The 57,671-nt window shown below is 64.2% G+C and carries 49 protein-coding genes (2 of these 49 running past the window's edge); 30 read left to right on the top strand and 19 right to left on the bottom strand.

The features are described from left to right. Positions 1-631, bottom strand: the 5' end (the start) of a protein-coding gene (locus ACW4E8_RS18025; protein ID WP_456805756.1) for a hydantoinase B/oxoprolinase family protein. The gene continues 1,694 nt to the left of window position 1, outside the view; the window shows 631 of its 2,325 coding nt (coding positions 1-631); it begins with the start codon at positions 629-631; its stop codon lies beyond the left edge, outside the window. 10 nt (positions 632-641) lie between these two features. Further along, a complete protein-coding gene (locus tag ACW4E8_RS18020) occupies positions 642-2,786 on the bottom strand; it encodes a hydantoinase/oxoprolinase family protein (RefSeq protein ID WP_456805755.1) in 2,145 nt (714 codons plus the stop codon). 451 nt (positions 2,787-3,237) lie between these two features. On the opposite strand from ACW4E8_RS18020, the gene ACW4E8_RS18015 reads away from it, so the two are divergent. The 7 genes from ACW4E8_RS18015 (at position 3,238) to ggt (ending at position 13,031) form a co-directional block, all read left to right on the top strand. Next, on the top strand, positions 3,238-3,777 hold the full coding sequence (locus ACW4E8_RS18015) for a lecithin retinol acyltransferase family protein (protein WP_456805754.1): 540 nt from the start codon (positions 3,238-3,240) through the stop codon (positions 3,775-3,777). A 194-nt stretch (positions 3,778-3,971) separates the two neighbouring features. Then, positions 3,972-5,975 (top strand): sigma-54-dependent Fis family transcriptional regulator, encoded by a 2,004-nt coding sequence (locus ACW4E8_RS18010; RefSeq protein WP_456805753.1) that lies wholly within the window; start codon positions 3,972-3,974, stop codon positions 5,973-5,975. 162 nt (positions 5,976-6,137) lie between these two features. Next, the gene (locus tag ACW4E8_RS18005) at positions 6,138-7,085 is read left to right on the top strand and encodes a LysR family transcriptional regulator (RefSeq protein ID WP_456805752.1); all 948 of its coding nucleotides are present in this window, start codon (positions 6,138-6,140) and stop codon (positions 7,083-7,085) included. 199 nt (positions 7,086-7,284) lie between these two features. Further along, positions 7,285-7,764 (top strand): (2Fe-2S)-binding protein, encoded by a 480-nt coding sequence (locus ACW4E8_RS18000; RefSeq protein ID WP_456805751.1) that lies wholly within the window; start codon positions 7,285-7,287, stop codon positions 7,762-7,764. Positions 7,765-7,784: 20 nt separating this feature from the next. After that, positions 7,785-10,115: a molybdopterin cofactor-binding domain-containing protein gene (locus ACW4E8_RS17995; RefSeq protein WP_456805750.1), complete on the top strand. Its 2,331-nt coding sequence runs from the start codon at positions 7,785-7,787 to the stop codon at positions 10,113-10,115. 166 nt (positions 10,116-10,281) lie between these two features. Further along, on the top strand, positions 10,282-11,274 hold the full coding sequence (locus ACW4E8_RS17990; protein ID WP_456805823.1) for a tripartite tricarboxylate transporter substrate binding protein: 993 nt from the start codon (positions 10,282-10,284) through the stop codon (positions 11,272-11,274). 149 nt (positions 11,275-11,423) lie between these two features. Beyond that, the gene (ggt, locus tag ACW4E8_RS17985) at positions 11,424-13,031 is read left to right on the top strand and encodes a gamma-glutamyltransferase (RefSeq protein WP_456805749.1); all 1,608 of its coding nucleotides are present in this window, start codon (positions 11,424-11,426) and stop codon (positions 13,029-13,031) included. Positions 13,032-13,248: 217 nt separating this feature from the next. Here the strand turns inward: ggt and ACW4E8_RS17980 are convergent, their stop codons facing one another. Then, positions 13,249-14,004, bottom strand: a complete 756-nt coding sequence (locus tag ACW4E8_RS17980) for a sulfite exporter TauE/SafE family protein (RefSeq protein WP_039014676.1) — start codon at positions 14,002-14,004, stop codon at positions 13,249-13,251. Between the two features lie 286 nt (positions 14,005-14,290). Between ACW4E8_RS17980 and ACW4E8_RS17975 the strand changes: the two genes are divergently transcribed. The 3 genes from ACW4E8_RS17975 (at position 14,291) to ACW4E8_RS17965 (ending at position 17,945) form a co-directional block, all read left to right on the top strand. Next, entirely contained in the window at positions 14,291-15,259 is a 969-nt protein-coding gene (locus tag ACW4E8_RS17975; RefSeq protein WP_456805748.1) for a Bug family tripartite tricarboxylate transporter substrate binding protein, read from the top strand. A gap of 11 nt (positions 15,260-15,270) precedes the next feature. Then, the gene (locus ACW4E8_RS17970) at positions 15,271-16,383 is read left to right on the top strand and encodes a DSD1 family PLP-dependent enzyme (RefSeq protein WP_456805747.1); all 1,113 of its coding nucleotides are present in this window, start codon (positions 15,271-15,273) and stop codon (positions 16,381-16,383) included. Between the two features lie 107 nt (positions 16,384-16,490). Continuing rightward, positions 16,491-17,945, top strand: coding sequence for an N-acyl-D-amino-acid deacylase family protein (locus ACW4E8_RS17965; protein ID WP_456805746.1), 1,455 nt, complete (start codon positions 16,491-16,493; stop codon positions 17,943-17,945). 128 nt (positions 17,946-18,073) lie between these two features. On the opposite strand, the gene ACW4E8_RS17960 is transcribed toward ACW4E8_RS17965, so the two are convergent. Then, positions 18,074-19,063 (bottom strand): Bug family tripartite tricarboxylate transporter substrate binding protein, encoded by a 990-nt coding sequence (locus ACW4E8_RS17960; protein WP_456805745.1) that lies wholly within the window; start codon positions 19,061-19,063, stop codon positions 18,074-18,076. A gap of 232 nt (positions 19,064-19,295) precedes the next feature. Between ACW4E8_RS17960 and ACW4E8_RS17955 the strand changes: the two genes are divergently transcribed. The 6 genes from ACW4E8_RS17955 to ACW4E8_RS17930 all read left to right on the top strand — a co-directional run bounded on the left by ACW4E8_RS17955 (position 19,296) and on the right by ACW4E8_RS17930 (position 25,701). Then, entirely contained in the window at positions 19,296-20,309 is a 1,014-nt protein-coding gene (locus tag ACW4E8_RS17955; RefSeq protein WP_456805744.1) for a Bug family tripartite tricarboxylate transporter substrate binding protein, read from the top strand. A 20-nt stretch (positions 20,310-20,329) separates the two neighbouring features. After that, positions 20,330-22,081: an IlvD/Edd family dehydratase gene (locus ACW4E8_RS17950; RefSeq protein WP_456805743.1), complete on the top strand. Its 1,752-nt coding sequence runs from the start codon at positions 20,330-20,332 to the stop codon at positions 22,079-22,081. 12 nt (positions 22,082-22,093) lie between these two features. Continuing rightward, the gene (locus ACW4E8_RS17945; RefSeq protein ID WP_456805742.1) at positions 22,094-23,035 is read left to right on the top strand and encodes an NAD(P)-dependent oxidoreductase; all 942 of its coding nucleotides are present in this window, start codon (positions 22,094-22,096) and stop codon (positions 23,033-23,035) included. Between the two features lie 107 nt (positions 23,036-23,142). After that, positions 23,143-23,928 (top strand): SDR family oxidoreductase, encoded by a 786-nt coding sequence (locus tag ACW4E8_RS17940; RefSeq protein ID WP_456805741.1) that lies wholly within the window; start codon positions 23,143-23,145, stop codon positions 23,926-23,928. A 75-nt stretch (positions 23,929-24,003) separates the two neighbouring features. Then, positions 24,004-24,939, top strand: coding sequence for a dihydrodipicolinate synthase family protein (locus ACW4E8_RS17935; RefSeq protein WP_456805740.1), 936 nt, complete (start codon positions 24,004-24,006; stop codon positions 24,937-24,939). 30 nt (positions 24,940-24,969) lie between these two features. Then, positions 24,970-25,701, top strand: a complete 732-nt coding sequence (locus ACW4E8_RS17930) for a ribonuclease activity regulator RraA (RefSeq protein WP_456805739.1) — start codon at positions 24,970-24,972, stop codon at positions 25,699-25,701. Between the two features lie 55 nt (positions 25,702-25,756). Here ACW4E8_RS17930 and ACW4E8_RS17925 read toward each other — a convergent pair whose 3' ends face one another. Next, a complete protein-coding gene (locus ACW4E8_RS17925; protein WP_456805738.1) occupies positions 25,757-26,638 on the bottom strand; it encodes a LysR family transcriptional regulator in 882 nt (293 codons plus the stop codon). 168 nt (positions 26,639-26,806) lie between these two features. Here ACW4E8_RS17925 and ACW4E8_RS17920 point away from each other — a divergent pair, with 168 nt between their 5' ends. The 10 genes from ACW4E8_RS17920 to ACW4E8_RS17875 all read left to right on the top strand — a co-directional run bounded on the left by ACW4E8_RS17920 (position 26,807) and on the right by ACW4E8_RS17875 (position 39,238). Then, on the top strand, positions 26,807-27,832 hold the full coding sequence (locus ACW4E8_RS17920) for a Bug family tripartite tricarboxylate transporter substrate binding protein (protein ID WP_456805737.1): 1,026 nt from the start codon (positions 26,807-26,809) through the stop codon (positions 27,830-27,832). 45 nt (positions 27,833-27,877) lie between these two features. After that, entirely contained in the window at positions 27,878-29,422 is a 1,545-nt protein-coding gene (locus tag ACW4E8_RS17915) for a UxaA family hydrolase (protein ID WP_456805736.1), read from the top strand. A 38-nt stretch (positions 29,423-29,460) separates the two neighbouring features. Then, entirely contained in the window at positions 29,461-30,402 is a 942-nt protein-coding gene (locus ACW4E8_RS17910; protein ID WP_456805735.1) for an SMP-30/gluconolactonase/LRE family protein, read from the top strand. A gap of 150 nt (positions 30,403-30,552) precedes the next feature. Continuing rightward, the gene (locus ACW4E8_RS17905; protein ID WP_456805734.1) at positions 30,553-31,845 is read left to right on the top strand and encodes an MFS transporter; all 1,293 of its coding nucleotides are present in this window, start codon (positions 30,553-30,555) and stop codon (positions 31,843-31,845) included. Between the two features lie 105 nt (positions 31,846-31,950). Continuing rightward, positions 31,951-32,760 (top strand): NAD-dependent epimerase/dehydratase family protein, encoded by an 810-nt coding sequence (locus ACW4E8_RS17900; protein WP_456805733.1) that lies wholly within the window; start codon positions 31,951-31,953, stop codon positions 32,758-32,760. Positions 32,761-33,195: 435 nt separating this feature from the next. Beyond that, positions 33,196-33,855, top strand: a complete 660-nt coding sequence (locus tag ACW4E8_RS17895) for a GntR family transcriptional regulator (protein WP_456805732.1) — start codon at positions 33,196-33,198, stop codon at positions 33,853-33,855. Between the two features lie 239 nt (positions 33,856-34,094). Next, complete coding sequence (locus ACW4E8_RS17890; RefSeq protein WP_456805822.1) at positions 34,095-35,672, top strand: gamma-glutamyltransferase family protein; 1,578 nt, start codon at positions 34,095-34,097, stop codon at positions 35,670-35,672. Positions 35,673-35,777: 105 nt separating this feature from the next. Then, the gene (oxlT, locus tag ACW4E8_RS17885) at positions 35,778-37,052 is read left to right on the top strand and encodes an oxalate/formate MFS antiporter (protein WP_456805731.1); all 1,275 of its coding nucleotides are present in this window, start codon (positions 35,778-35,780) and stop codon (positions 37,050-37,052) included. 151 nt (positions 37,053-37,203) lie between these two features. After that, positions 37,204-38,748: an amidase family protein gene (locus ACW4E8_RS17880; protein WP_456805730.1), complete on the top strand. Its 1,545-nt coding sequence runs from the start codon at positions 37,204-37,206 to the stop codon at positions 38,746-38,748. A 31-nt stretch (positions 38,749-38,779) separates the two neighbouring features. Continuing rightward, complete coding sequence (locus tag ACW4E8_RS17875; RefSeq protein WP_456805729.1) at positions 38,780-39,238, top strand: tripartite tricarboxylate transporter substrate-binding protein; 459 nt, start codon at positions 38,780-38,782, stop codon at positions 39,236-39,238. Positions 39,239-39,302: 64 nt separating this feature from the next. On the opposite strand, the gene ACW4E8_RS17870 is transcribed toward ACW4E8_RS17875, so the two are convergent. The 6 genes from ACW4E8_RS17870 to ACW4E8_RS17845 form a co-directional block, all read right to left on the bottom strand. Further along, complete coding sequence (locus tag ACW4E8_RS17870; protein ID WP_456805728.1) at positions 39,303-40,283, bottom strand: Bug family tripartite tricarboxylate transporter substrate binding protein; 981 nt, start codon at positions 40,281-40,283, stop codon at positions 39,303-39,305. A gap of 236 nt (positions 40,284-40,519) precedes the next feature. Continuing rightward, positions 40,520-41,542, bottom strand: coding sequence for a phosphonate ABC transporter, permease protein PhnE (phnE, locus tag ACW4E8_RS17865; RefSeq protein WP_456805727.1), 1,023 nt, complete (start codon positions 41,540-41,542; stop codon positions 40,520-40,522). Positions 41,543-41,553: 11 nt separating this feature from the next. Further along, positions 41,554-42,336, bottom strand: a complete 783-nt coding sequence (phnC, locus tag ACW4E8_RS17860; protein WP_456805726.1) for a phosphonate ABC transporter ATP-binding protein — start codon at positions 42,334-42,336, stop codon at positions 41,554-41,556. Next, positions 42,336-43,283, bottom strand: a complete 948-nt coding sequence (locus ACW4E8_RS17855; protein ID WP_456805725.1) for a phosphate/phosphite/phosphonate ABC transporter substrate-binding protein — start codon at positions 43,281-43,283, stop codon at positions 42,336-42,338. The genes phnC and ACW4E8_RS17855 overlap by 1 nt, the downstream gene beginning before the upstream one ends. Before the next feature lie 112 nt (positions 43,284-43,395). Continuing rightward, positions 43,396-45,546 (bottom strand): phosphocholine-specific phospholipase C, encoded by a 2,151-nt coding sequence (locus tag ACW4E8_RS17850; RefSeq protein WP_456805724.1) that lies wholly within the window; start codon positions 45,544-45,546, stop codon positions 43,396-43,398. 46 nt (positions 45,547-45,592) lie between these two features. Continuing rightward, positions 45,593-45,769 carry a hypothetical protein gene (locus tag ACW4E8_RS17845; RefSeq protein WP_456805723.1) on the bottom strand — a complete coding sequence of 59 codons (177 nt, stop codon included), beginning with the start codon at positions 45,767-45,769 and terminating at the stop codon, positions 45,593-45,595. 132 nt (positions 45,770-45,901) lie between these two features. Between ACW4E8_RS17845 and ACW4E8_RS17840 the strand changes: the two genes are divergently transcribed. Continuing rightward, positions 45,902-46,753 (top strand): HAD-IIA family hydrolase, encoded by an 852-nt coding sequence (locus ACW4E8_RS17840; protein ID WP_456805722.1) that lies wholly within the window; start codon positions 45,902-45,904, stop codon positions 46,751-46,753. Here ACW4E8_RS17840 and ACW4E8_RS17835 read toward each other — a convergent pair. The 7 genes from ACW4E8_RS17835 to ACW4E8_RS17805 form a co-directional block, all read right to left on the bottom strand. Further along, a complete protein-coding gene (locus ACW4E8_RS17835) occupies positions 46,740-47,573 on the bottom strand; it encodes a MurR/RpiR family transcriptional regulator (protein WP_456805821.1) in 834 nt (277 codons plus the stop codon). The genes ACW4E8_RS17840 and ACW4E8_RS17835 overlap by 14 nt on opposite strands. Positions 47,574-47,743: 170 nt before the next feature. Further along, the gene (locus ACW4E8_RS17830) at positions 47,744-48,880 is read right to left on the bottom strand and encodes a DSD1 family PLP-dependent enzyme (protein ID WP_456805721.1); all 1,137 of its coding nucleotides are present in this window, start codon (positions 48,878-48,880) and stop codon (positions 47,744-47,746) included. A 23-nt stretch (positions 48,881-48,903) separates the two neighbouring features. After that, positions 48,904-50,460: a M81 family metallopeptidase gene (locus tag ACW4E8_RS17825; RefSeq protein WP_456805720.1), complete on the bottom strand. Its 1,557-nt coding sequence runs from the start codon at positions 50,458-50,460 to the stop codon at positions 48,904-48,906. A 14-nt stretch (positions 50,461-50,474) separates the two neighbouring features. After that, entirely contained in the window at positions 50,475-51,458 is a 984-nt protein-coding gene (locus ACW4E8_RS17820) for a Bug family tripartite tricarboxylate transporter substrate binding protein (protein WP_456805719.1), read from the bottom strand. A gap of 159 nt (positions 51,459-51,617) precedes the next feature. Then, complete coding sequence (locus ACW4E8_RS17815) at positions 51,618-52,589, bottom strand: ornithine cyclodeaminase family protein (protein WP_456805718.1); 972 nt, start codon at positions 52,587-52,589, stop codon at positions 51,618-51,620. Further along, positions 52,579-53,208: a helix-turn-helix transcriptional regulator gene (locus tag ACW4E8_RS17810; RefSeq protein WP_456805717.1), complete on the bottom strand. Its 630-nt coding sequence runs from the start codon at positions 53,206-53,208 to the stop codon at positions 52,579-52,581. The genes ACW4E8_RS17815 and ACW4E8_RS17810 overlap by 11 nt, the downstream gene beginning before the upstream one ends. A gap of 82 nt (positions 53,209-53,290) precedes the next feature. Then, complete coding sequence (locus ACW4E8_RS17805; RefSeq protein ID WP_456805716.1) at positions 53,291-54,154, bottom strand: LysR family transcriptional regulator; 864 nt, start codon at positions 54,152-54,154, stop codon at positions 53,291-53,293. Between ACW4E8_RS17805 and ACW4E8_RS17800 the strand changes: the two genes are divergently transcribed. Then, positions 54,141-55,328: an aldo/keto reductase gene (locus tag ACW4E8_RS17800; RefSeq protein WP_456805715.1), complete on the top strand. Its 1,188-nt coding sequence runs from the start codon at positions 54,141-54,143 to the stop codon at positions 55,326-55,328. The genes ACW4E8_RS17805 and ACW4E8_RS17800 overlap by 14 nt on opposite strands. A 29-nt stretch (positions 55,329-55,357) precedes the next feature. Continuing rightward, positions 55,358-56,251, top strand: a complete 894-nt coding sequence (locus ACW4E8_RS17795) for an NAD(P)-dependent oxidoreductase (protein WP_456805714.1) — start codon at positions 55,358-55,360, stop codon at positions 56,249-56,251. A gap of 120 nt (positions 56,252-56,371) precedes the next feature. Here ACW4E8_RS17795 and ACW4E8_RS17790 read toward each other — a convergent pair whose 3' ends face one another. Next, entirely contained in the window at positions 56,372-57,037 is a 666-nt protein-coding gene (locus ACW4E8_RS17790; protein ID WP_456805713.1) for a c-type cytochrome, read from the bottom strand. Between the two features lie 266 nt (positions 57,038-57,303). Between ACW4E8_RS17790 and ACW4E8_RS17785 the strand changes: the two genes are divergently transcribed. Beyond that, positions 57,304-57,671, top strand: the 5' portion of a protein-coding gene (locus ACW4E8_RS17785; RefSeq protein WP_456805712.1) for a DUF305 domain-containing protein. It continues 88 nt past the right edge of the window; the window shows 368 of its 456 coding nt (coding positions 1-368); it begins with the start codon at positions 57,304-57,306; its stop codon lies beyond the right edge, outside the window.

Raw genomic sequence — 57,671 nt, 5'->3', positions numbered from 1 at the left:
GCAGCGGCTCGTCATTCACCCCGGTCTTGCGGCAGGTGATCATGTAGCCGTCGCCGAAGCGCTGGGTCTGGCCGGTTGACATTGAGCCCGGAGTCACCGAGCCGGTGTCGATCACGTGCGTGACGCCGCCGACCCAGCCGATCAGCTGGCGTTCCCAGAAGATCGGCACGATGGTGGCGATGTCGCAGGGGTGGACATTGCCGATGGCACAGTCATTGGTCGTGAACATGTCGCCGGGGTTGATGCCGGGGTTGGCTTCCCAGTTGTTCTCGATCATGTACTTGATCGCCGCGCCCATGGTGCCGACGTGGATGATGATCCCGGTCGAGGTCAGGACGCAGTCGCCTGCGGCGTTGTAGAGGGTGAAGCAGAGTTCGCCTTCCTGCTCGACGATGGGGCTGGCGGCGATCTTCTTGGCGGTCTCGCGGGCGTGCACCAGGCCGCCGCGCAGCTTGGAGAACAGCTTCTCGTAGCCGATCGGGTCGCTGTCCCGGAATTCCAGCTTCTCGAGGCCGTTGTAGTGGCCGGTGGCCTTGGTGCGCCCGATGATGCCGTCGCGGTGCTGCTTGAGCGTCTGGCCGTTCTGCAGCAGGTCGGCGAAGCCGATTTCTTTATTGCTCATCATGTTCATGGCGGTCTCCTTACTTCACTTCCTTGAGATGGAACAGGCGGTGCTTGTCGATCGTGGTTTCGAAGCCGTCGGGCACGACGAAGGTGGTGGCGTCGGATTCGATGATGGCGGGACCCACGATATGGTTGCCGGCCTTGAGGGCTTCCATCTTCCAGAGCGCGGCATCCACCCACTTCTTGTGGCGGTAGAAGGGACGGGTGCCAAGATAGGCTTCGCTGGGCGGCGTCGGGCCGGCAATCGGGTCTTCCGGCAGCACGGGCTTTTGGGTCACGACGGTGCCGCGCAGGATGGCGCCGGTGATCGAGAAGCCCAGTTCCGGCGAGCGGGCGGAGCTCGCGTAGACGCGGCCGTAGGTGTTCTCGAAGGCCTCGACGATCTGGTTCCAGTCGGCGGCGGTGGCGGCGCTGGTCACCGGCGAGACGATCTCGAGGTCATTCAGCTGGCCCATGTACTGCATCTTGTAGCCGGGGATCAGCAGCACGTCCTCGGGCTTGTAGCCGTTGAGGACGAATTCGTCGATGACCTTGACTGCCAGTTCAGACCAGGCTTCCTGCAGGCTCTTGCAGGCGGCTTCCTTGTCGGCGTCGGGGGCGTGCTGGGCAACACCAAGGTCCACTGACTTGTCGTAGCGGTACTCGAAGTCGGCGCAGGCGCAGCCGAAAGCCGAGAAGCCGGCTGCCCAGGCCGGCACGACGACGTCCTTGAAGCCGACGCCCCCGGTGTAGCCGTAGGTGTGCACCGGGCCGGCGCCGCCGTAGGAGAAGCAGGTGAATTCCGCCGGGTTGTAGCCCTTGGCACTGATGTTGGCGCGCAGGTACTCGGAGAGCGTGAGATCGAGCAGTTCGATGACGCCGGCGGCGGCATCCTCGACCGACAGGCCGAGCGGGTCGGCGATCTGCGCCTTGATGTGGTCGCGGGCGCGCTGCACGTCGAGCTTGATGGCACCGCCCAGGAAGTTCTCCGGGTTCAGGTAGCCGAGCACGACGTGGCAGTCGGAAACGGACACCGTGTCGAGACCGCTTTCCGGCCAGCAGGTGCCGACGCGGTAGCCGGCGCTGTCGGGGCCAAGCTTGATCGACTTGCTGTAGGGGTCGAGGCGCACGAAGCTGCCGGCGCCGGCGCCGACCGAGTCCATTGCCACCAGAGGCAGGGAGAGCACCAGGCGGGCCATGTCGGGGTCGGACTTGATGGCGAAATTGCCCTTGGTGATCAAGGCCACGTCGAAGCTGGTGCCGCCGATGTCGGAGCAGGCAATGTTCTCGTCGCCCAGGTACTCGCCCAACAGCTTGGAGCCGATGACGCCGCCGATGGGGCCGGAAACGATCGTGCGCGCGAGTTCCTTGGCCTTCCAGCTGATGGTGCCGCCGTGCGTGGCCATCACCCGCAGGTCGAACCTGGCACCGTGCTTCTTGAAGCGATCGCTGACCTTCTTCAGCGTCTGCCGCGAAGGCTCCGCGCCGTAAGCCTCAAGGATGGTGGTATTCATCCTGTGGCTTTCCTTGCGCGACGGGTAATAGTCCACCGAGGCGAAGACCGGGATATCCACCTTCAGCTTTTTCAGCTCTTCGCGCACGATGTCACGGGCGCGTTGCTCGCTGGATTCGTTCTTGTGGGATTGCAGCAGGCAAATGACGATGGCTTGCGAGCCGGCCTCGACCAGCTCCCGGGTAGCCTGGCGAACTTCGTCTTCACGCAGGGGGATGACCACCTTCCCCTGCACGTCGCTACGCTCGGTGACGCCGCGCGTGCGCGAGACGGGCACCAGCGGCTCGTCGTAGCGGTGGGTGTTCAGGTGAATGCGGTCCTCCAGCGCATAGCCCAGATAGCTCTGCAGCGCACGGCCCATCGAATGGATTTGCTCGAAGCCGCGGTTGCAGATGAGGCCAACGGCAAGGCCCTTGCGCATGAGAATGCGGTTGAGCATGGCCGTACCGGAATAGACGCAAGTCACCAGCTCCGGATAGACGTCATCCACGGTCCGCTCCCAGTGGGCGAGGGCGTCTTCGGAAGAGTTGAAGATGGCAAGGGATTCGTCGCCGGGATTGCTCTGCGCCTTGCCGACCACGAAGCGGCCATCGGAGCGCACGAAGAAAGTGTCGGTCATCGTGCCGCCAGCATCGATGCCCATCACCTGTACGGTGGACTGCGGTTGCATACTGCCTCCTGTCGTTGGTGTCGTCATGGTGGGAGTTCCCCACGACCCAACCATGGCAAGGCCTGTGCCAAGCGCTGGCTGGCACCGGCGCGCAGCGCTGGTATGCAATGGAATCAACACGTTGCGTGCATTCCCCGGCCACTCCGGTGGTAGCAGGGGTGCCTGCTGTCGCTGTCCGGATTCACGACGCCCCTGCACAGCGGTGTCCGGGAACCGGACACCTTCTGGCCAGCGATTCGATGCGGTTGTCTTGCGGCGAGCCCAGGCTTTAGCGGCCGGGGGCATGCGCTGTTGCCCTGCGCGGATGGCGCCGGGCGTGGGGATGGGCGCTTGCCTGTGGCTGCCGCGATGGTCTTTGACTTCCCTGTGCACGGCCACGCAGATTGCTTGCAGCGCTGGCACGCCTTGTGCGCTGGTTTCCTGCGAATGGCAGCGAAACGTGGTGAAGCTCATGAAGAACTCAACGATGACAAGGCGCCCGATGGTCGAGGCGGCAGCCGACACGAACCTCGCGATCGGATCGCATCTCGTCACCGATCGACTTGGATACACACATCATGGCGTCTATGCGGGGGGCGGCAAGGTCGTGCACTACGCGGGTCTGTCGCGGTCACTGCGTCGGGGCCCGGTGCATGAGGTCACGCTCGCGGAATTCGCGCAGGGGCGTCCGGTGCGGGTCCGGCAAAGCCCCGGCGCCAGCTTCGCTGGGATGGAAGCCGTCCAGCGCGCCTACTCCCGCCTCGGCGAGGATCGCTATCGCCTGATTTCCAATAACTGTGAGCACTTCTGTATGTGGTGCTTATATGGCGAGAGCCGCAGCGATCAGATCGACCTCTGGAAATCCTGGGCAAACGATGTGCTGGCTGCGTGCCGCAACGCTATCAGGCCGCTCGCGCTCAGAGCCTCGCGAAGCGTGCAGGTGGTGCGAGCGGTTTCCCGATTCGGATTCGAGTGGGGGACGTTCGGGGATTCAACGCAATCCGCTGCCTGAACCCGCGCCCTGGTGCATCGGAAAAGACCAATGTCGCTGTCCGGTTTCCGGACACCTGAAGCCACGATGGCCGGAAACCGGACACCTTCCGGTTGCTTTGCTGCAGAGCACAAATTATTGATCTGAAAGAGATTGTTGACTTGGGGATAGCAGGGGCTTACGGTTACTGCAGTCAACGGATAGTGATCGCCCCCATGCCATCTTCACATTTCGGCGCCCTGATCCCCCGCATCGGCGACGAACTGGTCGTGGCGTCGGCTTGGGAGCGTTTTCTGCAGGACCAACCCCTGGAAGCGAAGGGGGTGCGAAGCGTTGTCCTCGCATCCTGGCAGCGGTGTCGGTCCGAGGCCGTTGATCCTGCCAAGCACTCCGCACCGGGGGCTGGCGCCGAGCATGTGCGCCAGTTGCAGCGCCAGAGCAGGGACCTGTGCGATGCCGCCAGGCCGGCACTCGAGGGCCTGCGCGAGATCCTGCGGGAATGCGGTACCCTCATCATGCTCTGCGATCCGGGCGGCACCATTCTGCTACTCAACGGTGAGACCCGGGCCCGCAGCGTTGGCGAGAGGATCAACCTGGCCACCGGTGGCTGCTGGAATGAGGACGTTATCGGTACCAATGCCATCGGCACCGCGATCGCCACCGCCGCTGCGGTTCAGATCCATGCCAACGAGCATTTCTGTGTGGACGTCAAGAACTGGACCTGCGCTGCGGCGCCCATTCTCGACCCCTTTGGCGGCACCCTGCTGGGCGTGGTGGATGTCTCTGGCGTCAAGGAAACGTTGCATGGCCACACCCTGGGCCTGGTAGTGGCTGCAGCCAGGCAGATCGAATGCGAGCTGGCTCGCCGCAACGTTGCCATGCACGAGCGGCTGCTGACCCGATCGATCGATCATTTCATCCGTTACGCCAGCGACTACGTGGTGCTCGTCGACAGCCGCGGGCGCGTTGTCCGTACCAACGGCAATGCGCAGGCGGCGCGGGAGAGCTATGACGTGCGGCTGCCCCTGGAAGCTGGCGCCCAGGTGCCGGGACTCAACCTTGCACTGCCCGATATCGACCGGAGCTGCCAACGCCCGCAATGGCTGCGCCCCGAATGGCTGCACCCGGTGAAGGACCATGACGGCATGCTGGGTACGATGCTCGTGATCCCGCTCGAGGCGCGCCAGCATCGAAGCGCGGTATCGTTGCCCACGGCTGCGGCATCGATGGCAGCAAACGATGCATTCGGCGAGATCATCGGGGCAAGCGAGGTGCTGGAGGCGACCAAGTCGCGCGCGCGCCGTATCGCACCTCTCGATCTGCCGGTACTGCTCCTTGGCGAGACCGGAGCCGGGAAGGAACTCTTTGCCCGGGCGCTTCATCGGGCGGGTAACCGCCCCGACGGTCCTTTCGTTGCCGTCAACTGCGGCGCTTTTACCCGTGAGCTGCTGGCCAGCGAACTCTTCGGCTATACCGACGGCGCTTTTACAGGCGCCCGCCGTGGTGGTCTTCCGGGCAAGTTTGAGCAGGCCGACGGCGGTACGTTGTTCCTGGACGAGGTCGGCGAGATGCCGCTGGACATGCAGCCCCACCTCTTGCGCGTGCTGCAGGACGGCGTTGTGGTCCGCCTGGGCGATACCCGCGAGCGGCGCGTCGCGGTGCGCGTCGTCGCAGCCACCAACCGTGATCTGCAGAAAGAGATCGCAGCCGGGCGCTTTCGCGAAGACCTGTACCACCGCCTCTGCGTCGTCAGCCTGCTACTACCGCCGCTGCGCGACCGGCCCGGCGATATCGAGGCAATCATTGCGCATCTCAACAGCAAACTGGCGCGCAAGTATGGCTGTGCGCCCAAGCAGCCTGAACCCGCCGTGTGGCAGGCGCTTCTGCGCTATCGCTGGCCGGGCAACATACGTGAGCTGCAGAATGTCTTCGAGGTGATGTTCGCGCTCAGCGAAGGCCACATCATCGATACGTCGCTATTACCCCCGAGCATCGCGCAGATGCCAAGGGACTCAGTTTCCATATCCACCTCGACGTCAATGCCTGTCCCGCTCGGTCGTCTTGAGGAAATGGAAAGACAAGCGATACTCGATGCGATCGCAAATTCCCACGGCAATATGTCCATGGCCGCCCGGACACTGGGAATTTCGCGGAGTACGTTGTACGTCAAACTGGCCGCGATCCAGTCCGAGCTTGGCAGTTCAGGCGCCGGCATGTAGCGGTTTGATTGGCCAGCGGCGTGGCATCCTTGCGCCGCTATAGCATTGCCGAGTGCCAACTCGCGCCGATGAAGCATCGCATCGTCCGCACTTATACTCCACTATTTGGAATATGCGCGCCAGCCGAGACGCGAAGTTTCCGGCCGGTATCGCCGAGGGTGCATGCTGAATCGACTCGAAATGCTCAGGATTTTCTGCGTGACCGCGGAATCGCCTTCCTTCAAGGCGGCGGCAGCTCGTCTGAGCACCTCGCCCCAGACCATCACGCGCGCGGTGAAGGAGCTGGAAGACCTGGTGGGCGAGCCCCTGTTTCACCGCAATACGCGTAGTGTGCGCATCACCGCCGCGGGAGAGCGGCTGGCCGAACGCGCACGCCAGGCATTGAGCGATGTTGACGGCCTGTTCGCCCAGCCTTCGGCCCGCGCCGCGACCCAGCTGAGCGGCGCCGTGCGAATCACAGCCCCGTACACGCTTGGGCGCGAACACCTGCTGCCGGCACTGCGGCAGATTGCCCTCGACCATCCGGGCCTGATGCTCGACCTGCGGCTGTCGGACCAGGTTGCCGACGTGGTGGACGAGGAAATCGACATCGGCGTGCGTCTCGGCATGTTTCGCGACCAACGCTTCGTCGCCCGCATGACGGGGCGGATTTCGTTCCATGTGGTTGGGACGCCAGAGCTGGTGGCGCGCGCCGGCAGGCCTGCGGTGCCCGCCGATCTGCACGGGCTGCCCACCACCGGCCTGGTGGCGGGCAGCACCCGCCGGCCCTGGCCCTGGTACTTCGCGCAGGGTGAGCAGTTCATTCCCCGCACCCCGGCGTTCCTCACCGACGACCCGGAAACGGAGCTCAGCGCGGTGCTGTCCGGGCTCGGCTATGGCCAGCTGCCGGACTACCTTGCGGGGGCGTACATCCGCTCTGGCCGGCTCGTCAGCGTGCTGGATAAACACACGCCGCAGCCATGGGGCCTCTACGTATTCCGTCCGCGGCGGGCGCCGGTACCCAAGCGCGTGCGGCTGGTGTTCGATGCACTGGTTGCGTATTTCAACGATCCCGAGCTGTTTCCCGGCAGCGGACAGGGTGGCAGGCGCAAAGCCTCCGGCGGAGCGTAGGCGGCGCGCATGGCCATCGCGGCATCGCTGCCGCCCTGGCCGTCTTCCAGGCATATAGAAGAATTCCGGCGCCTGGAATTGTGAATTCCCAAATCTCTCATTCCGGGTGCGCCGCGCGCGCACCAGAATCTCCGTTGCATTCGCCGCGTGCGGCCTTGTAAAGGCCGTGCGTTCCCACTGGCACGCCCTGCAAGAAGACATGAGAACAATCACCATAAACGGTAAGCCCCAGAAGATCGATTTGCCCGACGATGCGCCGCTGCTGTGGGCGGTGCGAGACCACCTCGGGATGACCGGCACCAAGTTCGGTTGCGGCATGGCGCTGTGCGGTGCCTGCACCATGCACCTGGACGGGCAGCCGATCCGCTCCTGTGTCACGCCCGTTTCCGCGGCAGCAGGCAAGAAGCTCACCACCATCGAGGGCCTGGCGGCCGACAAGGTCGGGCAGGCGCTGCAAGCGGCGTGGGAACAGTTCGGCGTGGCCCAGTGCGGCTACTGCCAGGCCGGCCAGCTGATGTCCGCCACGGCGCTGCTGAAGGCCAACCCGCATCCCAGCGAAGCCGATATCGACGGCGCCATGAGCGGCAATATCTGCCGCTGCGGCACCTACACGCGCATCCGCGCCGCCATCCAGCATGTGGCGAAGTCGAACGTAACAGGCAAAGGGGGCGCAAAATGAAACAGGCACCAATGAGCGGGATGAGCGGTATTGATCTGGCAACGGCGCTGGCAACGGCGCAGGACGCCACCACCGGCGAGCCCGCATCGGCAGGTCGGCGCCGATGGCTCAAGGGCATGGGCGCGATGACAGGACTGGCACTGACGGTCGGCCTGGACGGCGTCGTGCTGGCGCAGGAGGCCAAGAAGTACGGCCGCGACGGGATGCCGGGTGGCGCGGTGGACGATCCACTGGTCTTCGTGCAGATCGGCGAGGATGGCCGCGTCACGGTCGTGTGCCATCGATCCGAGATGGGGCAGGGCGTGCGCACCAGCCTGCCGATGGTGGTGGCCGACGAGCTGGAAGCCGACTGGGGCCGCGTGGCGGTGGTGCAGGCCCTGGGCGACGAAGCGCGCTATGGCAACCAGAATACCGACGGCTCACGCAGCATCCGGCATTTCTTCGAGCCGATGCGGCGCGTCGGCGCCAGTGCGCGGCAGATGCTTGAAGCCGCCGCCGCCGCGCGCTGGGGCGTGCCGGTGAGCGAAGTGCAGGCGCGTAACCATGAGGTGGTGCATGCGGCAAGCGGCAGGAAGCTGGGCTACGGCGCGCTGGCGCGCGACGCGGCCCGCCTGCCCGTGCCCCCGGCCGCGAGTCTCAGGCTCAAGGATCCCGCCGCGTTCCGCTATATCGGCAAGGACAGCACGCGCAATATCGACGGCCGCAATATCGCCACCGGCCGCGCGCAGTACGGCATCGACGTGCGCATGGACGGCATGCTGTACGCAGTAATCGCCCGTCCTCCGGTCTTTGGCGGCAAGGTGGCCAGCTTCGACGCGGCGCAAGCCGAAAAGGTGCCCGGCGTGGTCAAGATCGTGCCACTTGCCGGCAGCCCTGCGCCGGCCTTGTTCAATCCGCTGGGCGGGGTGGCGGTGATTGCCAGCAATACCTGGGCCGCCATCAAGGGCCGCGAAGCGCTGAAGATCCAGTGGCAGGACGGCCCCAACGCCGGCTACGATTCGGCCGCCTTCAGGGCCAGCATGGAAGCGGCGGCGAGCCGGCCGGGCAGGGTGGTGAGAAACCAGGGCGACGCGATGGCGGCGCTGGCCGGCAGCGGCAAGCGGATCACCGCGCAATACTACCTGCCACATATCGCGCATGCCTCGATGGAACCGCCGGTCGCCACGGCAAAGGTGGGCAACGGGTCGTGCGAGGTGTGGGCGCCGGTGCAGGCGCCGCAGGCCACGCGCGAGACCGTGGCCAAGGCTCTCGGTCTCAAGCCTGAGAACGTGACCGTCCACGTGACGCTGCTGGGCGGCGGCTTCGGCCGCAAATCCAAGCCCGATTTTGTCGCGGAGGCCGCGCTGTTGTCCAGGGCAATGGGCGGCAAGCCGGTCAAGGTGACCTGGACGCGGGACGACGATCTCCACCACGACTACTTCCACACCGTCTCTGTGGAGCATCTGGAGGCCATGCTGGGCCCGGACGGCAAAGCGCTCGCGTGGCTGCACCGGACCGCGGCGTCATCGATCAGCGCTACCTTCACGGCCGGCGCCAAGTCGGAATCGGCGGTGGAGCTGGGCATGTCCGCGATCAATGTGCCCTTCGACATCCCCAACCTCCGCGTGGAGAATCCCGAGGTGGAGGCGCATACCCGCATCGGCTGGTTCCGCTCCGTGTCCAATATTCCGCACGCTTTCGCCGTGCAGTCATTTGCCGCGGAACTGGCGGCGGCGGCGGGGCAGGATCATCGCGACTACCTGCTGGCGCTGCTGGGCCGGGATCGCCGCATCGACCCTGGCCAGATGGGCGACACCTGGAACTACGGCGAGTCGCCGCAGCAGTATCCGCTGGATACGGGCAGACTGCGCAAGACCATCGAAGTGGCGACGCGCGAAGCGGGCTGGGGCCGCAAGCTGCCGTCGGGCCGAGGACTGGGCCTGGCGGTCTGCTACAGCTTCGTGACCTACGTGGCCGCGGTGGTGGAAGTGGTCGTCGGCCAGGACGGCAGCATCAGCGTACCGCGCATCGACGTTGCCGTCGATTGCGGTCCCCAGGTGAACCCGGATCGCATCCGCTCGCAGGTCGAAGGCGCTTGCATCATGGGGCTCAGCCTTGCCACCAGCGGCGAAATCACCTTCAGGAACGGGCGACCCCAGCAGGACAATTTCCACCAGTACGAGGTGTTGCGCGCGCCAGCCGCACCGCGGGAGATCCATGTGCACCTGCTGCCGAGCCGCTTCGACGTGCCGCTCGGCGGGGTCGGCGAGCCGGCGACGCCGACCATTGCGCCGGCGCTGTGCAACGCAATCTTCGCCGCCACCGGCAAGCGCATCCGCACGCTGCCGATCCGGGACCAGCTCAAGGCCTGATCTGACCGGATCGCGCGGTCGTCACACGCATGCGATCGGCCGCCTTCATCTTCTGGACAAAATATCTACTATTGCATATATTGTCCAGAACCTTGAATTTCCGCCCGCCTGACACAGCCGGGATCAGGCTGCCCCGCGTGGGACAAACAAGGACACAGATGGAGGCATTTTGAAATCAGCATCCGCATCCGTTTCCCGTAGTGTGGCGTTCGCCGCCACGCTGATTGCCAGCCTGGTGTCCGGCGCGGTCTTCGCACAGGGCGGGTATCCAGGCAAGCCCATCACCATCGTCGTGCCCTATCCGGCGGGCGGCTCCAACGACATCTTCGCGCGCATCGTCGCCAAGGGGATCGGCGAGGAGCTCAAGCAAGCCGTTGTCATCGACAACCGCCCCGGCGCCAGCGGCAATACCGGCACCGGCATCGTCGCCAAGTCCGCCCCGGACGGGTACACGCTGGTCGCCGTGTCGTCCAGCATGACAACCAATGCCGCGGTGCAGGCCAAACTGCCGTTCGATGCGGTCAAGAGCTTCGCGCCGGTGGCGATGTTTGCGCGAGGGCCGTTCATCGTCGTGGTCAACAATGCATTCCCCGCCAAGACACCGCAGGAACTGATCGCCGCGATCCGCGCCAAGCCAGGCAAGTACAACTACGCCTCGTCCGGACCGGGCGGCGTCAACCAGTTCGGCACCGAGCTGCTCAAGGCCATGGCCGGCAACCTGTTCATCACGCATGTCCCGTATCGCGGCATGCCCCCCGCCTTGACCGACCTGATCGGCAACCAGACGCAGTTGCTGATCTCCACCGGCCCGTCGCTGCTGCCGATGGTCCGCGCCGGCAAGGTGCGCGCCGTTGGCATCACCAGCCTCAAGCCAAGCCCGATCGCGCCGGAACTCACGCCCATGTCCAGCGCGGTGCCGGGCTACGAGTTCGAGCTCTGGTGGGGCCTGCTGGCGCCGGCCGGCACGCCGCCGGCGATCGTCAACCAACTGAACGCCGCCGTCAATGCTGTCTTGTCCAAGCCTGAGACCAAGGCGGCGATCCTGAAAGAGGGCGCCGAAGCCAGCCCCATCACGCCGGCCCAGTTCGCCGCCACCATCGCGCAGGACGTGGAGCGGTGGAGGGCGCTCGCCAAGCGACAGAACATCGTCGTGGACTGATATGGGGCGATGTCTTTTCGCGTTGCCCGCAATGTCAATTGCCCGGATAAAAGCGCCTAACTGCGCCGACTTTTTTTCAACTGCCAGACTTAGCTGAACGGCTTGCCGCCGCCAGACTTCGCGTCGGCTGCTATTTACATCAGGACAACATGCAATCGAAACAAAGCGCTTTCTGGACCTTCCCCTACACGTCGCAGCGTTTGCCGCTGGTCGCCGACAACGTCGTGACGACCTCGCAGCCGCTTGCCTCCGCGGCCGGCTTGCAGATGCTGCTGTGCGGCGGCAATGCAGCCGATGCGGCGCTTGCCACGGCAATCGCCCTGGCTGTGGTCGAGCCGTGCAACAACGGTATCGGCGGCGACGCGTTTGCGCTGATCTGGGATGGCAACAAATTGCACGGTTTGAACGGATCGGGCCGCGCACCGGCCGCATGGACGCGCGAGTATTTTTCAAAATACAAGGAGATGCCGAAGCGGGGCTGGGACTCGGTAACCGTGCCAGGCACTGTTTCAGCGTGGCGCGCCATGTGGGAGCGCTTTGGCAGCCTGCCGTTCGAAGACCTGTTCGAACCGGCGCTGCGCTATGCGCGTGAAGGCTATCTGGTTTCGCACAATGTCCACAATCAGTGGCAAAAACAGGTCGGTGAACTGATCGATCAGCCGGGCTACCGCGAAGCGTTTGCCCCCAACGGCCGGGCGCCGCTCCAGGGCGAGCGCTTCATTTGCCCGGGACAGGCAAATGCACTCGAGCGCATCGCGCGCACCAAGGGCGTCGATTTTTACCATGGCGAACTGGCCCGTGCAATTGCCGACCACGCGCGCAATACCGGCGGCGCGATCACTGAAGCCGACCTCGCCGCGCATAAGGCGGACTGGGTCGAGCCGATCAGCATCCGCTACCGGGATGTTGAACTGTACGAGATCGGGCCTAACGGTCAGGGCATTGCGGCGCAGATGGCGTTGGGCATGCTTGAGCATTTCGATTTGAAGGGTATGGATCAGGATAGCGCGCTGGCGACGCATCTGAAGATCGAGGCAATGAAACTGGCCTTTGCCGACTTGCATGAATACGTGGGCGACGTGGATCACATGACGGAAGTCACAGCGGCCGACCTGCTCAACCCGGCATATCTGGCAAAACGCGCCAGGTTGATCGACCCCGAGCGGGCAGCGCCGGCCCGCATCGGCAAACCGCTTGGCGGCGGCACCGTCTACCTGACCACGGCGGATCGCAACGGCATGATGGTTTCGTTTATTCAATCCAACTTCAAGGGCTTTGGTTCAGGCGTGGTCGTGCCCAATACCGGCATCGCCTTGCAAAATCGCGGCTGGGGCTTCAACTTGCGTCACGGCCATACCAACGAGGTGGCGCCTGGAAAACGTCCATTCCACACCATCATCCCCGGCTTCCTTATGCAAAACGCCCGGCCGCTGATGAGCTTCGGCCTCATGGGCGGATCCATGCAGGCGCAGGGTCATATGCAGATGGTCTCCCGCATGGTCGATCAGGGGCTGAATCCGCAGGCGGCAAGCGATGCGCCGCGCTGGCGCGTACTTGACGACAATCATGGCGTTACCGTCGAATGGAACATGCCGCAAGCGGTGATTGAAGGACTGACCTCACGCGGGCATCCGATCACGGTTGCCAAACGCTTTGATACTGAGTTCGGCAGCGCCCAGGCGGCTCTGCGCCTGGAAAATGGCGGCTATGTAGCGGCATGCGATCACCGCAAGGATGGCTACCCGGTCGGAATTTGATTCGATGTAACGCTCGCAGTGCTCCCATCGGGGCACTGCGAGCATATGGCCTCACATCACCCGTGCGATGAGGTGCTGTCTCGACGCGAGTCCTTCGTTCAGTCCGTGGATTGAAATAGGGTGGAGGCAGGCCGAGGTGCTGTTAGCCTGCGAGTTCGATTGGCATCAATCTCGGCCACGCGAATTCCACGGCCTCGCTGTTACTGCGACAGAAGCCCTACGCCAAACGCTGAAGCAAATGCGGAACGGACGATGTCAGCAACGCGACCCCGGATGCCGCGAGCAGGCTCAACACAATCTTGCGGAACGTCGCTTCCGAAATCCCAGCATACAACCGAGCGCCCAGGATAGTGGGAATCAGCATCGCTGGCCCGACGATTGCGAGCATCGGCAGCATGGCACGTGTCACGATTCCCTTTTCCACGTAGATGGCCATGGTCACAAGCAGCAAGGCGAGATTGAAGTTCTGAATGATCGCACGCTGTTCATCCTTGTCGAATCCCCGCAACGAGCACCACAGTGTGGGAATCGTGCCGGTAAAGCCGCCGATGCCACCCATGATCCCGCCGACGCCGCCCACGATCCCGTCGGCCAACCTCCCGCCCGCAGTGATCTTCGGCAGGTTTCGTACGGCAAGCATCGTCGGGCACCACAGCACCAGGAACGTACCGAGGAAGGCCTTGAAGAGTTGAAGGTCGAGCGACGGGAGAATCGCGACCCCAACGGGTATGCCAGCCAGGCCGCCGATCAGGAAAGGCAATAGCCTGCCCAGCTTGAATCCTCGGCGCATGGTTACCACGGCAATGATCTGCCCCGTTAGCGCCCCAAAAACCGCCATTGACGCGGCCAGCCTGGGATCCAGCGACCACGCCCAGAACGACATTGCAGTGAGACCAAAGGCGAAGCCAGAAAGCCCTTGCACGAAGCCAGCAACAATGGCTCCCAGTGCCACGACCAAAATTACCGGATCCATGCGTAAGGGCCTCTTTCCTATTGGGGCGTCATCTGAGTGTCCGCAGTGACCAGCTTGGCGACATGGGGCCGTGGTCTGCAGGCCGCAATCCATATTGGCCTCAGGGTGCCCCTTGCTCTGGGGCAAGGGGCTGGCGCGAGTTGTTCCGTACTTCCTGCTTGGGTTGACATTCTATCTAGTTCTGTATATTTTGTCTAAAACACAAACCGTAACCATGGAACTGCGATGCGCAGGTGCAGCTGATGGAATGACTTGAAAACGCGAATCACATACAGGAGATGGCCCAATGAGTTCCCGACGTTTTTTGGTGAAGTTTGTGTTAACGCTGTGTGCAGCGTTGCCGGTTTCCGCCTTCGCGGCTTATCCGGACAAACCGATCAGGCTGATTGTGCCGTCGGCCCCCGGCGGTGCTCCGGATGCGTTAATGCGGGCCCTCGCCCCACAGCTGTCGCAGCAATTGGGCGTGTCCATCGTAATTGACAACAAGCCTGGTGGTTCCTACGTGATCGGCACCATGGAGCTGGTGAAGTCCGCGCCCGACGGCTACACGCTGGCTTACGGCAATATCGTCTCGCTGGCGACCAACAAGTCGCTGCTGCCATCGGTGCCATATGACGTCGAAAAGGACCTGACGCTGGTCGCGAACACGCTGCGCCTGTCTAACATGATGATCGTCAACGACAGTGTGCCCGTCAGGACCATTCCCGAACTGATTGCCTATGCGAAAAAGAATCCGGGCAAGCTGGCCTTTGGATCGGATGGCAACGGCACCACGGCACATCTGGGCGTCGAACTCTTCAAGGCGATGACGGGCGTCAACATGCTGCATGTGCCCTATCGCGCGGCCACTTCGGCCGTCACGGACCTGATCGGCGGTGGCATACAACTCATGATGATCAACACGCCGGTTTCCGCACCGATGGCCAAGGCGGGCAAGGCGCGGGCGCTTGGCGTCTCCTCGGCGCAGCGCCTGGCTGCATATCCTGACGTTCCCGCGATCGCCGAATCCGTGCCCGGATTCGAGGTGTCGGCGTGGGGAGGCATCGTCGGCCCGGCCCACATGCCCAAAGACATCGTTACCCGCCTCAACCGTGAGATTCGCATCGCGCTGGAGAGCCCCGCCGTGCGAGAGCGATTCAAGCTGCTGGGGGCGGAAATCGCGCCCAGCACGCCTGAGGAGTTCCTGGACCTCTCCCGCCGCGAGACGGCCAAGTGGGCCAGGATCGTGAAATTCTCCGGTGCCAAGATCGATTAAAGGAAATCCCCGTGAGTCCCTGGAAAGCAGCCCAAGTCGGCGACCCCGCCGTTGCCATCGATACACCCGCGCTCGTGCTCGACCTGGATGCATTCGAGCGTAATCTGAAGCGAATGGCTGACGCATTGCGCGGCCGAAACGTGCGTCTGCGTGCCCACGCCAAGAGCCACAAGTGTCCGGAGATCGCCTTGCGACAGATCGCATTGGGCGCTGTGGGTATCTGCTGCCAGAAGGTCAGCGAGGCTGCCGTGTTTGTCCAGGCAGGCGTTACCGACATCCTCATTAGCAACGAGATCGTCGGTGCAGCGAAAATCCGCCACCTGATGGAACTTGCCGGCTCCGCCCGCATTGGGGTTCTGGTCGATCATGCCTCGCAGATACAGGCTCTGGCCGCCGCCGCACAAGCATCCGGGAAGAGTGTGGATGTCTATATCGAAATCGACGTCGGCGCCCATCGCTGCGGCATCCCTCCAGGTGAAGAAGCAGCGCAGCTCGCAGAATTGATTGTCTCCTCGCCGCTGCGCTTTGCCGGGCTGCAATGCTATCACGGACCGGCCCAGCATCTGCGCACGCCGCAGGAGCGTACTGCTGCAATTCGCGATGCCGCTGAACTGGCGCTGTGGACAAAGAAAATCATCGAGGCACGTGGCATTCCAGTTGAGATTATCGCTGGCGCAGGCACCGGCACGTTCCTCCTCGAGCGCGACTCCGGCGTCTATAACGAGCTTCAGTGTGGCTCCTATGTCTTCATGGATCGCGATTACGGTGAAAATACGCGTGGTCCGGACGACATTCCCTTCGAGCATGCGCTCTTTGTCCTGACGTCGGTGATGAGCAGGACCACCGGCGAGAGGGCTATCGTGGATGCAGGCCTGAAGGCCTCCAGTGTTGATTCCGGCATGCCACTAGTGTGGCAGCGCAGCGATCTGAAATACCTGAAAGCATCGGACGAACATGGCGTAATTGCTACCCCCAGTCCCGCTTCAGTGGACCTGGGAGAAAAATTGATGCTCATTCCCGGCCATTGCGATCCCACCGTCAATCTTTATGATTCTCTGGTCTGCGTACGCGATGGCAGGGTCGAAGCACTATGGCCTATTGCGGCGCGCGGCGCTCTGCTTTGACTGCCATGCTGATGGTCTGCACCGCGTCGCCGATCTCGCGAGCAGATGCGTCACCACATAGCCCGGCTTCCGGAACAATTGATGAACACGATACCAAGGAGTACCCGATGAGTGAGCGTTATGATGTCATGATCCGCAATGCATCGATCGTCGACGGAACGGGAGCTCCACGTTATGCCGGCGAGGTGGGTATCAAAGGTGACCGTATTGTGCGCATCGGCGATTTGCGGGGGGCGAGCGCAGCCACGGAAATCGATGCGTCTGGCCTTGTGGTGGCGCCTGGTTTTATCGATGCGCACACGCATGACGACCGCTTGATGCTCTCTGGTGGGGACATGGCTCCTAAGGTCAGCCAGGGTATCACTACCGTGATCGGCGGCAATTGCGGCGTTTCGCTGGCGCCGATGCCGCGGCAGATTCCCGATCCGGTCACCCCGCCGCTTAACCTGCTCGATGATAGCGGAGCGTGGTTTCGGTTCGCTACCTTTGCAGAATACCTGGAAGCGTTGCGTGCTCAGCCCGCGGCAACGAATTGCGCCATGCTGGTCGGCCATTCGACATTGCGTGTCGCGATGATGAATGATCTTTCCCTGCCGGCAAATCCGGACGAAATCGCAGCCATGCGCGCGCTGGTTGATGAAGCCATGCGCGCCGGCGCGATTGGCGTGTCAACGGGGCTGTTCTACGAACCTTCGATTGCGGCGCCAACGGAAGAAGTCATTGAAATATGCGAGCCGCTACGCGAGTACGGCGGAGTCTATTGCACGCATATGCGAAACGAGGGCGACCACATCATTCAATCACTGACCGAGAGCTTCCGCATCGGTCGCGAAGTCGGTGTACCGGTCGTCATCTCGCATCATAAGCTGGTCGGCCTCAATAATTATGGCCGCTCCGCAGAAACGCTGAAGTTCATTGCTGAACACATGGAAAAGCAAGAGGTCTGCCTCGACTGCTATCCTTATCCGGCGTCGTCCACCATTCTGTCCGCGCATCGCGCACGTAATGCGACCCGGGTGACCGTGACATGGTCAAAACCGCTGCCCCAGTATGCCGGCAAGGATCTGGCCGACATCATGGCCGAACTCGGTGGCACACTGGAAGAGGTAGTCAACCGGCTGTCCCCCGCCGGTGCGATCTACTACATGATGGACGACCGGGATGTGCAGCGCATACTGGCCTTCGACCAGACGATGATCGGCTCGGACGGTTTGCCCCACGACGACTCTCCGCATCCGCGTCTTTGGGGAAGCTTCCCACGTGTTCTTGGCCACTACGGCCGGTCCCTGGGCCTGTTTTCGCTTGAGACCGCGATCCATAAGATGACCGGACTGACCGCCAGGAATTTCCGGCTCGCCGACCGTGGTGTTGTGCGGGAGGGTGCCTTCGCAGACTTGACCGTTCTCAATCCCGAAACAGTTGGTGAGGGCGCGTCATTTGCCAGGCCGATTGCACCCGCCATAGGCATTGATACTGTGCTTGTCAACGGCAGCGTCGTGTGGCGCGATGGCAAGTCCAGCGGCGCGCGGCCCGGCCAGGTGCTGCGGCGCGAGCGAGCGTAATCGCCGAGCACGCCGGCGCACCGGGATTTTGTGCACCTGAACAAGCCGTCGCAGCGACGGGGCTCAGGATCCGACGTGTCCCGGTTACGGCTTCCTGAAATCGAAGCTCATTTCCCGGGAGGCGGGGCTCACTCGGTCACGATCTTCATCGTCTTGATGTCCCGGTCCCAGCGAAGCAGTTCCTGATTCACCCGAGCCCTGAACTCGGCCGGCGTGCTGCTCTCGGGTTCGACGCCCTGCCCGGCGAGGGCGGCCAGTACGTCAGGTTTGGCCAGCGCCTTCTTCACCTCATGCGCGAGCTGCTCGAGGACTGCGGGGTCGGTGCCGCCGGTGGCGAACAGACCGTACCAGTTGGAGAAGTCGTAGCCCGCCACGCCGGCCTCGGCCAGGGTCGGCACGTTTGGCAGCGAGCGGATGCGCTTTTTTGTGGTGACCGCCAGCACCCTGGCCTTGCCGGTCTTTAGCGACGACAGGGCGACCGGCGCCGACGAGAAGCCCATGTCCACGTTGCCGGCGTAGAGGTCGTTGATCGCCGGCCCGTTGCCCTTGTACGGGATATGCAGCATGTTGATGCCGGCCATCTTCTCGAGGAGCGCGCCCGAGATGTGCAGGCTGCCGCCGCTGCCCGAGGACGCGTAGGTGTAGGCGCCCGGCTTCTGCTTCGCGGCAGCGACCAGTTCCTTCACGCTGTTGAACGGCACGCCGGTACGTACCAGCAGTACGTTGGCCGATTCGGCCACCAGCGACACCGGCGCCAGGTCCTTGCGCGGGTCGTAAGGCATCTTGTGGTTGAGCGCCGGCAGGATGGTCTGCGCACCGGCGCTGCCGAGCAGCAGCGTGTAGCCGTCCGGCGTCGCCTTGGCAACCATGTCGGAGCCGAGCAGGCCGCCGGCGCCGGCCCGGTTGTCCACCACCACAGGCTGGCCCATGCTTTGCTGCAGCTCCTTCGCCAGAATTCGAGCGATGGTGTCGTTGGCGCCGCCGGCCGCATAGGCGACAACGAGGCGGATCGCTTTCGACGGATATTTTTCGGCCGACATTGCCAGGCCTGGCACGGCGCAGAGGGCGGCCAAGGCAAGGATGCTGCGGCGAAGGTAGGTGCTTGAGATGGTGTGCATGAGGGCGTCTCCTTGAGCTCGGCTCATTGTACGGTCCACAGCACATAAGGAGAATTAATATCTTCTTGATAATGTCTTAAGGAAACCTTGAGTGGGCCTTCCCGCGGAAACCAAAATAATCTTTTGGTTAATCGGTCTGGGGATCGCTTTTTTTTGCCTTCCGTCTTCGTCAAACTCCGTGCATGACGCATCCCGGCTGTGGGTGCGCTGACAACAAGAGACCGGAGACGACATGGATTTCCCTATCACCAATGCGACTCGTCGCACCTTGCTGCGGGCAGGACTGCTGGCCCTCACCGCCATGACCGCTTTCACCATTGCGCCCGCCGCTTTCGCGGCCTATCCGGACAAGCCGATCCGGCTGGTCGTGCCTTATCCGCCGGGCGGCGCCACCGACGTGATCGGCCGCATCGTTGCCACCCGCCTGGGCGAAGTGCTGGGCCAGCAAGTGGTTGTTGACAACCGGGGAGGCGCGGGCGGGAATATTGGCGCGGAAGTGGTCGCCCGGAGCGCGCCAGACGGCTATACGTTGCTGATGGGCGCACTGACGTCCCATGCAACCATGGCCACCCTGGAAAAAGGGCACTTGCGTTACGACATCCTCAAGGACTTCGCCCCGGTGATGGTCGTTGGCTCGGTGCCACTGGTGGTGGTGGTCAATCCGAGGGTGCCGGTCAAGACGCTCCAGGAACTGGTCCAGTACGGCAAGGCCAATCCCGGCAAGCTTAACTACGCCTCGTCTGGTGCCGGCGCCCCGCAGCGCATGGCGGCTGAGATCTTCAAGAAAGATGCAAATATCGACATGACCCATGTGCCGTACAAAGGCAGCGGTCCCGCCATGACAGACCTGGTGGGAGGGCAGGTCAACATGATGGTGGAGACGGTGCCGGCCGCGCAGCCGTTCATCAAGGCAGGCCAGTTGCGCGCGCTTGCAGTGGCGGCACCCAAGCGCATCTCGATGCTGCCGGACGTGCCCTCTGCCGCCGAGAGCGGCATGCCCTTGCTGGATGTCAGCTCCACCTTCGGCGTGCTGGCACCGGCGGGCACGCCCGCGGCCGTAGTCGAGCGCCTGAATGCGGCGCTGACCAAGATCCTGGAAATCCCCGACGTCAAGGCACAGTTCCTGAAGCAGGGTGTCTATGCCTTGCCGCCAACAACCCCTGAAAAATCGGCCGAGCGCTTGCGCACCGAAGTCACACGCTGGGAAAAGGTCATCACCGACGCCCATATCAATTCCGATAGCTGAACCGACGCTCCCCACGACCCATGACCACTAATAAACCCAAAGGACCGGACGCTTCCTCCAAGGACACAGGCCTGCGCAAGGGACTGACCAACTATGGCGACCTTGGGTTCTCGCTGTTCCTGCGCAAGGCGTTCATCAAGGGCTCGGGCTATACCGATGCGGCGCTCGACCGCCCGGTGATCGGCATCGCCGATACCGGCAGCGCATTCAACCCGTGCCACGGCAACATGCTGCAGCTGATCGAAGCGGTGAAGCGCGGCATCATGCTCGCCGGCGGGCTGCCGATGGAATTCCCGACCATCTCCATCCACGAGAGCTTTGCCGCGCCGACCAGCATGTATCTGCGCAACCTGATGTCGATGGATACGGAGGAAATGATCCGCGCCCAGCCGATGGATGCCGTGGTGCTGATCGGCGGCTGCGACAAGACCGTGCCGGCGCAGCTGATGGGCGCGGCCTCTGCCGGCGTGCCCGCGATCCAGCTGGTCACCGGTGCCATGCTGACGGGTTCGCACCGCAGCGAACGGGTGGGTGCCTGCACCGACTGCCGCCGCTACTGGGGCAAGTTCCGCGCCGGGGAGATCGACGCAGAGGAGGCCGCCCAGGTCAACGACCAACTGGTGGCCAGCGTCGGCACCTGCTCGGTGATGGGCACCGCCAGCACCATGGCCTGTCTGGCCGAAGCCCTGGGCATGAGCCTTCCAGGGAGTGCCACGCCGCCGGCCGTGACCGCCGACCGCATCCGCATTGCCGAGGAGACCGGCGCACGCGCCGTGGCGATGGCACGCGAGCGCCTGACTATCGACAGCATCCTGACGCCGGCCGCGTTCGAGAATGCCATGCGCGTGCTGCTGGCCATCGGCGGCTCGACCAACGGCATCGTGCACCTGGCGGCCATCGCGGGCCGCATGGGCCTGGATATCGATATGCAGGCGCTTGACCGCATGGGCCGCGAAACCCCGGTGCTGCTCGACCTGAAGCCGACCGGCCAGCACTATATGGAGGACTTCCACAAGGCCGGCGGGATGGCCACCTTGCTGCGTGAACTGCGCCCGCTGCTGCGCCTCGATGCGCTGACCGTTACCGGCCGCACGCTGGGCGAGGAGATCGACAATGCCGGCCCGGGCTTCGCCCAGGAGGTGGTGCGCAGCATCGACAACCCGATCTACCCGCAAGGCGGCATCGCCGTGCTCGCCGGCAACCTGGCGCCTGGCGGCGCAATCATCAAGCAATCCGCGGCGAACGCGGAGCTGATGGAGCACGAGGGCCGCGTGGTGGTGTTCGAGAACGCGCAGGACCTGATTGAGCGTATCGACCTGGACGACCTCGACGTGAGCGCCAATGACATCCTGGTGCTGAAGAACATCGGCCCCAAGGGCGCGCCCGGCATGCCAGAGGCCGGCTATATCCCGATCCCGCGCAAGCTGGCGCGGGCAGGTGTCAAGGATATGGTGCGGATTTCCGACGGACGCATGAGCGGCACCGCGTTCGGTACGGTGGTGCTGCATGTGACCCCCGAAGCCGCCGTGGGCGGGCCGCTGGCGCTGGTGCAAACTGGCGACCGCATCCGCCTGAGCGTGAGCCGCCGCGAGCTGGCGCTGCTGGTATCGGATGAGGAACTGGAGCGGCGCCGCGCGGCCTCCCCCGTGGTTGAGCCGAGCGCGCCGCGCGGCTACCTGAAGTTGTTCCTGCAGACCGTGACGCAGGCCGACCAGGGCGTCGACTTTGACTTCCTGCGCGCGCCCGAAACGCGCGGCAAGGCGCCTGAGTAAGAAGGGGCGGACATGACAAGCGATACCCGTGAGCCCGTGCTGCGCATCGGCGTCTTCGAAGCTGCGCAGCAAGACGCGATCGACGCCGAATTCCGCTGCGTCACCGAGGCCGAGATTGCGGCTGACGGCGCCTTGCGCGGCGCGGTGCGCGCCATCGTCACGCGCAGCAATTACCAGGTGCCCGCGGCGGTGATTGACCGCCTGCCTGCGTTGCGGGTGATTGCGACTTCCGGCGTGGGCTACGACGGCATCCCCGTCGCCCATGCCGCCAGGCGCGGCATCGTGGTCGCCAACACGCCCGGGGTACTGGACGCGGCCGTCTGCGAACTCGGCATCGGCCTGTTGCTGGCGCTGCTGCGCCGGATTCCCGCCGCCGACCGCCATGTGCGCGGCGGCGCCTGGCGCGAGGACAACTTCCCGCTCACCACCAGCCTGGCCGGCAAGCGCGTCGGCATCGTCGGGCTCGGCCGCATCGGCATGGGCATTGCGCAACGGCTGGCGCCCTTCGGTGTGGAACTGGCCTACACCGGCACGCAGCGCGCAAGCCTGCCATACCGCTATTGCGAGAGCCCGCTCGCGCTCGCCGCTTCGGTCGACATCCTGATCCTCACTTGCCGCGCGACCGAGCAGAATCGCCACCTGGTCGACGCCGCGTTACTGGCTGCGCTGGGGCCGGACGGCTACCTGCTCAATCTGGCGCGCGGCAGCGTGGTCGACGAGGCGGCACTATGCGAGGCCCTGCACGCCGGCACGATCCGGGGCGCGGCGCTCGATGTGTTCGAGTCCGAGCCGCTGGCCGATTCGCCTCTGACCGCGCTGCCCAACGTGTTGCTTTCTCCGCACGCGGGTACCGCCACCCGGGAAACGCGCGCGGTGATGCTGAGGCTGATGCTGGATAACGTGCAAGCCGTGCTGGGCGGGCGAGCGGCGCTGACGCCGGTGGCCGTGGCGTGAGCGCCGGTCCTCCCCCGGCCCGGCAGGTCAACCGCTGACCGGCACCAGGCGCGCGGCGAACGTAATTTGTCAATCCAAACGTTTCAAATTATTCAAGCGAGGTATTCATGCAACTAGGAATCGAAGGCAAGGTAGCACTGGTGCTGGGCGGCGGCGGCGGCCTGGGCAGCGCCATCGCGCTGGCGCTGGCGGCGGAGGGTGCGAAGGTCGTGGTCGCCGATGTCAATGAGGAAGCGGCAAGCCGCACCGCCGCCACGATCGCCGCCAAGGGGGGCTCGGCGCTTGCGCGCACCTGGGATCTGGCGGATCTGGCGTCGATCGAGACCCATGTCGCCGCCATCGAGGCCCGGTTTGGCCAGGTCGATATCCTGGTCAACAATACCGGCGGCCCGCCGCCCACCACCGCGTTCGGCCAGGAAACGGCACTGTGGCGCAAGCACTTCGAAAGCATGGTGCTGTCGGTGATCGCGATTACCGACCGGGTGCTGCCCGGCATGCGGGCCAGGCAGTGGGGGCGCATCGTCACCAGTACCTCGTCCGGCGTGGTCGCGCCGATTCCGAACCTGGGCATTTCCAATGCGCTGCGCCTGTCCCTGGTGGGCTGGTCCAAGACCCTGGCGCGTGAAGTCGGCCGAGACGGCGTGACGGTCAATATCGTGCTGCCGGGGCGCATCGCCACCGACCGCATCCGCTTCCTGGATGAAGCCAAGGCCGGCCGCGAGCAGCGCCCGGTGGAGGAGGTGTCGGCCGAAAGCACTGCCGCCATCGCGGTGGGCCGCTACGGCCGCCCGGAGGAATATGCCGATGCGGTGACATTCCTGGCCAGCGACCGCGCCGGCTATATCACCGGCTCCACCATCCGCATCGACGGCGGCCTCATCCAGAGCATCTGAGGCTCAGGCGCGGGACTGCCGCCCGCGCCTCGGCAAGACCGAACCCCATCACCTGCCATCGCCGGAGAGCCAAAGATGCTGTTGACCGCTGACGCCAAGGGCGTCTTCCCCATCGCGCCCACGCCATTCCTGGACGACGGATCGATCGACGTGAGTTCGATCGATCGTTTGATGGACTTCTATCTCGGCTGCGGCGCGACCGGCGTGACCGTGCTCGGCCAGCTCGGCGAAGCGCCCAAGCTCGAGCACGCCGAGTCGATCGACGTGGCCGCGCGCATGATCCGGCGCGCGGGCGGGCTGCCGGTGGTGGTCGGGGTCTCGGCGCCGGGTTTCGCCGGCATGCGCGCGCTGACGCGCGAGGTGATGGACCTGGGTGCGGCCGGCGTCATGATCGCGCCGCCCAACACGCTGCGCACCGACGACCAGATCGTCGGCTACTACCGGCAGGCGGTAGACGCGATCGGCGCCGACGTCCCGTTCGTGCTGCAGGACTATCCGCTGACGTTCTCGGTGCAGATGACGCCTGGCGTGATCCACCGCATCGTCGGCGAGTTGCCCTCGTGCGTCATGCTCAAGCACGAAGACTGGCCCGGCCTGGAAAAGATCTCCGCCCTGCGCGCCTTCGAGAAGGAAGCTTCGATGCGGCACATCGCCATCCTGTGCGGGAACAACGGGCTGTTCCTCGACTATGAGATGGGGCGCGGTGCCGATGGCGCCAATACCGGCTACTGCTTCCCCGATATGCTCTGTGACGTGGTGCGCCTGTCCGCCCAGGGCGAGCGCGAGGCCGCGCACGATCTCTTCGACGCGCACCTGCCGCTGCTGCGCTACGAGCAGCAGCCCGGCGCCGGCCTGGCCGTGCGCAAGTACGTGATGATGCGCCGCGGGATCCTCACCTCCGCGGCGCAGCGCAAGCCAGCGGCGGCCATGTCGGCGACGGCCCGGCACGAAGTGGAGCACCTGCTGCGGCGTCTGGCAAGGCATGACCCGCGCGCGGCACTGGCAGATTAAATCCCAACCCGAACGAAACAAGGAACCATTATGGCAACTGCATCGCTTCCCCTCGACGAGAGCGTGGTCAAGGCCCTGCAAGGCGTGACCACGGCAACCCTGACCACTGTGCTGCTCAAGCATGGCCTGCGCAACATATGGCTGCGCGGCACGCAGCCGCTGGCACCCGGTCAGCCGCGCTTGGTCGGCCGCGCTTTCACCCTGCGCTTCGTGCCCGCGCGCGAAGACCTGGCGACGCCGGCCTCCTGGGGCTCGCCGATTTCCACGCGAGCGGCCATCGAGGACATGCCGGCCGGCTGCATCGCCGTGGTGGGTGCGCTGGGCGTGACCGATGCCGGCATCTTCGGCGATATCCTGTGCGCGCGCCTGCACAAGCGCGGCGTGGCCGGGCTGGTGACCGACGGCGTGGTGCGCGATGTGGCGGGCGTGCTGGGCACGGGACTGCCGGTGTGGTGCCAGGGCACAGCCGCACCGCCGTCGGTCGCCGGCCTGACCTTCGTCGGCTGGCAGGAACCCATTGACTGCGGCGGGGTTGCGGTGTTCCCCAACGATGTCATCGTGGTGGACCAGGACGGCGCGGTGCTGATTCCCGCCGCCATGCTGGACGAAGTGATTGCCGCCTCGGTCGAACAAGAGCGCCTGGAGGGCTGGATCATGCAGGAAGTGGCGCGCGGCACGCCGTTGCCCGGCTTGTACCCGCCCAACGAGGAGAACAAGGCGCGGTACAAAGCCTGGACCGAAGGCGAAGGCGCGGACCGCTAAATGCTCCGGGCGCCAACGCGCGCCCGCACCGTCATTGCGGCGGCCGGCCGCGCGGTCAGCTTCCCCCTGCCCGCCGCGAGGCCATGCCGAACTCCAGGAATGCCTGCGACAGGGCGGCGTGCGCTCCGTGTGGCGACCACAGGAACCCCACCTTGCGCACCGGCGCCCGCCCGGGCAGCGGGATCCGCGCCACGTTCAGGCCCTCGGGCCACGGTGGCGTCCAGTCTGGCACCAGCGAGACGCCGATGCCCTGGTGGACCATGGTGGCGATGGCATTGAGCCCATCGATCTCCAATCGCTCCTGCGGCACGATGTTGTGCTCCTGCAGGTAGCGGTCTGCCACCATACCCCCCCACACGCCGCGGTCATAGCGAATGAAGGGCTCGCTGGCGAGCAGGTCATGCGCGCTGCGGCCGGCCATGGCCTGCGGTGCCAGCACGATGAACGGCTCTTCCACCAGCACTTGCCAGGCGAATGCCTTGGGGATCGTGAACTGCGGCGCCACGACGATGCCAGCGTCCAGATCGCCCGACACGACGCGCCGGTACAGGTGAGAAGAAGAGCCTGGCTCCACAAAAATCTTCAGCTGCGGATGCGCCGCGTAAAGCCGCTCCAGAATCCGCGGCAACAGGCCGGTCAACGAGGAAGTCGACACGCCCAGCCGCAGTTCCCCGAGCAGGGTGTTGTCGTGCGCCACCGCGCTCAGGTCGCGCACGTCGCGCACCACCGTGCGCGCCTTGGGCAGGATGCGCAAGCCCGCCTGGGTTGGCAGCACCGTGCGGCCCGCGCGCTGTACCAGCGGGGTATCCAGCGATTCCTCCAGCGCCTTGACCCGCGCTGCAATGGCGGCCGGCGTGAGGCCCAGGCGACGCGCGGCTTCCGCGAAGGAACCATACTCAACCACGGCGACGAAGCTCTGCAGGTAGCGGGTGTCCATAAAACAAAAAAACTCTATTGATTGAACAAGGAGGTCAATGCTGTTTTTGAATTCTGCCAGTTTCTAGAATTAGCCTCAAATCAAATCGAGATTCCCATCCGTGGACAGAGAGCCGCGATGCATCCGTGCTGAGAGCAGGACGCAGGACATAACAACCAGGAGACAGCCATGCCAACCACGCCCCTATCCACGCCCTTCACCCGCCGGCCCAACGATGAGCGCCGCCGCATTGTGCTATGTGCAGCGATTGCCGGTATCGCCGCGACACTCTGCGCCTCGCCTTCAAGCGCGGCCGACGCCTATCCGACCAAGACTATCCGCATCATGGTGGGCTTCGCCCCCGGCGGCGGCGCCGACATCGTGGCCCGCCAGCTCGGCGCCCAGCTCGCCAGGCAAACGGGCCAGACTGTGATCGTCGATAACCGGCCCGGCGCCACCGGCACCATCGCGGCGGCCAACCTGGCCCAGTCGGCCGCCGACGGCTATTCGATCATGCTGGCGTCGCAGTCGACCATGGTCATCGCGCCGAGCATGTATGCAAAGCTGCCCTTCGATCCGCTAAAAGACTTCATGCCGGTGACGCAAGTGGTGTCGATGCCGCTGGTGATGGTCGTGCATCCGTCGGTCCAGGCCAGTACGGCGCAGGACGTGATCGCGCTCGCGCGCGCCGGCAAGCTGAGCAGCTATGCCTCGTCGGGCCCTGGCGGCCCGCAGCACATTGCCGGTGCGCTGTTCGATTCGATGAGCGGCATCAGCCTGACGCACGTGCCTTACAAGGGTGAGTCGGCGGCGCTGACCGACGTGATGGCGGGCACAGTGCCGGTGATGTTTGCCAACGTGCCGGTGGCTGCGCCGTTCATCAAGAGCGGCAAGCTCAAGGCAATCGCGGTGTCCAGCCTCGCGCGCGCGCAGGCGCTGCCGCAGGTGCCGACGCTGTCGGAGGCGGGGCTGAACCGCTTCGAGGTGCTGACCTGGTATGGCCTGTTCGTGCCTGCCAGGACGCCCAAGGCCATCGCCAGCAAGATCAGCGACGAAGTCAGCGTAGCCCTGAAGGATCCGGGGCTGCGCGCCAAGTTCGCCGAGCAGGGCCTCACTATCCTCGGCACCAGTCCCGAACAGTTTGGCAAGTTCATGGCCACCGAGGTCCCCAAGTGGGCCAGCGTGGTGAAGAGCGCCAGCATCCAGCCCGAGTGAGCGCCGCCTGACCCTTATCCGATTCCGCAATCCAGGAAACGTAGTATGGAAACCCAGAAGAAGAGCATCATCGGACCTTGCATCCGCCTGCATCCTGCGGACAACGTGTTGGTAGCCCGCATGAACGTGGCCATCGGCGCGCAAGTGCCGGGGGAAACCTGGGGCGTGCGCAGCCAGGTGCCCGCCGGCCACAAGATCGCCGCCCGTTTTATCAAGGCCGGTGAGCCGATCCTGAAGTACAACGTCTGCATCGGCTTTGCCGCGGCCGACATCCAGCCGGGCAGCTACGTGCACTCGCACAACGTCAGCTTCCAGGAGTATGAGCGGGACTACGCCTTTGGCCGCGACTACCAGCCCGTGGTCCCGGTCGAAGCCGGCCGGCAGGCGAGCTTCGACGGCATCGTGCGCGCCGATGGCCGGGTGGGCACGCGCAACTATCTCGGCATCCTCTCCACGGTAAATTGCTCGGCCACCGTCGTACGCAGGATCGCGGAGTGGTTCACGCGGGAGCGGCTGGCAGACTTCCCCAACGTCGATGGCGTGGTGGCGTTCAGTCACTCGCTGGGCTGCGGCATGGAGATGACCGGCGAGCCGATGGATCTGCTGCGCCGGACCATGGCCGGCTATGCGCGCCACGCCAACCTGGGCGCCGCGCTGATCGTGGGGCTGGGCTGCGAACGCAACCAGCTCAACGGCCTGCTCGACACGCAGTCTCTGCAACCTGGCCCCTTGCTGCGTACCTTCGTCATGCAGGACAGCGGCGGCACGCGCAAGACCATTGAGGCCGGCATTGCCGCGGTCATGGAATTGCTGCCGCAGGTCAATCGCGTGGAGCGCCGTCCGGTGCCGGCCAGCCACCTGACCGTGGGCCTGCAGTGCGGCGGCTCGGACGGGTTCTCGTCCATCACCGCCAATCCGGCGCTGGGCGCGGCCGTGGATCTGCTGGTGCGCCACGGCGGCACCGCCATCCTGTCGGAGACGCCGGAAATCTACGGGGTGGAGCACACGCTGACGCGCCGTGCCGCCAGCCGCGCCGTCGGCGAGAAGCTGCTGGAACGCGTGCGCTGGTGGAAGGAGGACTATTCCGTCGGACGCGACGTGCAGATCAACGGCGCCGTCAGCCCGGGCAACCAGATGGGCGGCCTGGCCAACATCTTCGAGAAGTCACTGGGCTCGTCGATGAAGGGCGGCACAGGTCCACTGATGGAGGTGTACCGCTACGCCGAGCCGGTCACGCAGCACGGGCTTGTATTCATGGACACGCCGGGCTACGACCCGGTCTCGGCTACCGGCCAGATCGCCGGCGGTGCCAACCTGATCGCCTTCACCACCGGACGCGGCTCCATGTTCGGCGCCAAGCCTGTACCCAGCCTCAAGCTGGCCACCAATTCGCCGATGTATCGGCGGCTGGAGGAAGACATGGACCTGAACTGCGGCACGATTCTCGACGGCGAGAAAACCATTGAGCAGGTTGGCGAAGAGATCTTCCAACTGATGCTGCGTACCGCTTCGGGCAAGGCATCGAAGAGCGAACTGCTAGGGCTCGGGGACAACGAATTCGTGCCCTGGCATATCGGCATCATGAGCTGATTTCCGGTATGCGGGAACAGCCAGAAGGAAAGTACGTCATGTGGCAACCAAGTGCACGATACCCCGATCCTCGCATCCAGGTGCTGGATCCGGAGTTCGACAAATACCGGATCGCCTACGCGGCCGTGGAGCAGATCGCGACCGGATTTCGCTGGGCGGAAGGGCCAGTCTGGTTCGGCGATGGCCGCTTTCTATTGTGGAGCGACATTCCGAATAACCGGATGATGAAGTGGGAAGAGGAGACTGGCGCGGTCAGCGTGTACCGGCAACCGTCCGGCTACGCCAATGGCAACACGCGGGACCGGCAAGGGCGGTTGATCACGTGCGAGCACGGCGGGCGCCGCGTTGTGCGCACCGAATATGACGGCAGCCTCACGGTGCTGAGCGACAGCTTTGAGGGAAAGCGCCTCAATTCGCCCAACGACGTCGTCGTCAAATCCGACGGCTCCATCTGGTTCACCGATCCGCCCATGGGAATACAGGGCAATTACGAAGGTCGCGAAGCGACCCCGGAACTGCCTCATTCGGTCTACCGGATCGACGCCGGCTCGGGCTCGCCGACCGTCATGACAATGGAACTGAAAGGCCCTAACGGCCTGTGTTTCTCGGCCGACGAGCGCATCTTGTACGTCATCGAGTCGCGCGGAACGCCGGGGCGCAAGATCTGGGCCTATGACGTCGTCGACAGTGGCACGCGTATCGCCAACGGAAGGATCCTGCTTGATGCGGGCGCAGGCACCCTCGACGGCATGCGCTGCGATATTCACGGAAACCTCTGGTGTGGCTGGGGCATGGGCAGCGACGATCTTGACGGCGTCATGTGCGTGTCGCCCGAGGGAAAACTGATCGGGCGCATCGCACTTCCGGAACGCTGTGCCAATCTTTGTTTTGGCGGGCCGATGCGCAATCGGCTTTTTATGGCTTCTTCCCAGTCGATCTATGCCTTGTATGTGAACACGCAAGGCGCCGTCGGTGGCTGAATCTCCGTTCTGCCGTACCCACTCGCTCCCCTTCGCTTCAGCATGAATTCGTGGTAGCGGACTCTTTTTGCCGCTGCAAGGCGATGCCGCCGATACCGGGGGCTTTGCCTGCATAAACGCAGTCAGAAAGAGTATAAGTTTTTGGAGGCAATGATGTCTGGAAAGTATCGATACGTAGTCGCCGGCTTGCTATTTTCGGCCGGTATGATCAATTACATGGATCGCGCAGCGCTGGGTGTCGTTGCCCCGATTATTAGCAAAGAGCTTGACATTTCCCCGTCAGAGCTCGGCATTGTTTTTAGCAGCTTCTTTTTTGGTTATTCCATCTTTGCCTTTGTCGGCGGACATCTTGCCGACCGCTATGGGCCCAAGCGCGTCTTTTCCTGGGCGATGGGCGGCTGGTCACTGGTGTGTGGACTCACCGCCGGCGTGACCGGATTCACGACGCTGCTCCTGACGCGTGCGCTATTTGGTTTCGGGGAAGGGCCGATGAATTCGACTACCAACCGGACCATTACCAATTGGTTCCCGCGTAGTGAAACCGGGCGGATGATAGGCTTCTCCTTCTCGGGGCAAACGCTCGGCAGTGCCATCGCCGGCCCGATTGTGGGACTGGTGGCAATCGCTTTCGGGTGGCGTATTTCCTTTGTCGTGATTGCGCTGATTGGCTTGATCTGGATCGTATTCTGGCGCTATTTCGTTTCCGATAGCCCGGCACAGAACCGCCGTGTGGGCGCGGACGAATTGCGTCTGATCGAAGAGAGTCGCAGTGCCGCGCACCCAGCCGATGACGGCGAACGCGGAACGACGCTGCGCGAGCATCTGTTCAAGCCCAGCATACTGGCGCTGGGCACCGGCTTGTTTGCCGTGAACTACACACTGTTCATTTTCGTATCGTGGCTGCCGAGCTATTTCACCAATGCGCTGCATCTCGACCTGAGGGAGATGAGCATGCTGAGCACGATTCCCTGGGCGTGCGGCGCAATCGGATATTTCGGCGGCGGCCTCGTGGGCGATTTCATCTACAAGCGCATGAAGAATCCGCTCCATGCACGCAAGCTCTCTGCGGTCGTGCCGCTTGCCTTGTCCGCAGTCGCCATGCTCGTAGTGAGTTTCGCTACGCAGACAGCGACGGCGGTGGCTCTGGTGGCGGCTGCAGTGTTGTTCCTGACCGCCGCCTCGCAGTCTTGCTGGGCCCTGATGCACGAACTCGTTCCGGGGAAGCATCTGGGCGGCGTCAGTGGCTTTGTGCACCTCATAGGCAATATCTCCGGCATCATCGGCCCCACCGTAACCGGCTTCGCGGTTCAGTACTTCGGAGGCTACGGCAGCGCCTTCGCGCTTGGCGCAACGATCGACTTGGTGGGCGTACTGGCCATGGTGTTCGTGATCAATGGCCGGGCCACACAGAGCCAACCGGTGGTGAGCAGGTCCGCTGCATAGCCGGCGTTCGCCGCTGCCTCAGCAAGGATGGCGGCTGTCCATCCTTCCCGTCAGAAGTGCCTGCTTGCGGAAGCAGGCCGACCACACGCCATTAAGGAGATGTACATGAAGCGGGTTTTGATTACCGGCGCTGCCGGTCACATCGGCCGTGCGCTGCGCAAAGGGTTGCAAGGGCATTACGAGCTGATGCGGCTTGCCGATGTCGCACCCCAGGCGCCTGCTGCTGCCGGCGAGGAAGTCGTGACGGCTGACATTACCGACATCGAACAGCTTGCACAAGCGATGCAAGGAATCGATTGTGTCGTTCACCTGGCCGGCATTCCCGATGAGGACACATGGGACCGTATTCGCCGCCTGAACATTGAAGGCTGCTACAACGTGTTCGAGGCGGCCCGCATGGCTGGCGTCAAACGCGTGATTTTTGCCAGCTCGAATCATGCTGTTGGCTTTCATCGGCGCGATCGGATGATCGACAACGAAGTCATGCCGCGACCGGACAGCCGCTATGGCCTGTCCAAAGTCTTTGGCGAAGCGCTTGGCCGTCTCTATGCGGACAAGTATGGCCTGTCAGTGGCGTGTCTGCGTATCGGGTCATTCCGTCCAGACGACCAACCCACCGTGGAACGCCACCTTTTCTCATGGATCAGTCATAGAGACATGGTGCAGTTGACGCGCCGGGCGATAGATGTTCCGAAGTACCACTTCCTTATCGCATATGGCGTGTCCGCCAATGCCAGAAATCGTTGGGACAACGCCAACGTACGCTTCCTTGGCTATGTACCCGAGGATGATGCGGAGCGATCCGGAGCTAGCGTCCTGGAATCCGGTGTCCATGAGGATGAGCGCGAAGCTCTGTTCCACGGCGGTTTTGGTTGTCTTGTCGAATTTACGGGACGGCTTGAGGATATCGATTGAACGCGTACTGTTGAGCGATAATCGCCTCGACATCGTGGTCAGTGCACGATGACCCGGCGCTGCATGCATGGGGCATTGCCGGCGCCAATCTCGATACGGTGCTGTCGGAGGAGCAGAAGACGCAGACACAGGCCGAGGCCCGGTGCTGTCCGGCCCGGTTTTCAACGTCTTCGGGATGCCCGCAAATCGGTGGTATGCTTTCGCGCACGCCACGCGTCTCGCTCTGCCTCCCGCCAAAGCGATGCCCATTTCGATGTCAGTCCGATGCGCCGCTCGACGCCCCTGCCAAGCCCTCCTTCAGCTCACCAAGCAGGCTTTCCAGGCTCTCCGCAAGAGGCACAGGAGCGCCAGGGCGGCGCGGCAATAACCGGCGAATCGTCCCGTTCGCAACGTGCTTACTTCAGCCTGCGGGACGACATCTTTGCGTTCCGGCTGTTGCCTGGCGACCGCTTTTCCGAGAACGATGTCGCGGAGCGGTTCGGCATCTCCCGCACGCCGGTACGCGAGGCGCTGCTGCGCCTGCAGTCCGAAGGACTGGTGCGCGGGCACTTCCGCAACGGCTGGGAGGTGGTGCCGATCGACCTGGCGCGCTTCGAGGCACTTTATGACCTGCGCACCTTGCTGGAAACCCACGCCGCCATGCGCCTGTGCCAGCAGCCGGTGTCGCCGCGCGTGGATCGCTCGTGCCTGGAGGTGCTGGCAGCCACGTGGCAAGTCCCGCCTGCCGAACGCCTGACCGACGGCAACCAGGTTGCCGACCTGGACGAGGCGTTCCACCGGGCCATCGTCTGTGCCGCGGGCAACCCCGAGGCAGCCGCAGTGCATCAACAGGTCACGGACCGCATCCGGATCATCCGGCGGCTCGATTTCGCCTACGGCGAGCGCATCGCCCTCACATATGAGGAGCACGCCAATATCCTCACGGCGCTGGTGGCCTGCGATGGCGCGCGTGCGGTCGAGTTGTTGACCGGTCATATCGAAGAAGGGCGCGTCGAGGTCAGCCGCCTGACCACCGAACGGCTGGAACAAGCCCGCACCAACCTCGAGCGCCCGCTCTCCACCGACGCACCGCCGCGTCGCAGGCGCTTCGGGTAAGCCCTGATATGGTGCCGTCGGCGCCATAATCTTTCCCACTTCCGTTATCTTTCCCAGCCGGGGAAATTCCCTGTTATTGCCAGCAACGCCGTGACTGGCGCGGCATTGCCTGCCGCCGCACCAGTGGCAATGCATGGCGTGGCACAGGCCTTGCGTTGTGTTCCGTGATTTTTATGTATACATAATTTCCGGAGCACATTGTGGCATTTCATCGGAACCCGATTCGCGGCAGCCGCGGCATGGCGGTGGCGCCGCACGCCCTGGCTTCCCAGAGTGCGCTGGCGATCCTGCGCGAAGGCGGAAACGCCGTCGAAGCGATGATCGCGGCGGCAGCCACGATCGCGGTTGCCTACCCGCATATGAACAGCATCGGCGGCGACAGCTTCTGGCTGATCGCGCGCCCGAACGAAGCGCCCCGGGGGCTGGAAGCATGCGGCGCGGCGGCAGGTGCCGCGAGCATCGAACGCTATCGCGAAGCCGGCCTGGCGACGATCCCGTTCCGCGGCGGGATGGCGGCCAACACTGTGGCCGGTACGGTGTCGGGCTGGCAGGCCGCCCGCACCTGGTCGAGCGAGACGCTCGGAGGGCGCATGCCGCTGTCGCGGCTGCTTGCCGATGCCATCGACTATGCCCGCCGCGGCGTACCGGTCACGCATAGCCAGGCCGCCTGCGTTGCAGCCAGGGCCGGGGAACTGTCTGGAATTACCGGGTTCTCGGAAACCTTTCTCGAAGGGGGCCTGCCGCGGCCCGGTGCGCGTTTCTGCCAGCCGCGCCTGGCAGCCACCCTCGAGCAACTGGCGCAGGCGGGGCTCGAGGATTTCTACCGGGGCGACCTGGCCCGCAGCATTGCGCAGGACCTGGCCGCCGTTGGCAGTCCGCTCAGCCTGATAGACCTCGCCGAACACCGCGCGGTATGGAAGGCGCCGCTTTTGCTGGCGCACTCTCGCGGACGCGTCTACAACATGCCGCCGCCTACCCAGGGGCTGGTCTCGCTGCAGATCCTGGGCCTGCTGGACCGCGTCCTGGATCGCCTGCCTGACGGCGGCATGGACACGACCGGTGCGCCGTTCGTCCACGCCTGCGCGGAGGCAACCAAGCAGGCCTTCATGGCGCGCGACCGCCATATCACCGACCCCGCATACATGGATGTCGATCCACGGGACCTGCTGGCGCCCGGCTGGCTCGATGCCGCGGCCGCGCGTATCCGGCCCGACCATGCGCTGCCCTGGGGCCAGGGCATTGGACCGGCCGACACGGTGTGGATGGGCGTGATCGACGGCGACGGGGTCGCGGTCAGCTTTATCCAGAGCATCTATCACGAGTTCGGCAGCGGCGTCGTGCTGCCTGCCTCCGGCATCAACTGGCAGAACCGCGGCTGCAGCTTCTCGCTGGACCCCGCCGCGCGCAACCCGCTGATGCCGGGGCGCAAACCGTTCCACACGCTGAACCCGGCCCTGGCGCGCCTGGCCGACGGCCGCACGCTGGTCTACGGAAACATGGGCGGCGACGGCCAGCCGCAATCGCAGAGCGCGGTGTTCTCGCGCATCGTGCATTTCGGCATGAACCCGCAGGCCGCGATCGACGCCCCCCGCTGGCTGCTGGGCCGCACCTGGGGCCAGACCACCGACACCCTCAAGCTCGAGTCGCGCTTTCCGCAGGCGACCTGCGACGCTTTGCGCACACTTGGCCACGAGATCGAGCTCTTGCAGCCGTATGACGAAACCATGGGCCATGCCGGCGCCATCGTGCTGCACCCCAGCGGGCTCTACGAAGGTGGCGCCGATCCCCGCAGCGATGGCGCCGTTGCCGCCTGGTAATCCGCGCCGGGATGCCGCTTGCCAATGCGCCTCGCGCGGCAGGTCCCGGTCTTCTACGCAGTTCCCCTTGTCCGATCCCCGAAGCTGGTTTGAAGGAGTAGTCCGATGAATACCGTTGCAGAGAACGCATCAGCAGGTACCGCCTTAGCCTTGCCGGCGGCACGCGAGCGCTGGATACAACTGGCGCTTGGCATGCTGTGCATGATGGCGATTTCCAGCCCGCAGTATGTCTGGACGCTGTTTACAAAACCGCTGGCCGCCAAGCTGGGGGTTCCGCTGTCTGAGTTGCAGGTCACGTTCTCGTTGCTGATCGTGCTGCAGACTTTCTTCTCGCCGTTCCAGGGCGCGCTGATTGAACGCTTCGGGCCGCGCCGGCTGATTGCGCTTGGCACGGTGCTGTCGGGACTGAGCTGGGTACTTGCGGCGCAAATGCACAGTGTGGGGCTGCTGTACCTGACCTATGGCGTCGTGGGCGGCCTGGGCACGGGCATTGTCTACGTCGGGGTTGTCGGGCAGATGGTGCGCTGGTTTCCGGACCGGCGCGGGCTTGCCGTGGGCATGGTCGCAGCGGGATACGGCATGGGTGCCATCGCCACGACCTTCCCGATCGCCTCGGCACTGGCCCAGAAGGGACTGGAGGCCACGCTGTGGCAGTTCGGCCTTCTCTTTGCCGTGATCGGCTTCCTCGCCTCGCAAGGTCTTCGCTCGCCGCAGGGCGTGGTGCTGCCCGAACATATTGCGACGCGCACCGGTGCGAGGGCCGCCGCCGACGTCCCAACCCGCGAGATGCTGCGCACGCCGCTGTTCTGGCTGCTCTTTGCCATGATGACGATGATGTCCACCTCAGGACTGATGGTGACATCGCAGATGGCGACCTTCGCGAAGGACTTCGGCGTTGCCGGCGTGACCGTGCTCGGCATGGCCGCGCTGCCGCTGGCGCTGACGCTGGACCGGTTCACCAACGGACTGACGCGCCCGCTGTTTGGCTGGGTATCCGACCGCTGGGGCCGCGAGAACACCATGTGCTTCGCCTTCGCGCTGGAAGGCGTGGCGATGGCGCTGTGGCTGCTGACCCGCGAGAATGCCATTCTGTTCGTCTTGCTGTCCGGCGCCGTGTTCCTTGGCTGGGGGGAAATCTTTTCGCTCTTTCCTTCCACGCTGACCGATACCTTCGGCACGCGTTATGCCACGACCAACTACGGCTGGCTCTATATCTCCCAGGGCATCGGGTCGATCCTGGGCGGACCGCTCGCTGCGCTGATGCACGAAAAGCTCGGTAGCTGGATGCCCGTGTTTGGTGTTGCCATCACCCTCGACATTGCGACTGCATTGCTCGCGATCGCGGTTCTCAAGCCGGCACGGCGACGTTATCTCAGGTAACAGCTGGCTGGCGACCCCTGATATCTCTTTCATAACGATCAAAAGTTTTCACCATGCCAGCCTCGATTGGCGGGCTGTACTTCAGAACTATCTGACCTTATCTATGCGCATAAAAAGATATTCTTTCGGGATCCGATTCGCGGCAAATGCGATGGCATTACTTTCTGGAATCCTGCCATTCACGGCATATTCTGCCGAGAAATCCTTCAATATTATGGAGTCTTCGGTCGCAGACATTCATCAAGCGCTGAGGAGCGGAAGTCTGAGTTGCCATGGGCTGGTCCAGCAATATCTGGACCGGATTCACGCATATGACAAGCAAGGTCCCTCCTTGAATGCCATGCTCTACATGAATCCCGATGCGCTTGCCCAGGCAGATGAAATGGATCGCGAATTCCACCGCAGCGGAAAATTGAAACCACTTCAGTGCATCCCAACGGTGCTGAAGGACAATTACAACACCGCCGACATGCCGACCACCGCTGGCTCGGCTTCGCTGGCGGGTTCGCGGCCCACTGAAGACGCATTCGTGGTGGGCCGGCTGAAGCGGAGTGGCGCCGTGATTCTCGGCAAGACCAATCTTCAGGAATTCGCGCTGGGCGGGGTGACGGTCAGTTCGTTGGGCGGACAGACGAAGAATCCCTACGACCTCAAACTGACCCCGGGCGGATCGAGCGGCGGCACCGGGGCGGCACTGGCTGCCAATTTCGCCGCCATCGGCACCGGCTCGGATACGGCAAATTCGCTGCGCTCCCCGGCTTCCAACAATAGCCTAGTGTCGATTCGGCCTACGCTTGGACTGGTCAGCCGCTCGGGTATTGTGCCGGTTTCCTTCACGCAGGACGAGGCAGGCCCGATCACGCGTTCGGTGGCTGATGCCGCCCGCATGCTGGACGTCATGGCGGGGTACGATCAAGCCGATCCGGTGACCGCAATGAGCTGGGGCCATATCCCCGGGACCTATACGGCATACCTGGATAAAAACGGACTGAAAGGCGTGCGCATCGGTGTGATGCAATCCCTGTTCGGGACCGGGACCGATCACGAGGAAGTCAATCGCGTCATGGCACATGCGATTGACGTGCTGAAGAAAAAAGGAGCGGTCATCGTACCGGTCTCGACACCCGAGCTGGATACCGACAAGCTGAACGGCCAGCTCGATGTTCAGAAATACGAATACAAGAGCGTCATGAACCAGTACCTGAAGGATGTCGGAAGCAATGCTCCCGCACATTCGCTGGACGACATCGTCGCCAGTGGGAAAACGCATCCGAGCCTGAGCAAATTCCTGCAGTCCGCCAAAGGCATCGAGAATGGCCTGAATGAGCCTGATTACAAGGACCGGCTGGTAAAGATCGACGCGCTCAAGATCCGGGTTGCCAACGTGATGGCGGAGAACCACCTCGATGCCATGATCTATCCACATCAGAAGCGGCTGCCCGTGCCGATCGGAGAGTATGACCAAAAGGAACGCAACGGCATTCTGGCTTCGCTGACCGGATTCCCGGCCGTGGTGGTTCCTGCCGGATTCTCTTCTCCCACCGAGGAGGCCCCGCGCGGCGTGCCTGTCGGCCTGGAGTTTCTCGGTCGCCCGTGGAGCGAACCGCAACTCATCCGATACGCGTATGGTTTCGAGCAGGCGGCCCGCGCGCGCAAGATGCCTGCTTCCACCCCGGGCCTGGCGCACAACGACTGAGAATCCGTTTTCAAAGAGATGGCCCGCTCTGGTGCGCACCGCCTGGCGCCTGCAAGAGCGCGGCCTGTCCCTTCGCGCGGCGACTTCGGCCGTCACGGACCTGATCGGCGGTGGCATCCAGCTCATGATGATCAACACGCCGGTTTCCGCACCGATGGCCAAGGCGGGCAAGGCGAGGGCGCTTGGCGTCTCCTCGGCGCGGCGCCTGGCTGGATATCCGGACGTTCCCGCGATCGCCGAATCCGTGCCCGGATTCGAGGTGTCGGCGTGGGGAGGCATCGTCGGCCCGGCCCACATGCCCAAAGACATCATTACCCGCCTCAACTGCGAGATTCGCATCGCGCTGGAGAGTCCCGCCGTGCGAGTGCGATTCAAGGTGCTGGGGGCGGAAATCGCGCCCAGCACGCCTGAGGAGTTCCTGGACCTCTCCCGCCGCGAGCCGGTCAAGTGGGCCAGGATCGTGAAATTCTCCGGTGCCAGGATCGATTAAAGGAAATCCCCGTGAGTATTTGCTGCCGGCGTGGTCCCCGATGCCGTGTTCATGCCCGCTGCGTTCAGTTCAGGTGCACGTTTGCGGCTTTTACGAGTTTGCCCCACTTTGCTACGTCGTTTTGCATCAGTGCCGCCAGCTGCTTCGATGTGCCACCTTCCAGGATGACGCCCTGACTTGCCAGCTGCGAAACCAGGTCCGGAGATGCAACGGCCTTTTGCACCTGTGCGTTGAGCAACTCCACGATTTCTTTCGGCGTGCCGGCCGGTGCCAGTAGCGCGAACCAGTTCTTGGCTTCGAATCCGGGCAACCCGGCTTCGCTCAGCGTCGGGATATCCGGACTCGTGGGCAGGCGCTTGGTCCCGACCACCCCCAGTGCCTTGAGCTTGCCGGCTTTCACCAGCGGCATGGACGACGGAACGCTGTCGAAGAACACCGAGACATTGCCGGCAAGCAGATCGGACATGACGTTATTGCTGCCCTTATAAGGGACATGCAGTATGTCGACACCCGTGGATATCTTGAACATTTCCAGTTCAAGGTGCGACAGCGTGCCGTTTCCCTGCGAAGCGGCGCTCAACTGCCCGGGCCTGGCTTTGGCCAGCGCGATCAGTTCCTTCACCGAATTCGCCGGGACCGAAGGGTTCACGACCAGCATATGGGGTACATGGCCTACCAGCGATATCGGCGTGAAACTCTTCAGGATATCGAAGCTGAGTTTGCTGTAGAGGTTGGATGCGATGGCAAGGGAACCGGACGCCAGTAGCAGAGTGTAGCCATCGTGCGCCGCCTTGGCGACGACGTCTGCGCCGATGGTGCTGCCTGCACCAGGCCGGTTCTCCACCGTCACAGGCTGACCCAGTCCTTCAGACAACTTCTGGGCAATCGCTCTGCCCAGGACATCAGTTGCACCGGCCGGCGGAAATGGCACCACCAGTCTGATTGGCTTGGATGGATATGCCTGCGCCTGCGCAGTACCAGCACTGAAAGCCAGTACGCAAACGGACAGCGCGAGGGCTGCCCCACGTACAACTACTTTCTTCATCGGACGCTCCCGAAAGATCAAACTCCACTGAGGCTGCAACCAGTTTGCAGCGGCAGCATCTGACGCAACGTCCGTGCCAGATCGTCTGCGGCCATGGGCCCTCATGGAGTTCGCTCACATGTGCGCCACCTGCTTCGTCAGGCAGCGATGAGCCTGCGTATTCTGGGATGCGCGATCGACGATTTCGGCGGGTGAGTCTGGCCTCGGTTTTTGCCACGGACGGCGTTGGCATGGACTCATATCAATCTCGCACGCACGCGCGCCGAGAACTGGTCGAGCAGGAACACCACGATGAAGATCGCAATCAGGATGGTGGCAACGTGGCCGTACTGGAACATGTCGAAGCGGCCTTTGAGTTCCTGTCCGATTCCGCCGGCGCCGACCAGTCCGATGACAGTCGCCATGCGAACGTTCCGATCCAGGATGTAGAGCGTGTAGGCCGTGTATTGCGGCAGTACCTGCGGCATTACCGCGTACCACAGCGTCTTGAGCTTCCCCGCGCCGATGGCTTCCAGCGCCTCCTGTGGCTTGTTATCGGCGTGCTCGATATCCTCCGCGTAGAACTTGCCGAGAAAGCCGGCCGCATGCAGGCTCAGCGCCAGCACGCCGGCGATCGGACCGAAGCCATAGGCCAGGACCAGGAACAGTGCGACGATAAGTTCCGGCGCCGACCGCAACATGCTGATCGAGCCGCGCGCCAGCGTGTAGGTGAACCGGTTCGGCGTGTAGTTGCGCGCGGCGAGGCAGGCCAGCGGCATCGACAGCAGGACCGACAGCACGGTGCCCCAGATGGCGATCTCGACGGTCTCCACCATCTTCACGAAGACGGTCCACAAATAGCCCATCGGCCTGACCAGGTACTCGGTGCGCTCCAGCCTGGTTTCCCATTGCAGGGATTGCGGATTCAGGTGCTGTTCGCGGTTCTCCTGGATTTCGATATGGGAGAACATGGGCAAGTGCCGGCGATCGAGCCCGGGCAAGCGTGCCACTTCTTCCCTTTCGCCAAGCGCCGGTGGCCACATCGACTCGGCCACGCGCGACAGGCCGCGCACCACCTGCGAGTCAGGACTCAGGCCAAGCAGGTTGCCCACGGCTTGCCCCGTCATGGCCACCATGCGGTCCATTTCGGTGCGCTGGCCGGTATAGAGCAAGGCCGCCAGTAAAGTCAGCACGATCAGCAAATGGCGCGCACTGTAAGGTTGATCGAGTTTCCAGTCGGCTTGCGTGCCGGGCATGGCTGGATGGGCGGGTTTGTTCATGGTGCAGTCCTTCATGCGGCAAGCGGTAGCGAGGTTCCGGGGGAGGGCGCGGCTTCTTCCCAGCTGACGCCCCCATACAATCGCTCGACCACCTCATCCGTGAAATCGGCGGGTGTCCCGTCGAACACGATGCGGCCGCTGCGCATCCCGACGATGCGGTCGCCGAACTCGCGCGCCAGGTCGACCTGGTGCAAGCTGCAGAGGACAGCGCTATTGCAGGCCCGCGCGGCGTCCCGGATCAGGGTCAGGATGTCGCGCGAGATGCGGGGGTCCAGGCTGGCGACGGGCTCGTCAGCCAGGATGACTTCGGGGTCGAGCATAAAGGCGCGGGCAATGCCGACGCGCTGCTGTTGCCCGCCCGAGAGTTCGCCGGCGCGGCGCGGCAAGTGCGACGGGTCAAGGCCCACGCCGGCCAGCAGGGTACACGCCCGTGCGCGGTACCGGGGTTCAAACCAGCCTAGCAGCGCTCGCCACATCGAAACCTCCGGCAACGCGCCGGCCAACACGTTGCGCGCAACGCTCATGCGCGGGGTCAGGTTGAAATGCTGATGGATCATGGCAACCCGGCGGCGCAGCTGGCGCTCGGTGGCGCTGGTCAGCTCGATGCCGTCGATTGCCACGCAGCCCGTGCCTGGCCTCATCAAGCCGTTGACGGCGCGCAGCAGCGTCGATTTGCCCGCGCCCGACGGCCCGAGCACAACGCAGAATTGCCCGCGCGGCACAGACAGGCTGACGTCGGACAAGGCCGCCGTACCATCGGGCCAGACCTTGGATACGCTATGGAAGTCGATCATCAGCGCGCACCGGCCTTCCTGATGATGTCGGTCTTGACCTGGTCGGTCACCAGGTCGAACATCTTGCCCGCGGCCGCCATGTCGGTTTCGCTCACCTTGGAGGTATAGCCGTCGACCTTGCTGCCGCCATAGCCGCGGATCTGGTCCTTGGTGATGCCGGGCAGCTTGTTGATGTTGTTGAAGGCATCGCGCAGCCTGGCCTTTACGCCGTCGCTCAGTTTCGGATGCATGGCGAGCGGCGGATAGGGAATCGGCGCGCTCTTCGCCACCACCTTGATCCTGGCGGGATCGATGGCCTTTGCGTTGGCCGCTTTCTCGAAGGAATCGAACGAGGCGCCACCGGCATCGACCAGGCCTTCGGCCAGGGCCTTGAGCACATTGGCGTGGCTGCCGGCCATGCTGATCATGGCAGCGTCGCTGGCCGGCCGGACACCGGACGAGAGCATCATGGCCACGGGCACATTGAAGCTCGACGTCGAGTTGACATCGCCCAGCGCGATCTTCTTGCCCTTCAGGTCCCTGATCCGCTCGATGCCGGCATCGGCGCGGGCGAAAATGCCCGAGTAGTACACCGACTGGCCGTCGCGCACGGCGAGCGCCAGCAATTCCGCGCAGCCGCGGGCGCGGGCCTGCAGATAGCTGGCCGGGCCATACCAGGCGATATCGGCGGCGCCATTGCACATCGCCTCGACCACGGCGCCGTAGCTCTGTCCGATCTTGATGTCGAATTTCAGTCCCGTGGCCTGGCTGATGGCGCCGAAGATGGGCTCGAAATCCTTCTTCGTGCCATCCTCGGTGCCGCCGTCGGCCGGAATCAGCACGACGCGCAACGGGCTGGCCGCGCTGCCGTCGTGCTGCGCCTGCGCGAATACGGTTGCGCTGCCGGCCAGGCCGGCGCAGGCCAATGCGATGGCCGTGATGGTCCGGATGCAAAATCTGCGGTACATGGTGATAGGTCCTTCTCTCGGTGGTATCCGCCGCCGACGGCGGCGAATGGGCAAGCGGCCTGCACCAAGGCAGGCCACCCGCTCAAGTCAAAATGTCAGTAAGCGCCGCCGGTCACGCGGCGGGCATGGCCATGGCCGGATCGCTGACGCTGTCCTTGCCGGTTTCGAGGCGGCCGGCAAAGCGCCGCAGGTAGCTCGCGTCGTCCGCGCGCACCACGCTGAAGTCATACCAGCGCGCGCTCCGTTCCAGCGACCAGCGCTCTTCCACGACCTCGCCGCCCGGGGGTACGGTCAGCGTCCACGGGCCATCGTTCCGATACGCGTTGGCCGTTACCGTCACGGTGCACGCGGCGTTGCCGGTGTTGCGCATATGCAGGTACAACTGTCCGTTCTTCGGGTCGTAGCAGACCTGGCACTCCGGCTGCGCGCCGCTGCTGGCCACGGTCCCGGTGAAATGCCGGACGAAGCCGTTCGGCCCGAGCACCCACAGGTCGTACTTGCCGTTATCCGCGACGACGTCCCACGCGTCCGACAAGGTCTTGTCCGCTTCCACGGTGTAGCGTCGCGGGATGCGGTCCAGGTGCAGCTTGTCGTAGACATGGAACACCGCGCCCTGCATGCCGCTGTTGGCGAACAGCAGCGTCACGCTGCGGCTGGCGCTGTCGACGCGCGCGCTGGTGTGCAGCTCGTAGGGCAGGGCGCGCGAGAAGCGGGTTCCGCTTTCCTGGAACAGCGGCTGCGGCGTGGCGGGCGGCATCGGCACCGGCATGGATTTCTGCTGGGCTTCGATGGTTGCGTAGTCGCTGGTGTCCGGCAGCGCCGGGAACTTCGGGTCGTTAGGCGTGGCGAAGTCGAAAGCCGAGGTGAGGTCGCCAGAGACGGCGCGGTGCCATGGGCTGATGCCGGGAATGGTGATGCCGAAGCGCTGTTCGAGGAAGCGCCCCACCGAGGTATGGTCGAACGTCTGCGAATTGACCCAGCCGCCCTTGCTCCATGGCGATACCACGTACATTGGCACGCGCGGTCCCAACCCCCACGGGCGCACGTTGCCGCTGATGGTGTCTTCGGGATGCAGGTACTTGCGTGCCGGGTCGGAGAAATACTCGCCTTCCAGCGGCAGCGTCGACTTGCCGGCGAGCGTGCCGTCAAGGTTGTAGGAGGGCACGGCCGGCGGCGGCAGGTGATCGAACAGCCCGTCGTTCTCGTCGAAGGTCTGGAAGAACACGGTCTTGCTCCAGACGTCCGGGTTCGATGTCAGCGCGTTCAGCACCTGGGCCGTGAAATTGCCGCCGTGCTGCGGGCTTGACGGCGCGCCCGGGTGTTCGGACTGCAGCTTGGTCGGCAGCACCCACACCACCTCGGGCAGCGTGCCGTTCTTCACGTCGCGCTGCAGGTCCTCGATGGTCCACAGGCTCATGCCTTCCTTGTACAGCGGCGATTCCGGCTGCGCCGTGCGGAACGAATCGAAGGCCAGGCCGCCGTGCATGGCGCCGGTCCAGTTGTCGTTCGGATTCTGGTAGATGCGCCAGCTGATCCCTGCTTTCTGCAGCACGTCCTGCAGCGTGGGCCACTGGAAGGACGAGCCGGCATAGGTGTAGCCCGGCGTCGGCAGCGCGCCCTTGATCCAGCAGCGCAGGTTGTTCGGCTCGGAGTCCGTATCGGTGCAGTTGATGCCTTGCGCGCGCAGGTCAGGATTGAAGTTGGAACCCGAGAAGAAAACGATGCGGTTGGGGTCCGTGCCGGTGGTGATGGAGCAGTGATAGGCGTCGCAGATGGTGAAGGCTTCGGCCAGCGCGAACTGGAAGGGGATGTCGTCGCGCTTGTAGTAGCCCATCGAGTAGGGCTTCTTGTACTTGGGCCACATGCCGAACTTGCCCTGGTTCCAGGCCGCCTGCGCATCCGAGAACGAGTGCGGCGTGCTCGGGATCAGCAGCGCGTTCATGGTCTGCTTGTCCAGGTGGAAGGGCGGAATCTCCTTGGTGCCGTCCGACTGGTACCAGACCGGCTTGCCGCTTTCGAGCGGGATCGGGAAGCGGTCACCGAAGCCACGTACCCCGCTCATGGTGCCGAAGTAGTGGTTGAAGGCTCGGTTTTCCTGCATCAGGATGACGATGTGCTTGACGTCCTTGATGGTGCCGGTCTCTACGGCGGCGGGCACGGCAAGCGCGCGGCGGATGCTCGGCGGCAGCACCGTGAGCGCGGCGGCGGCACCCATGGCCTGGGTGGCGGTGCGGAGGAAATTGCGTCTGTCGTTGGATTGCATGTGGCTGACCTGTGGGCGATGGCGTGGGGAGGAGATCAACAGAGGCTCAGGGGGCGCAGCGCAGCGTGTCCGCCGGCTTTTTTTGCTGGTTCGCTTGTGCCGATGAAAGTTGCTGTGACGTTGCCGTGGATGCGGAGTCTTCTCCGCCGCCGCAGCCGGCGAGCGCTATGGTCATCACAACGCCGGCCATGGCAGCCAGACATCTTGTGCGCAGAGTTTTCATGGTGGGTTCCGTGTCGCATGGTTGGGGGTGGAGCAACACGAATCCTAGTCACGCCACATGACAATTAAATGAACAACGCTCAATCAAATGTGATTGTAGAATGAGCAAAGTTCAACACACGTGGATGTATGCATGACGATCACCAGGCAAAGCCTTTCCGACCAACGTGCGGCCGAGGTTGTCGGCATTCCGGAGCCCCAGCTGCCGCCCTGGCGCGCGGCGCCATGGCGTTACATCCTCGACCTCGACGGCACGCTGATCCGCAACGGGGCGGCATTGCCGGGTGCCGCCGCACTACTTGAGGCGTTGCAGGGCCGTTACGCCATCGTGTCGAACAACTCGACCGACACGTCGGTGGGCCTGTCGCGCAAGCTGCGCCGCATGGGCCTGGCGGTGGCGCCGGCGCAGCTGGTGCTCGCCGGCGAAATGACGGTGAACTGGCTGCGGCGCACCTCTCCCGATGCGCGCATGCTGTTGCTGGGCAGCCCCACACTGCGCCGCTATGCGAAGCGGATGGGATGCCGGCTGGTGGAGCAAGACCCTGACGTGGTGCTGCTCGCGCGGGACCCGCACTTCGACTACCGCAAGCTTTCGCTGGCGGTGAACGTGTTGCGCGCCGGCGCCCGGCTGGTCGTCACCAATCCCGATCTCAGCCATCCCGGCGACAACGGCACCCGTGTGCCGGAAACCGGTACGCTGCTGGCTGCGCTGACAGCCTGTGCCGAGGTGCGGCCTGAGTGCATCATCGGCAAGCCTTCTGCCGGCCTATTCAGGGAGGGACTGCGGCGCTTGCAGGCAAGTCCGGCGCAGGCACTGATGATCGGCGACAATCCGGTGACCGATGCCGTGGGCGCCATCGCGCTGGGAATGTCATTTCTGCTCCTTGGCACGGGGCCTGGTGCTGAGGCGGAGACCCCGGCGCAGCTGCTGAACACATGGTGTTCCGGCCGCAAGGCTCTGCACTTCAAGCTCAATAGCGTTTGAGCGACAGTATCTCGAAGGTGTGGCGAATCGTCTTGACCGCGCGCTCGTAGTCGGCCAGGGACAGGCAGGCGATCAACACATCGATGATCGCCAGCTGTGCCAGGCGGCTCGTCATTGCCTCCGTGCGGAACTGGGTTTCCCGAGCCATGGTCAGCAGCACCACATCGGAAAAGGCCTGGATCGGCGATTTGCCAAAGTTGGTAATGCAGATCGTGTGCGCGCCGGCTTCCTTGGCCAGCCGCGTCGCCGTTACGGTCTCGTGCGTGCTGCCGGAATGGGAAATGGTCAATACCGCGACCTCCGGCCCGGTCAGCGCGGCGCTGATCACCTGCACATGCGAATCGACCACGGCTTTGGCGTTCAGGCCGATACGGAGCATGCGGTAATGCGCATCCTCCGCGATCGGGGCTGCGCTGCCGATGCCGTAGATCTCGATGCGCTTGGCCTTCTTCAGGATGCGCACCGCGCGCTCCAGCGCGCCGACATCGAGGGTCGACTCGGTCTCCTGCAGGGCCTGCACATTGCTCTGGAAGATCTTGCGCACGACGGTCGCCGCCTTGTCGCCGGGCTCCAGGTCTTCGTGGATCAGCTGTACCGGCCGCACGATTTCCTGCGCGAGCGCGATCTTCAGCTGCTGAAAGCCTGTCGCGCCGAGCGTCTTGCATACGCCGACCACGCTCCCTTCACTGGCGCCGGTGCGATCGGCCACTTCGCTGACCGACATATGGACCACCTCCTCGGGATGGCTGGCGATAAAATCCACAATGCGCTGCCCGGTGGCACCCAGCGTGTCGCGGATGCTGGCGATACGCGTCACGATGGCGCTCAGCGCGTTCTGCGGCGCGCTGGCCGGGGGCTTCCTGGGGCCTTTCTTCTTGTCTGCTGGCATGGATCTTCTTCACTGGACGTCCGCTGCTGCGGACACATGCTCGCCATTGTAGAAGAACGCCGAACGCTTCCGGCAGACCCATGCGTGAGTACTGGCTCGCCTCACCAGCCATGGAAGCGCTCCCAGGTCGCCAACTGGCCGTCACCGGAGAGCGCCCGATATTCGGGGAACTGCGCACCCGTGGCACAGGCATGGTTCGGAAGGACGCGCAGCCGCGTGCCGAGAGGGAAGCGCTCGACAATGTCCAGGTCCGGCGCGGACTCGCATGACACGATCCCATGCTCCTGGTTGGCCTGGCTCAGCATGTACCCGGGGAGCACCGTGCCGTCCAGGGTGCAGACCTGACCATAGCCATAGTCCCGCTGCTGCTTCTGGGTGCCGCGATCGCGGCTCATCGCCATCCAGCCCGCGTCCACGATCGCCCAGCCTTTGTCGACCTGATGGCCGATCACCGTGGTCAGCACGCTCAGCGCGATGTCGTCGGTGGTGCAGACGCCGACGTTATGCATCACCAGGTCGAAGAGCACATAGACGCCGGCGCGTACTTCGGTGACACCATCGAGATGCACGGCGGCAAGCGCCGTAGGGGTGGAGCCGATGCTGACCACGGGGCAGGGCAGGCCCGCGGCGCGCAGGCGCTCAGCGGCGCCCACGCACCCGGCGCGTTCCTGCTCGGCCAGCGCGCTCAGTGCCTCGGGCGTGTCCAGTTCGTAGCTCGAGCCGGCGTGGGTCAGCACGCCCGCCAGTCGCATGCCGCCGTCGTGCAGCGCACGGCCGACGTCCAGCAGCGCGGGATCGCCGGGTCGGATCCCCGAGCGGTGGCCGTCCGTGTCGATTTCGATCAGCACATCGAACGCCTCGCCGTTGGCGTGGCCGTACGCCGCAATCGCCTGCGCCGAAGCGACGCTGTCGGTCAGCACTTTCAGGTCGCACCCGCGCCGCCGCAACGCCAGCGCCTGCGGCAGCCGATGCGCCGCGATGCCGACGGCATAGACGATGTCGGTGATGCCTTCAGCGAAGAAGTATTCGGCTTCTTTCAGCGTGGACACCGTAATGCCTTGCGCGCCGGCTGCAAGCTGGGCGCGCACGACCGGCGTGCATTTGGAAGTCTTGACGTGTGGGCGGAAGCGCACGCCCAACGCGTTCATGCGCTGCTGCATCCGGTCGATGTTGCGTTGCATGCGCGCCAGATCGATAACGGCCGCCGGGGTATCGAGGGAGTCGAGGGATGTGGACATGTCAGGCCGGATCGGCAATGGGTTCATTGGACCGCGCTGTGCTTGCGCATCAGACGGATGTGCGGCGTCCAGCTGGTCATGGCATCGAGCGGGACCACCGGGCGGGGCAGGCGTTTGAAGTCGAAGCGGGACAACACTGGCGATGTCAGCCCCGGGGCATCGACGCTGAAAATCTGCTCGGGGCCAAAGAACTGATCGAACGCCGCGCGGAAATGGCCACGCGATTTCACCACCACCGTGCGGGCTGCGGCGATATCGATGCCAAACATCTCGAAGAATGCGGGCTCGTGGCATTGATGGCGGTTGGTGATCACCACCACCTGCACGCCCCCCACGCGCAGCAGCGCCGACGGGCCCAGGTTAAAGCTGCACCCGGCCAACTGCCCCCGTCGCCCCACGCCTTGGCCCGAGTGCAGGCGTAGTACCGTGGCGGGGGCGCTGAAGGCGTCGGAGTACGCGGTGCTTTCGCCGCGGTTGAAGTGGGCGGTAAACTCAGCGCCCACGCCGAGGGCATGGGCCTGCGCGCTGAGCTGAGGGTCCGTGATCACACCGAGCACGGCATCGCGCACGCCGGCGCGCAATAGCGCCTGCAGCAGGAAAGGGGTATTGCCGCGCCCGCCGCCGCCGGGGTTGTCTGCGACATCGGCCAGCAATACGGGCGGGAGCGCGTGGTCCTCGCCAGCGGCCTTGGCCAGCGCGACCCCCTCGTCGAGGGATGTCAACTCGGGCGTGAAGGCGGCGCGGCCTATCCACGCTGGGGTTACCAGATCCTGGGCGGTCTGCCGCGCGAGATCGACATCGCCGCGGGTCGTGACGATGACCGTCATGCCGTTCTTCGGGGTGTCGCCGAAGGCGAATCCACCTACCACTGAAATATTGACGATGCGCGGGTCGGCCAGCGCCTCCGCTTGCGCGATCATGTCGGCGTACGGTCCGGTACCGGGCGCGGTCAATAGCTGGGTGGGGGGCGCGCAAACCGGCATGCGCACATGCGCCACGCAAAACCGCGCACCTTGCATCAGCTCGGTCAGTATGTCAGCCGCATCGGTGCCGCGTTCGGCCATGTCGGTATGCGGATTGCGGCGATAGGAAATCAGCGTATCCACCGCGTCGACCATGCGATCGGACACATTGGCATGCAGGTCGACGGTGGCGACGACCGGCACCGACGGTCCGACGATGGACCTCACCATCTCGAAGACCAGGCCGTCGGGATCATCCTCTTCGGTGGTGATGGCGGCACCGTGCTCGCAGATGTAGACGGCATCGAGCGGCAGCGCGGCGCGCAACTCCCGTTCAAAGATGGCGAGCGTCTCCATGAAGAAGGCGTGGTCGACCGGGCCACCCGACTCTGCATTGGCGAACAGGATCGGGACGGGCTTCCACTGCCCGCCGGCATCCATGCGGCGGACAAAGGCAGGGATCTCCGGCGTCATGGCTGGCGCGGGGGCGCGGGCATCCGACAGCAGCGCATCGCCGGCAAGATAAGCCCGCGACACGAAGTCGGCGCGCGTGGACACTGGAGCAAAACGGTTGGATTCAATGGCAAAGCCGAGAATCGCAATGCGGGGATTGGACATGGTCGGCGGAAAGCTCAGTTCTGCTTGGGGATCTTCGCGGCTTCCACCAGGTCGGCCCATTTCTTCTGCTCGCTGGCGATGAAGCGGATGAACTCTGCGCGGTTGCCGGTGGCTGCGACGGCGTTGGCATTGGCCAGATCCTGGCGCAGGCTATCGGTCTTCAGCACCTTTTCCAACGCCGTGCTGAGCTTGTCGACGATCGGCTGCGGCGTGCCCTTGGGAAACACCAGGCCGCCCCACGAGACATTTTCATAGCCCTTCAGGCCTGACTCGTTGAGCGTCGGCACTTCGGGATACAGCGCGACGCGCTCGCGGCTGGTGATCGCCAGCGCGCGCAGCTTCCCGCTCTTGACCAGTGGCCATGCCACCGACGCATTGGTAATGGTGTAATCGAGCCGGCCACCGGCGAGATCGGTCAGGGACGCCGGGTCTCCGTTGTATGGAATGAACAACACGTCGATGCCGGCCATCTTCTTGAGCAACTCGCCGCCCATGTGGCCGCTGCTGCCAGTGCCCGCAGCGGCGTACGACAGCTTGCCCGGGGATTTCCTGGCCAGTGCAAGCAACTCGGCCACGTTCTTGACTGGGGAATCGGCACGGACCACGAGCAAGTTATAGATCGAGAACATGCGGCCCACAGGCACAAAGTCCTGCCGCACATCGTAGGGAAGCTTGCTGAACAGCGCCGGATTGATGGCGAGGGTGTTGATGTTGCCATAGCCCAGCGTGTACCCATCCGGCTCAGCGCGCTTGACCTGCGCCATGCCGATGTTGCCGGCGGCGCCGGGGCGGTTGTCAACAACAAAGTTGGCGTGGGTTTCCCTGGCAAGGTGCGTCAGCACTACGCGGGTCAATACGTCGGCCGAGCCGCCGGCAGCGGAGGCAACGATAACGGTAACCGGCTTTTGGGGCCACGGGTTGTCGGCCGCCTGGGCGGAGGAAGCGAAGCTACAGGCAGCACTCAATGCGAGCGCTGTGAGGGCAGGGATGAGGCGCATGAAACCAACTCCGGACAAAAAGGGAAGGAATTGAGGTCCTTGACCGTCCGGTAGCGCATCACTGGCGTGCCGCGGGCAAGGCGCCGAAGCCGCGCGGCGGCTACGGTGACATCGTGAAAAGCAAGCGGCTCCTACATGGTGCAAACATCGATTAAAGCGTTACCACGACCACGGGATGCTGGAACCTACGCCGGTCGCGCCGGCCCGCTGATGGAGCAGGCGGGCGACGGTCAGGTCCTGCAGGGCGAGACCGGTCATGTCAAATACCGTGATGTCCGTCGGTTGCCGGTCCACACGGACCTTTCCCGTCAGCAGATCGCCCAGTTCGATGCACGGCGTATCGGAGGCCCATTGGGTTTCACCAATTTGGCGTGCCTGTGCCTGGTCGTCGACAAACAGGCGTACCCGCTGCAGCAGGCCCTCGGGCAGCTCGCGCTTGCCTTTGGTGTCGGCGCCGACGCAATTCAGGTGTGTACCTGGCCGCACCGCCTGCGTGTCGAACAAGGCGCCTGCTCCTGGCGTGGCAGTGATCACGATGTCGCTCTCCGACACGGCGACATTGCGGTCGGGCGCAGGCGAGATGTTGCAACGGTGCGCGAACTGCGCCTCGAAAGCAGCGTCGCGCTTGCCGTCCACCGTGGCATAGCGGACCTCGCCAAGTGCTGGCAACAATCGCAGCGCGAAGCTGAGCTGCACGCGCGCCTGGACACCGGTGCCGAACACGCACACGCGGGTACTGTCCGCCCGTGCGAGCTGCTGCAGCCCCAGGCCACCCGCGGCGCCGGTGCGCATGGTCGTGACCGCATTGCCGTCCAGCAGGCAGACGGGCCGCCCGGTAGCGGGATCGATCAGCATGATGGTGGCCTGGTGCGGCTCACCGCCAAGCTGACGGTTGTTGGGCCAGAATCCCGCGGCCTTGAAGCCCAGCAAGCCTTGTGCCTGCACATCTCCCGACTTGATGCCGAAGACGCCGCCGGTTACCAGGGGCTCGCGCACCACCGGGAAAACGCGGCCCTCACCCTGGCTATGCAGCACGAAGGCCTCGCGCACGGCTTGCAGGACGTCGTCGGGCAGTAGCAAGGACTGCACCTCGTCCTTGTCGAGCAGCAGCAGGCGCGCGTCACTTGGCATCGCTGTACACCGTTGCTCGCGATACACCCAGATGCATCGCCACGACCTCCATGGCCCGGCGCACCTCCATGCAACCCGATTCCTTGAGCTCGCGTATCAGCGCACGCCGGTCCGTCGCCTTGAGCGAACGGGGGGTGGTGGCGAGCCGCGCCGCAAACTGGTCAATGCGATCCCGGATGGCATCCGCGCCGACCGGATCGAGCGACTCGGTAACTCCTGCGGCCGCGCCGACCGTGCCGAACTGTCCCAGCATGGTCTGCAAACCACGAAACAGGGAGAGATCCACATTCAGGCACAGGGCCGCGATGTATTGCCCGCTGGAATCCTTGACGCCGATCGATGTGCTCTTGGCCTGGCGGCCATCGGCGAACTGGTTCGCATAGTTGGCGATGACTTGCTGGTATTGCGGATCGGCGATGCGGGCCAGGCCGAGTTCCGTGGCCGGGTCGCCAGGCTGGCGACCCGACAGGTTGTTATGGATGGCCAGGATGGCGTGCTTGGGATCCAGGAGGTCGTGGACAACGACCTCGCAAAACGGCGCCAGGGTCTCGCCGAGGCCCTGCGCCACTTGCTTGAGTTGATCGAGCAGCGCCTGCTGCTCCTTGGTTCGCTTCGTCATATGGACAGATTATCCAGAACTAGACGAAGAGTCAAGGGGGAAAATCCAGCGTGTTATGGAGCGCGCATGCGCCCGTCGCCGGTCAGGTGTTGGCCGAGCGGATCATATCGATCAGTTGCCGCAGGCCGGGCAGCGTCTGCCGTCGGCTGGGGTAGTACATCACCATCGGCGGACCGGTGACCGCCCATTTCGGCAGGACCACTTCAAGGCGGCCCGCAGCGATGTCGTCGGCCACGCGACGTTCGAGGCAGTACGCAAGCCCGACGCCGTTCAGCGCGGCATCGACGGCAGTGTCCGTCTCGTTGGCGCTTACCGGGCCAGGTACGTCGAGTTCGAGTGCGCGGCGTCCGTTGCCCAGCTCCCACCGATACAGCGAGTTGTCGCCGATGCGGATGCGGATGCACGCGTGGCGCATCAGGTCGTCTGGCTTCGTCGGCCGCCCACACCGCGCGAGGTATGCGGGAGACCCCACGATCACCCAGCGCAACGGTGGCGTCAGCGGCACGGCGATCATGTCGCCTGCGACCGTGTCGCCGTAGCGGATGCCGGCGTCGTAGCCGTCGGCAACGATGTCGATCAGGCGATCGTCGACGGTGATGTCGAGCTGGATCTCCGGGTACGCCTCGATGAATGCCGGCAGGATCGGGCCGATCAGCAGGCGCGATGCATCGCGCGGCACGTTGATACGCAGGCGGCCGACCGGCGATGTGCGGTAGCGATCGAGCTGATCGATGGCCGTGCCGATGGTCTCAAAGCCTTTGTCCAGCTGTTCCGCCAGCGCGCTGCCGGCCGCGGTCGGCACCACCGAGCGACTGGTGCGATTGAGCAGCTTCACGCCCAGCCGCGCTTCGAGATTGCGCATGGCGTGGCTTAGCGCCGAGGTCGACACCCCCAGTTCGACGGCCGCTTGCCGGAAGCTGCGGCGGCGGCAGATGGTGACGAACACATTGAGATCGGCAAGCTCGGTGCGGGTGAAGGCGGGCATGGCAGAGAGGTGGTGTGGCTTGCCTCAACGGTTCGTTGAATTCAGCTCAACGATATATGAGCTAGATTGTACGCGCTTCGTGCGGTGGCCGAGCGCAGTCCCAACGCGCAGTCCAACGCTCGCAGGCAACCATCTATTGGAGTCATTGAGTATGAATGTCGAGACGATACGAATTGAAGGCATCCCGGTTGCGGTATCGCGCATTGCGCTGGGCACATGGGCGATAGGCGGCTGGATGTGGGGCGGAACCGACGACACCGCCTCCGTGGCGACGATCCACAGCGCGCTCGACCAAGGCATCAATCTGATCGACACCGCACCGGTGTATGGCTTCGGCCATTCAGAGGAAGTGGTCGGCAAGGCGCTTGATGGCATGCGCCAGCAAGCGGTGATCGCGACCAAGGTTGCGCTCGAATGGGGCGATGGCGGCGTGCGGCGCAACGCCACCCCGGCGCGCATCCGGCAGGAAATCGAGGATTCACTGCGCCGCTTGCGCACTGATTACATCGACCTGTACCAGGTGCACTGGCCGGACACGCTGGTGCCGTTCGAAGACACCGCGGCCGAACTGGAGAAGCTTCGCGCCGAAGGAAAGATCCTGGCTGTCGGCGTCAGCAACTATTCTCCCCGGCAGATGGACGCGTTCTCTGTGGCAACACAACTCGCGGCAGTCCAGCCCCCTTACAACCTGTTCGAGCGCGCGATCGAGGCTGACGTACTGCCATACGCGCGCGAGCAAGGCCTTGCCGTGCTGGCTTACGGTGCGCTCTGCCGCGGCCTGCTGTCCGGGCGGATGAACGCGTCCACCACATTCGACGGCGATGACCTGCGCAATGCGGACCCCAAGTTCCGGCAGCCGCGTTTCGCGCAGTACCTGGCGGCGGTCGATGCGCTCGCAGGTCTTGCTCGCGAGCGCCATGGCAAATCGGTGCTGGCGCTGGCGATCCGCTGGATCCTCGACCAGGGACCGACGATTGCGCTGTGGGGCGCGCGCCGCCCCGACCAGCTACGCGGCATCGGCGACGCATTCGGATGGAAGCTGAGCGCACAGGACATGGCCGACATCGACGCGTTGCTCGCACAGCATGTGACCGATCCGGTCGGCCCGGAATTCATGGCGCCGTCGCTGCGGTAGCACGGCCGTTCAACATCAGGAGATTCATCATGCAGATCGGATTTATCGGCCTTGGCGCGATGGGCGCAGCCATGGCCATGAACCTTGTCGAGTCAGGGTTCAAGGTGCAAGTCTTCAACCGCAATCCCGGGCGTACCGAGCCCCTGCGCAAGGCAGGGGCCACGGTCGCGGCAAGTCCCGCGCAGGCTGCGGATCAGTCCGACGTTGTCTTTTCGATGGTGGCCGATGACACCGCCCTGATTGCGGTCACGCTTGGCGAGGCGGGGATCCTCGCCGGCCTCAAGCCGGGCGCGCTGCATATCTCGCTCAGCACGATCGGCGTGGAAACGGCGCAGGATCTCACCGTCCGGCACCGTGTGGCCGGTTCTGGCTTTGTCTCGGCGACTGTGTTCGGCCGGCCCGACGCCGCCACCGCGCGCAAGCTCTTCATCATGGCCGCAGGCGCTGACGAGCATCTGAAAGTCGCCGTGCCGCTGCTGGAACATCTTGGGCAGTCCGTCGGTATCGTTGGCGCAGACCCTTCGCAGGCCAACCTCGTGAAGCTGATCGGCAATTTCATGCTGTCGGTGATCATCGAGACCCTGGGCGAAGCCTGCGCGGTGGCGGGCAAGGCAGGGATCGACCCGGAGCACCTGGTCGGGCTGCTGACGAACGCGAACTTCAACGCGCCGCCGTACAAGATCTATGGCCCGATGATCGCCTCGCAGCGCTTCCAGCCGGCGGGCTTTGCGCTGCCGCTGGGCCAGAAGGACAATCGGCTGATGCTGGCGGCTGCCGAGGCGCTCGGGGTTCCGTTGCCGCTTGCCAGCCTGGTTCGCGATCGCTTTCTCGCCGTACGCGCGCAAGGCATTGGTGCTGAGCACGACTGGTCTGCCGTGGCACTTTGCTCGTTGACCGAAGCCGGGATGCGCAAGCACGCTTAGCGTCCGTAAGGCGAGTCTGTCATGCGTGATTTGCAAGGGGTGTGGGAGGCTCCTTCCACCACATGTGGAAGGAGCCTCCCGATGCTGGCCGGCCGATGCCTCTGACGCGCGCCCGTCGCCTCACGGATCAATCACCGACAGGTAAGCCGCAGCCTCTTCAATCTGCCGCTCGTTCAGCGTGGCCGCCACGGCCGTCATTGTCCCCGGCACTGGGGTTCCTGCCTTCGCGCGGGCCTGGAACTCATGGAGCCGGTTGATGATAAATGCCGCCGGTTCACCGGCAATGCCAGGGTAGCGCGCGCCGTTGCCTTTTCCATTGGCCGCATGGCAGGTGAAGCAAGCGGGAACGTCCGGAGCGGCTCCCAGCTCGGCCAGTCGCTTTCCGGCCATCACCAGAGCGGGCGGAGGAGGGTGTGCACCCTCGACACGCGGAGGATGCTGGGCTGAAAAGAACACCGCGAGGCTGCGTATCTCGCCGTCGGAGAGGTCGTGCGCAACGCTTTGCATGACAGCACTCGCACGGGTTCCTGCCTTGAACATGGACAGTGCATGCGCAAGATAGTCCGGATTCATTCCCGCAAGCCTAGGTGCGCCAGTTGCCGTACCGGCTCCTAAGACGCCATGGCACGAAACACAACTGGCAAGGGAGGGCGCTGGCGTACTGAGTGCGGGATCGGTCGCTGTGACTGCGGATTGCGCATGACAGACGCCGGAAACTGCGATGAGCGCTAGCAAACCAAGCCGCAAGCGGCTGCGTCCCGGGCTGGGAGGGTAGTGGCCGGTCATGTGCATCCTCCCGATATGGCGGTCGTAAGCGTTGTCAGAACAATGATTCGGCACGACTATGCAGGAGCAATACTGACAAATGAGCGCTGAGACAATTACGAAATTGTCATGCCAAATGCGGTCAGGCGTGGCCGTCTCGGCCGAGCGTCGGAAGTTCCACTCCTCAAGTCACGAAGAAAATTTCATCCGGGCCGGAATAAGCAGTGGCCCCGACTCGTCTACCTTGCAACGGCCCTCATTTTTGGGCTCTCGACGACGAGGAAAAAATGACGATCTTCCACCGCTCATGCCGATTGCGGGCGCTTGCCTGGGGCGCCCTGGCGTTGATGGCGCCACTGTCCATATCGGTTGCTGCCGCGACGCAAGCCGGGTCAGACGAAGAGAAGTTCATGGCTGAGAACAATGCCGCCATGACAAAGATGATGGATGGCATGGCTGTCAAGCCTGGCGGGAACATTGACGAAGATTTCGCGGCCATGATGATCCCGCACCACCAGGGTGCAATCGACATGGCAATGTCTGAACTGCGCTACGGGAAAAATGTGCAACTCAGACGCATTGCGCAGGAAATCGTCATAGAGCAACTGCAAGAAATCGCTGCGATGCGCCTCGCGCTCGGGCAGCCACTCCCTCC

This window comes from Cupriavidus sp. CP313 (assembly GCF_054072015.1).
This window is presented reverse-complemented; position numbering and strand designations above follow the sequence as displayed.

Bases quoted from the DNA above. Each gene is read 5' to 3' on its own strand.
- ACW4E8_RS18020 (WP_456805755.1), bottom strand. From the start codon at position 2,786: ATGCAACCGCAGTCCACCGTACAGGTGATGGGCATCGATGCTGGCGGC.
- ACW4E8_RS18015 (WP_456805754.1), top strand. From the start codon at position 3,238: ATGAAGAACTCAACGATGACAAGGCGCCCGATGGTCGAGGCGGCAGCC.
- ACW4E8_RS18010 (WP_456805753.1), top strand. From the start codon at position 3,972: ATGCCATCTTCACATTTCGGCGCCCTGATCCCCCGCATCGGCGACGAA.
- ACW4E8_RS18005 (WP_456805752.1), top strand. From the start codon at position 6,138: ATGCTGAATCGACTCGAAATGCTCAGGATTTTCTGCGTGACCGCGGAA.
- ACW4E8_RS18000 (WP_456805751.1), top strand. From the start codon at position 7,285: ATGAGAACAATCACCATAAACGGTAAGCCCCAGAAGATCGATTTGCCC.
- ACW4E8_RS17995 (WP_456805750.1), top strand. From the start codon at position 7,785: ATGAGCGGTATTGATCTGGCAACGGCGCTGGCAACGGCGCAGGACGCC.
- ggt (WP_456805749.1), top strand. From the start codon at position 11,424: ATGCAATCGAAACAAAGCGCTTTCTGGACCTTCCCCTACACGTCGCAG.
- ACW4E8_RS17980 (WP_039014676.1), bottom strand. From the start codon at position 14,004: ATGGATCCGGTAATTTTGGTCGTGGCACTGGGAGCCATTGTTGCTGGC.
- ACW4E8_RS17975 (WP_456805748.1), top strand. From the start codon at position 14,291: ATGAGTTCCCGACGTTTTTTGGTGAAGTTTGTGTTAACGCTGTGTGCA.
- ACW4E8_RS17965 (WP_456805746.1), top strand. From the start codon at position 16,491: ATGAGTGAGCGTTATGATGTCATGATCCGCAATGCATCGATCGTCGAC.
- ACW4E8_RS17960 (WP_456805745.1), bottom strand. From the start codon at position 19,063: ATGCACACCATCTCAAGCACCTACCTTCGCCGCAGCATCCTTGCCTTG.
- ACW4E8_RS17955 (WP_456805744.1), top strand. From the start codon at position 19,296: ATGGATTTCCCTATCACCAATGCGACTCGTCGCACCTTGCTGCGGGCA.
- ACW4E8_RS17950 (WP_456805743.1), top strand. From the start codon at position 20,330: ATGACCACTAATAAACCCAAAGGACCGGACGCTTCCTCCAAGGACACA.
- ACW4E8_RS17945 (WP_456805742.1), top strand. From the start codon at position 22,094: ATGACAAGCGATACCCGTGAGCCCGTGCTGCGCATCGGCGTCTTCGAA.
- ACW4E8_RS17940 (WP_456805741.1), top strand. From the start codon at position 23,143: ATGCAACTAGGAATCGAAGGCAAGGTAGCACTGGTGCTGGGCGGCGGC.
- ACW4E8_RS17935 (WP_456805740.1), top strand. From the start codon at position 24,004: ATGCTGTTGACCGCTGACGCCAAGGGCGTCTTCCCCATCGCGCCCACG.
- ACW4E8_RS17930 (WP_456805739.1), top strand. From the start codon at position 24,970: ATGGCAACTGCATCGCTTCCCCTCGACGAGAGCGTGGTCAAGGCCCTG.
- ACW4E8_RS17925 (WP_456805738.1), bottom strand. From the start codon at position 26,638: ATGGACACCCGCTACCTGCAGAGCTTCGTCGCCGTGGTTGAGTATGGT.
- ACW4E8_RS17920 (WP_456805737.1), top strand. From the start codon at position 26,807: ATGCCAACCACGCCCCTATCCACGCCCTTCACCCGCCGGCCCAACGAT.
- ACW4E8_RS17915 (WP_456805736.1), top strand. From the start codon at position 27,878: ATGGAAACCCAGAAGAAGAGCATCATCGGACCTTGCATCCGCCTGCAT.
- ACW4E8_RS17910 (WP_456805735.1), top strand. From the start codon at position 29,461: ATGTGGCAACCAAGTGCACGATACCCCGATCCTCGCATCCAGGTGCTG.
- ACW4E8_RS17905 (WP_456805734.1), top strand. From the start codon at position 30,553: ATGATGTCTGGAAAGTATCGATACGTAGTCGCCGGCTTGCTATTTTCG.
- ACW4E8_RS17900 (WP_456805733.1), top strand. From the start codon at position 31,951: ATGAAGCGGGTTTTGATTACCGGCGCTGCCGGTCACATCGGCCGTGCG.
- ACW4E8_RS17890 (WP_456805822.1), top strand. From the start codon at position 34,095: ATGGCGGTGGCGCCGCACGCCCTGGCTTCCCAGAGTGCGCTGGCGATC.
- oxlT (WP_456805731.1), top strand. From the start codon at position 35,778: ATGAATACCGTTGCAGAGAACGCATCAGCAGGTACCGCCTTAGCCTTG.
- ACW4E8_RS17880 (WP_456805730.1), top strand. From the start codon at position 37,204: ATGGCATTACTTTCTGGAATCCTGCCATTCACGGCATATTCTGCCGAG.
- ACW4E8_RS17870 (WP_456805728.1), bottom strand. From the start codon at position 40,283: ATGAAGAAAGTAGTTGTACGTGGGGCAGCCCTCGCGCTGTCCGTTTGC.
- phnE (WP_456805727.1), bottom strand. From the start codon at position 41,542: ATGAACAAACCCGCCCATCCAGCCATGCCCGGCACGCAAGCCGACTGG.
- phnC (WP_456805726.1), bottom strand. From the start codon at position 42,336: ATGATCGACTTCCATAGCGTATCCAAGGTCTGGCCCGATGGTACGGCG.
- ACW4E8_RS17855 (WP_456805725.1), bottom strand. From the start codon at position 43,283: ATGTACCGCAGATTTTGCATCCGGACCATCACGGCCATCGCATTGGCC.
- ACW4E8_RS17850 (WP_456805724.1), bottom strand. From the start codon at position 45,546: ATGCAATCCAACGACAGACGCAATTTCCTCCGCACCGCCACCCAGGCC.
- ACW4E8_RS17845 (WP_456805723.1), bottom strand. From the start codon at position 45,769: ATGAAAACTCTGCGCACAAGATGTCTGGCTGCCATGGCCGGCGTTGTG.
- ACW4E8_RS17840 (WP_456805722.1), top strand. From the start codon at position 45,902: ATGACGATCACCAGGCAAAGCCTTTCCGACCAACGTGCGGCCGAGGTT.
- ACW4E8_RS17830 (WP_456805721.1), bottom strand. From the start codon at position 48,880: ATGTCCACATCCCTCGACTCCCTCGATACCCCGGCGGCCGTTATCGAT.
- ACW4E8_RS17825 (WP_456805720.1), bottom strand. From the start codon at position 50,460: ATGTCCAATCCCCGCATTGCGATTCTCGGCTTTGCCATTGAATCCAAC.
- ACW4E8_RS17820 (WP_456805719.1), bottom strand. From the start codon at position 51,458: ATGCGCCTCATCCCTGCCCTCACAGCGCTCGCATTGAGTGCTGCCTGT.
- ACW4E8_RS17815 (WP_456805718.1), bottom strand. From the start codon at position 52,589: ATGCCAAGTGACGCGCGCCTGCTGCTGCTCGACAAGGACGAGGTGCAG.
- ACW4E8_RS17810 (WP_456805717.1), bottom strand. From the start codon at position 53,208: ATGACGAAGCGAACCAAGGAGCAGCAGGCGCTGCTCGATCAACTCAAG.
- ACW4E8_RS17800 (WP_456805715.1), top strand. From the start codon at position 54,141: ATGGTGACGAACACATTGAGATCGGCAAGCTCGGTGCGGGTGAAGGCG.
- ACW4E8_RS17795 (WP_456805714.1), top strand. From the start codon at position 55,358: ATGCAGATCGGATTTATCGGCCTTGGCGCGATGGGCGCAGCCATGGCC.
- ACW4E8_RS17790 (WP_456805713.1), bottom strand. From the start codon at position 57,037: ATGACCGGCCACTACCCTCCCAGCCCGGGACGCAGCCGCTTGCGGCTT.